General features: G+C 37.0%; 51 protein-coding genes and 1 riboswitch (2 of these 52 cut by a window edge). Of the genes, 40 read left to right on the top strand and 11 right to left on the bottom strand.

Going from position 1 to position 57671, the window contains the following annotated elements; genetic code table 11:
• A protein-coding gene (gene deoC, locus H3T55_RS08475; protein WP_225534114.1) for a deoxyribose-phosphate aldolase crosses the window boundary here: on the bottom strand, window positions 1-391 show its 5' portion. It extends 320 nt beyond the left edge of the window; only the first 391 of its 711 coding nucleotides appear in the window; it begins with the start codon at window positions 389-391; its stop codon lies beyond the left edge, outside the window.
• 160 nt (window positions 392-551) lie between these two features.
• Here deoC and H3T55_RS08470 point away from each other — a divergent pair, with 160 nt between their 5' ends.
• From H3T55_RS08470 to H3T55_RS08420, 11 genes are all read left to right on the top strand, one after another.
• Window positions 552-968: a PTS sugar transporter subunit IIA gene (locus tag H3T55_RS08470; RefSeq protein ID WP_225534113.1), complete on the top strand. Its 417-nt coding sequence runs from the start codon at window positions 552-554 to the stop codon at window positions 966-968.
• Window positions 969-982: 14 nt separating this feature from the next.
• Entirely contained in the window at window positions 983-1474 is a 492-nt protein-coding gene (locus H3T55_RS08465) for a PTS system mannose/fructose/N-acetylgalactosamine-transporter subunit IIB (protein ID WP_087639877.1), read from the top strand.
• A 27-nt stretch (window positions 1475-1501) separates the two neighbouring features.
• Window positions 1502-2335 (top strand): PTS mannose/fructose/sorbose/N-acetylgalactosamine transporter subunit IIC, encoded by an 834-nt coding sequence (locus H3T55_RS08460; protein WP_087639878.1) that lies wholly within the window; start codon window positions 1502-1504, stop codon window positions 2333-2335.
• Between the two features lie 15 nt (window positions 2336-2350).
• A complete protein-coding gene (locus H3T55_RS08455) occupies window positions 2351-3169 on the top strand; it encodes a PTS system mannose/fructose/sorbose family transporter subunit IID (RefSeq protein WP_087639879.1) in 819 nt (272 codons plus the stop codon).
• 15 nt (window positions 3170-3184) lie between these two features.
• A complete protein-coding gene (locus H3T55_RS08450) occupies window positions 3185-4096 on the top strand; it encodes a class I mannose-6-phosphate isomerase (RefSeq protein ID WP_225534112.1) in 912 nt (303 codons plus the stop codon).
• A gap of 40 nt (window positions 4097-4136) precedes the next feature.
• Complete coding sequence (locus tag H3T55_RS08445) at window positions 4137-4853, top strand: GntR family transcriptional regulator (protein WP_225534111.1); 717 nt, start codon at window positions 4137-4139, stop codon at window positions 4851-4853.
• A gap of 212 nt (window positions 4854-5065) precedes the next feature.
• Window positions 5066-5887, top strand: coding sequence for a peptide-methionine (S)-S-oxide reductase MsrA (gene msrA / locus H3T55_RS08440; RefSeq protein WP_225534110.1), 822 nt, complete (start codon window positions 5066-5068; stop codon window positions 5885-5887).
• A 180-nt stretch (window positions 5888-6067) separates the two neighbouring features.
• Window positions 6068-6514, top strand: coding sequence for a MarR family winged helix-turn-helix transcriptional regulator (locus H3T55_RS08435; RefSeq protein WP_087639883.1), 447 nt, complete (start codon window positions 6068-6070; stop codon window positions 6512-6514).
• On the top strand, window positions 6514-8895 hold the full coding sequence (locus H3T55_RS08430; protein WP_225534109.1) for an ABC transporter ATP-binding protein: 2382 nt from the start codon (window positions 6514-6516) through the stop codon (window positions 8893-8895). Before H3T55_RS08435 ends, H3T55_RS08430 begins: the two co-directional genes overlap by 1 nt.
• 13 nt (window positions 8896-8908) lie before the next feature.
• Complete coding sequence (locus H3T55_RS08425) at window positions 8909-10756, top strand: ABC transporter ATP-binding protein (protein ID WP_225534108.1); 1848 nt, start codon at window positions 8909-8911, stop codon at window positions 10754-10756.
• Between the two features lie 190 nt (window positions 10757-10946).
• A complete protein-coding gene (locus H3T55_RS08420; RefSeq protein ID WP_225534107.1) occupies window positions 10947-11918 on the top strand; it encodes a diaminopimelate dehydrogenase in 972 nt (323 codons plus the stop codon).
• Between the two features lie 55 nt (window positions 11919-11973).
• Here the strand turns inward: H3T55_RS08420 and nrdI are convergent, their stop codons facing one another.
• Window positions 11974-12408, bottom strand: coding sequence for a class Ib ribonucleoside-diphosphate reductase assembly flavoprotein NrdI (gene nrdI, locus H3T55_RS08415; protein WP_225534154.1), 435 nt, complete (start codon window positions 12406-12408; stop codon window positions 11974-11976).
• 160 nt (window positions 12409-12568) lie between these two features.
• On the opposite strand from nrdI, the gene H3T55_RS08410 reads away from it, so the two are divergent.
• Both H3T55_RS08410 and thiT read left to right on the top strand, forming a co-directional pair.
• Entirely contained in the window at window positions 12569-13030 is a 462-nt protein-coding gene (locus tag H3T55_RS08410; RefSeq protein ID WP_225534106.1) for a phage tail protein, read from the top strand.
• Between the two features lie 167 nt (window positions 13031-13197).
• A riboswitch (TPP riboswitch) is annotated at window positions 13198-13296 on the top strand.
• A 54-nt stretch (window positions 13297-13350) separates the two neighbouring features.
• Window positions 13351-13944: an energy-coupled thiamine transporter ThiT gene (thiT, locus tag H3T55_RS08405; RefSeq protein WP_225534105.1), complete on the top strand. Its 594-nt coding sequence runs from the start codon at window positions 13351-13353 to the stop codon at window positions 13942-13944.
• 131 nt (window positions 13945-14075) lie between these two features.
• Here the strand turns inward: thiT and H3T55_RS08400 are convergent, their stop codons facing one another.
• Window positions 14076-14795 carry a hypothetical protein gene (locus H3T55_RS08400; protein ID WP_225534104.1) on the bottom strand — a complete coding sequence of 240 codons (720 nt, stop codon included), beginning with the start codon at window positions 14793-14795 and terminating at the stop codon, window positions 14076-14078.
• A 257-nt stretch (window positions 14796-15052) separates the two neighbouring features.
• Window positions 15053-15451, bottom strand: a complete 399-nt coding sequence (locus H3T55_RS08395; RefSeq protein WP_225534103.1) for a VOC family protein — start codon at window positions 15449-15451, stop codon at window positions 15053-15055.
• A gap of 356 nt (window positions 15452-15807) precedes the next feature.
• Here H3T55_RS08395 and H3T55_RS08390 point away from each other — a divergent pair, with 356 nt between their 5' ends.
• Window positions 15808-16920 carry a glycoside hydrolase family 3 protein gene (locus H3T55_RS08390; protein WP_225534102.1) on the top strand — a complete coding sequence of 371 codons (1113 nt, stop codon included), beginning with the start codon at window positions 15808-15810 and terminating at the stop codon, window positions 16918-16920.
• A 67-nt stretch (window positions 16921-16987) separates the two neighbouring features.
• Here the strand turns inward: H3T55_RS08390 and H3T55_RS08385 are convergent, their stop codons facing one another.
• From H3T55_RS08385 to H3T55_RS08375, 3 genes are all read right to left on the bottom strand, one after another.
• The gene (locus H3T55_RS08385) at window positions 16988-17839 is read right to left on the bottom strand and encodes a MurR/RpiR family transcriptional regulator (protein ID WP_225534101.1); all 852 of its coding nucleotides are present in this window, start codon (window positions 17837-17839) and stop codon (window positions 16988-16990) included.
• A gap of 154 nt (window positions 17840-17993) precedes the next feature.
• On the bottom strand, window positions 17994-18833 hold the full coding sequence (locus H3T55_RS08380; protein ID WP_225534100.1) for a Cof-type HAD-IIB family hydrolase: 840 nt from the start codon (window positions 18831-18833) through the stop codon (window positions 17994-17996).
• Between the two features lie 15 nt (window positions 18834-18848).
• Complete coding sequence (locus tag H3T55_RS08375; protein ID WP_176372767.1) at window positions 18849-19232, bottom strand: VOC family protein; 384 nt, start codon at window positions 19230-19232, stop codon at window positions 18849-18851.
• A gap of 440 nt (window positions 19233-19672) precedes the next feature.
• Here H3T55_RS08375 and H3T55_RS08370 point away from each other — a divergent pair, with 440 nt between their 5' ends.
• The 8 genes from H3T55_RS08370 (at window position 19673) to H3T55_RS08335 (ending at window position 28475) form a co-directional block, all read left to right on the top strand.
• Entirely contained in the window at window positions 19673-21172 is a 1500-nt protein-coding gene (locus H3T55_RS08370; RefSeq protein ID WP_225534099.1) for an Lsa family ABC-F type ribosomal protection protein, read from the top strand.
• Window positions 21173-21404: 232 nt separating this feature from the next.
• Window positions 21405-22049, top strand: coding sequence for a pyroglutamyl-peptidase I (gene pcp / locus H3T55_RS08365; RefSeq protein WP_225534098.1), 645 nt, complete (start codon window positions 21405-21407; stop codon window positions 22047-22049).
• A gap of 302 nt (window positions 22050-22351) precedes the next feature.
• The gene (locus H3T55_RS08360) at window positions 22352-22969 is read left to right on the top strand and encodes an MptD family putative ECF transporter S component (protein ID WP_225534097.1); all 618 of its coding nucleotides are present in this window, start codon (window positions 22352-22354) and stop codon (window positions 22967-22969) included.
• On the top strand, window positions 22944-23642 hold the full coding sequence (locus H3T55_RS08355; protein ID WP_225534096.1) for an energy-coupling factor transporter transmembrane component T: 699 nt from the start codon (window positions 22944-22946) through the stop codon (window positions 23640-23642). The genes H3T55_RS08360 and H3T55_RS08355 overlap by 26 nt, the downstream gene beginning before the upstream one ends.
• Window positions 23639-25078 carry an ABC transporter ATP-binding protein gene (locus H3T55_RS08350; RefSeq protein WP_225534095.1) on the top strand — a complete coding sequence of 480 codons (1440 nt, stop codon included), beginning with the start codon at window positions 23639-23641 and terminating at the stop codon, window positions 25076-25078. The genes H3T55_RS08355 and H3T55_RS08350 overlap by 4 nt, the downstream gene beginning before the upstream one ends.
• Window positions 25079-25414, top strand: coding sequence for an antibiotic biosynthesis monooxygenase (locus H3T55_RS08345; RefSeq protein ID WP_225534094.1), 336 nt, complete (start codon window positions 25079-25081; stop codon window positions 25412-25414).
• 731 nt (window positions 25415-26145) lie between these two features.
• On the top strand, window positions 26146-27519 hold the full coding sequence (locus tag H3T55_RS08340) for a glycoside hydrolase family 1 protein (protein ID WP_225534093.1): 1374 nt from the start codon (window positions 26146-26148) through the stop codon (window positions 27517-27519).
• A 197-nt stretch (window positions 27520-27716) separates the two neighbouring features.
• Complete coding sequence (locus H3T55_RS08335; RefSeq protein ID WP_225534092.1) at window positions 27717-28475, top strand: class I SAM-dependent methyltransferase; 759 nt, start codon at window positions 27717-27719, stop codon at window positions 28473-28475.
• A gap of 52 nt (window positions 28476-28527) precedes the next feature.
• On the opposite strand, the gene H3T55_RS08330 is transcribed toward H3T55_RS08335, so the two are convergent.
• The 3 genes from H3T55_RS08330 to H3T55_RS08320 all read right to left on the bottom strand — a co-directional run bounded on the left by H3T55_RS08330 (window position 28528) and on the right by H3T55_RS08320 (window position 31486).
• Window positions 28528-28962 carry a universal stress protein gene (locus tag H3T55_RS08330; RefSeq protein WP_225534091.1) on the bottom strand — a complete coding sequence of 145 codons (435 nt, stop codon included), beginning with the start codon at window positions 28960-28962 and terminating at the stop codon, window positions 28528-28530.
• A gap of 127 nt (window positions 28963-29089) precedes the next feature.
• Complete coding sequence (locus H3T55_RS08325) at window positions 29090-30397, bottom strand: murein hydrolase activator EnvC family protein (RefSeq protein ID WP_225534090.1); 1308 nt, start codon at window positions 30395-30397, stop codon at window positions 29090-29092.
• Between the two features lie 270 nt (window positions 30398-30667).
• A complete protein-coding gene (locus tag H3T55_RS08320; protein ID WP_225534089.1) occupies window positions 30668-31486 on the bottom strand; it encodes a helix-turn-helix domain-containing protein in 819 nt (272 codons plus the stop codon).
• A 312-nt stretch (window positions 31487-31798) separates the two neighbouring features.
• On the opposite strand from H3T55_RS08320, the gene H3T55_RS08315 reads away from it, so the two are divergent.
• The 3 genes from H3T55_RS08315 (at window position 31799) to H3T55_RS08305 (ending at window position 35026) form a co-directional block, all read left to right on the top strand.
• A complete protein-coding gene (locus tag H3T55_RS08315; RefSeq protein WP_225534088.1) occupies window positions 31799-32362 on the top strand; it encodes a hypothetical protein in 564 nt (187 codons plus the stop codon).
• Window positions 32363-32575: 213 nt separating this feature from the next.
• Window positions 32576-34054, top strand: coding sequence for a helix-turn-helix domain-containing protein (locus H3T55_RS08310; protein WP_225534087.1), 1479 nt, complete (start codon window positions 32576-32578; stop codon window positions 34052-34054).
• 60 nt (window positions 34055-34114) lie between these two features.
• The gene (locus H3T55_RS08305) at window positions 34115-35026 is read left to right on the top strand and encodes an aldo/keto reductase (RefSeq protein WP_225534086.1); all 912 of its coding nucleotides are present in this window, start codon (window positions 34115-34117) and stop codon (window positions 35024-35026) included.
• A 127-nt stretch (window positions 35027-35153) separates the two neighbouring features.
• Here the strand turns inward: H3T55_RS08305 and H3T55_RS08300 are convergent, their stop codons facing one another.
• A complete protein-coding gene (locus H3T55_RS08300; RefSeq protein WP_225534085.1) occupies window positions 35154-36059 on the bottom strand; it encodes a helix-turn-helix domain-containing protein in 906 nt (301 codons plus the stop codon).
• A 725-nt stretch (window positions 36060-36784) separates the two neighbouring features.
• On the opposite strand from H3T55_RS08300, the gene H3T55_RS08295 reads away from it, so the two are divergent.
• The 15 genes from H3T55_RS08295 to H3T55_RS08225 all read left to right on the top strand — a co-directional run.
• Window positions 36785-37174, top strand: a complete 390-nt coding sequence (locus tag H3T55_RS08295; RefSeq protein WP_225534084.1) for a hypothetical protein — start codon at window positions 36785-36787, stop codon at window positions 37172-37174.
• A gap of 348 nt (window positions 37175-37522) precedes the next feature.
• On the top strand, window positions 37523-40819 hold the full coding sequence (locus H3T55_RS08290; protein WP_225534083.1) for a VaFE repeat-containing surface-anchored protein: 3297 nt from the start codon (window positions 37523-37525) through the stop codon (window positions 40817-40819).
• A 582-nt stretch (window positions 40820-41401) separates the two neighbouring features.
• Window positions 41402-44041, top strand: a complete 2640-nt coding sequence (polA, locus tag H3T55_RS08285) for a DNA polymerase I (protein WP_225534082.1) — start codon at window positions 41402-41404, stop codon at window positions 44039-44041.
• Between the two features lie 120 nt (window positions 44042-44161).
• A complete protein-coding gene (mutM, locus tag H3T55_RS08280) occupies window positions 44162-44998 on the top strand; it encodes a DNA-formamidopyrimidine glycosylase (RefSeq protein ID WP_225534081.1) in 837 nt (278 codons plus the stop codon).
• Between the two features lie 5 nt (window positions 44999-45003).
• Window positions 45004-45597, top strand: a complete 594-nt coding sequence (coaE, locus tag H3T55_RS08275; protein WP_225534080.1) for a dephospho-CoA kinase — start codon at window positions 45004-45006, stop codon at window positions 45595-45597.
• 265 nt (window positions 45598-45862) lie between these two features.
• Window positions 45863-47092 carry a nucleotide sugar dehydrogenase gene (locus H3T55_RS08270; RefSeq protein WP_225534079.1) on the top strand — a complete coding sequence of 410 codons (1230 nt, stop codon included), beginning with the start codon at window positions 45863-45865 and terminating at the stop codon, window positions 47090-47092.
• Between the two features lie 22 nt (window positions 47093-47114).
• Complete coding sequence (locus tag H3T55_RS08265) at window positions 47115-47684, top strand: pectate lyase-like adhesive domain-containing protein (protein ID WP_225550136.1); 570 nt, start codon at window positions 47115-47117, stop codon at window positions 47682-47684.
• Window positions 47685-47718: 34 nt separating this feature from the next.
• Complete coding sequence (locus H3T55_RS08260) at window positions 47719-49347, top strand: glycosyltransferase (protein ID WP_225534077.1); 1629 nt, start codon at window positions 47719-47721, stop codon at window positions 49345-49347.
• A 233-nt stretch (window positions 49348-49580) separates the two neighbouring features.
• Complete coding sequence (gene nrdR / locus H3T55_RS08255) at window positions 49581-50066, top strand: transcriptional regulator NrdR (RefSeq protein ID WP_087639921.1); 486 nt, start codon at window positions 49581-49583, stop codon at window positions 50064-50066.
• Window positions 50067-50078: 12 nt separating this feature from the next.
• The gene (locus tag H3T55_RS08250) at window positions 50079-51479 is read left to right on the top strand and encodes a replication initiation and membrane attachment family protein (protein WP_225534076.1); all 1401 of its coding nucleotides are present in this window, start codon (window positions 50079-50081) and stop codon (window positions 51477-51479) included.
• A gap of 2 nt (window positions 51480-51481) precedes the next feature.
• Window positions 51482-52411, top strand: coding sequence for a primosomal protein DnaI (gene dnaI / locus H3T55_RS08245; protein ID WP_176372768.1), 930 nt, complete (start codon window positions 51482-51484; stop codon window positions 52409-52411).
• A 421-nt stretch (window positions 52412-52832) separates the two neighbouring features.
• On the top strand, window positions 52833-54005 hold the full coding sequence (locus tag H3T55_RS08240) for a hypothetical protein (protein ID WP_225534075.1): 1173 nt from the start codon (window positions 52833-52835) through the stop codon (window positions 54003-54005).
• A 14-nt stretch (window positions 54006-54019) separates the two neighbouring features.
• A complete protein-coding gene (locus H3T55_RS08235; protein WP_225534074.1) occupies window positions 54020-55534 on the top strand; it encodes a hypothetical protein in 1515 nt (504 codons plus the stop codon).
• Window positions 55518-57086, top strand: coding sequence for a hypothetical protein (locus H3T55_RS08230; RefSeq protein ID WP_225534073.1), 1569 nt, complete (start codon window positions 55518-55520; stop codon window positions 57084-57086). Before H3T55_RS08235 ends, H3T55_RS08230 begins: the two co-directional genes overlap by 17 nt.
• On the top strand, window positions 57083-57671 hold the 5' end (the start) of the coding sequence (locus H3T55_RS08225; RefSeq protein ID WP_087639925.1) for a glycosyltransferase. Its footprint extends 674 nt past the window's final position; the window shows 589 of its 1263 coding nt (coding positions 1-589); the start codon lies at window positions 57083-57085; the stop codon falls past the right edge of the window. The genes H3T55_RS08230 and H3T55_RS08225 overlap by 4 nt, the downstream gene beginning before the upstream one ends.

Genomic DNA, 57671 nt, shown 5'->3' with positions numbered 1-57671 from the left:
CTTTGGAAATCACGTGGTTTTTGCGGCAAATCGCAACGATACCTTCCATCTCTTCTTCGATATATAGCCAGTTTTGAGCTTTGACCTCAGTCAGGTTGACTACATAATCGATTTCAGTGGCACCGATCTTGATTGCGTTCTCTGTTTCGAAAAATTTAGCTTCTTTAGAAGTTTGTCCTAAAGGAAAGCTAATGGCTGCGCCGATATTGATATCCGTCCCTGCCAATAATTCAGCGCATAACTTCGACTGGACTTGGTTGATAGCAACCATCTTGAAATGATAGTCTTTCGCTTCTTGGCAAAGCTTGCTCATATCTGCGGTGGTAGCGTCAGCCTTCAGGTTGGTATGATCGATAAAACGTGCTAACTCATCGATAGTATAATTCGACATGTAAATCCCTCCTATATGTAATTACATAATGAGTGTAAAACGAAAGAAGTTTCTTGTCAAGAGAAAAAATATTCAAATAAGTTATTGACATATTAATTGTAAGGGGTTACTATTTGGGTGTGGTAAGAATTAATGTAATTACATAAATGGAGGTTATAAAATGAAGCTATTACTTGTCTCGCATGGAACCTTTGCAACTGGCTTATTGGAAAGCTATGTCATGATCGCTGGCGAAAATAGTGATATTTCTGCGATTTGTTTAACAGACGATGGGATTGGAGATTTCTCTAAACGTTTGCAGGACTTTGTACAAATGTATCTTGATGAAGGTCTTTTGATTCTGTGTGATATTAAAGGAGGAACGCCCTTCAATGAGGCGTATCGGGAATTTTTGGCAAATCCGCAGCAAGTAAAAGTGGTGACAGGGATGAATCTACCAATGTTGATTGAAACAGGCGTCGCCCTTCAAAGCGGTAGAAAGCTTGAAGAATTATTTGAACTAGCAGTCAATACGGGCAGAAGCTCTGTTGAAGGTACTGAGATATTAGCACAACAAGAGGATGAGATCGACTTTTAAAGGAGGAAAACAACATGACAATTACATTAGCAAGAATCGATGACCGAGTGATTCATGGACAAACAACGACACGCTGGACCAAAGCAAGACCTGTCCAAGGGATCTTAGTTGTAGGGGATGATATCGCTCAGGATGACTTAAGAAAAAAAGTATTGAAGGCAGCGGCTGGAAACTTGAAATTAGGAATTTATACCGTAGAGCAAGCAGTTGAAAGTGTGCCGAAAGGGAAAAACTCACAAAAGGATTTCTTTCTTATCAGTAATTCGCCGCAAACCTTTGCGAAATTGGTAAAGCTTGGCGTTGATTTTGGTAAAAAACTCAATGTTGGACCGATGAATACTCGTGCTGGAGCAAAAGTGTTAGGACGAACAGTTGCCATCGATGAAAAAGATTATGAAGCTTTCGAATATATGGACCAGCAAGGAATCGAAATCGGATTTCAATTGTTGCCGGATGATGAAATCAAACCTTGGAAACAATTAAAAGCCAAATATGATGGGATGTAATGGGAAAAACAGATAGGGGGAACCAAAATGGATACAGGATTATTATTGCCAGCATTATTGACCGGAATTTTTTGTTATTTAGGTGCGATCGAAACCCCATGGCTTTTCGGCATGACGGGCGGCTTTTACATTGTTGGCCGGCCTTTGGTTGCAGGATTACTGGTAGGGATCGCTTTTGGTGATGTGCAGGCGGGGATTCTTTGTGGCTTAGCTGTTCAAGCCGTTTTTATTGCCAATTTAACCACTGGGGGAGCAACGAACAGTGAGATCACGTATGCGGCATATGGCGGCATCGGTTTGGCTTTAGCAACGACTAAAGACCCTGCTGTTGCAGTTACTTTGGCGATTTTGATCGGGCAAACATTTGGACTTATTTTTTACAATTCTAGAATGGCAGCGTATTCTTTTTGGAATACTCGGGCGCAAACAGCCGCAGAGAAAAATGATGATCGAGGAATCGTTTTGAATCATGTTGTTTATCCTCAGATCACGACCTTCTTATTGCGTGCAGTACCAGTATTTTTAGCAATATTTTTAGGAAAAGGATTAGTGAATTGGCTTCTTTCAAACGTTCCTCAGGTCGTAACGGATATTATTTCTGTTTTGGGCGGCGTCTTACCGGCATTAGGAATCGCTATGCTAATGAGCATCGTAGTCAAAGAAAAGGCGCACTTGATTTTCTTTTTTGCTGGTTTTGTTTTAATGGCATTTGCCGGATTGAATATGATCGCTTTAGTATTTATAGCAGCACTTGTCGCTTATATCGTCTTTTTAGCAACAGGCAATGCGTCTAATGCCCAACCTAAAGCAGCAAATCAGTCGGCTGATTCTACCGTATTTGAAGATGATGATCTATTCTAGAAAGGATGAACTGACATGGAACAAACAACGAAGCGTTTATCAAAAAAAGAGTTACGTCAAATTTGGAAACGTTGGGGCTTCACCCATCTTTCTTCGATGAGCTATGAAAAATTACAAGCGCATGCCTGGGCGTATTCCTATCTGCCATTTGCTGAAAAATACTATAAGAATGATCCAGAAAAAAAGAAACGTTTATTGATGCGTCATTCAATGTTCTATAATACTGAACCACAAACGGGACAGCTGATCAATGGGATCGTAGCATCTTTAGAAGAAGAGATAGCTATTGGCGGCGATGTGCCGGAGGAAATGCCGATCAATATCAAAACGACGCTGATGGGACCCTTAGCAGGAATTGGAGATTCGATCATTCAGGGCATCATCGTACCGATCCTATTGTCGATCGGTATGGGCTTGGCTTCTGGCGGGAATGCCCTAGGACCGATCTTTTATATCTTATCGTATGGAGTAGTTGGGGTACTGATTTCTTACCTTGCGTTTATGAATGGATATAAATTAGGTGTAAACGCCATTGATGTGATTATTGGCGAAAATGCGAAACGAATCACAGATGCCTTCAACATTTTAGGTGTGATGGTTGTCGGAGGCTTAGCTGCTTCGAATATTGCGCTCGTGACAAAACTAAAAATTCCAATGGGCGAAGAAGTCCAAGCCTTACAAGATGTCTTGGATGGCATTTTTCCTAAGGTACTACCGTTGGCGATGGTATTATTGGCTTGGTACTTATTGACGTCTAAACAATTGACAGCAACAAAAGTTATTTTAGTATTGACGGTTATTTCTGCGATCGGTGTTGCCGTCGGCGTTTTTTAGGAGTGGTGAAAAAGCATGTTTATATTAAAATCGATTCCCAAAAAAAGAATTTGGGGAACGCCTCGTTTACAAGCCTATTCAACAGAAAACTGTGAGGGAAAAATAGGTTCTGTGTATTCTGCATCTGCAACCGAAGAAATCGATAGTCCTGTTGTTTCGGAACAGCAGACATTACGTGAGCTAGTTCAAAAAAATCCACAATCCTTTGGTTTGCTTGAAGGAGAAGAATACCCTTTGATCATTTCGATGACTGGCGCAGATGAGAATTTGAGCATTCAAGTGCATCCTACTGATAACTATGCTGAAAAAAAAGTCAATAAGCCGTATGGAAAAAGTGAAGCTTGGTTCTTTTTGACACCACCAAAAAGTGGATCGATCATCGCGGGGCAAACAGCGGCTTCCAAACAAGCCTTTATGACAGCGATCCAAGAGAATAAGTATGAAACGATTTTAGGAAAAACGACAGTGGCGAAAGAATCGATCGTGTATATTCCTTCTGGAACCATTCACGCATTGACCAAAGGCGCATTAGTCTATGAAATTCAGCAGTCTACAGATATCACATATCGTTTTTATGATTATGATCGTTCCGATGATTCTGGCATCAAAAGAGAACTGCATACAAAACAAGCGACTGAAACACTAGAATTACAACAAACTGTGCTAAAGGCTAATTTTGACTTAGGACAAACCCTTGATGTGAAAGAATTTACTGTCAGAAGATCACTTTTATCAAAAAACTACCGAAATCAAAAATCCTTAGCACAAGTGATCACTGTTTTGACTGGAACAACTAAAATCGCAGAACAAGAGATCAAGCAAGGTCAAAGTATAATCGTTTTGCCAGATGAACAATTAGTGATCGATACACCATTTGAATGTATGATCGCCACACCAAAAGCATATTGGCGCGAGACTTCTGTCTAATTTATTGTATAATGAAGATACATGAGCGAGGAGGTAGTTTATGAATTTGCCTTTATACAAAAAAATCGAGCAGGATCTATTAGATAAGATCGAAGATGGAACCTATGCTGAAAATGAGCTGATCCCAACAGAATTAGAATTAGCTGAAGAATATCAAGTAAGCAGACCGACAGTAAGACAGGCGGTCCAAACATTAGTGGATGCTGGCTATTTAGAGAAGAGAAAAAAAAGAGGAACGATCGTTAAACGCCCAAAAATCGAGCAGGAATTTACCAAAGTGATCGAAAGTTTTGATTCTGAGATGAGCCGAAAAGGCTTGGTTCCAAAGACGAAAGTCATTGCTTTTAGAAAAGACGCTGCCAATGAAGAAGTGGCTGGAAACTTAGAGATCCTAGAAGGTGATGACGTTTATAAGCTGATTCGTTTACGGTATGCTGGAGAAAAACCGACAGTTTTAGTAACTACCTACATCCCTGCATTTCTATTTAAGGAACTTGATGAAGTCGATTTTTCTACAAATTTACTTTACAGTATCTTTAAAGAAAAAGGCTTTCCGATCAAGACTGTCTCACGTCGTCTAGATGTGATTCAAGCGGATGATACGGTGAGTGATTTATTGGATGTTGAGGTAGGCGCACCGCTGTTTTATTTCCATACTCGAGGATTTACTGACGGGAAGTTACCGATCGAGTATTCGATTTCAAAATATCGGGGAGATATAAATTCCTTTGTGTTTGAGATAACTGAAAATGGATAGCACTTGAATCATAGTTTGACTGTAAAAAATGTGTATGAGATATGCCGTAGGTGATGTCTCATACACATTTTTTGTTTTCTTTTATACTAGAAAATCATTTATTAGATAAGAATAAAAAAATATGTTACATTTCAATTGAACGTCAATGTGCCATTATTTTAGTATACATGCTTTTTTTGTTACACGATTAAATGACCAGAGGTGAAGTTGCGATGACCAATAATCAGGAAGAAGTAATGAAAGAGCTCTATAACCTTATTTTAAATCCCGGAACACGTGATTGGGAACGAGTGCAGTTAATAGAAGCGAAGAATCAAATAGAAATTGGTGCGAATTTCAAAGACCAGCTAGCTAAACTTGAAGCAGCCTTGCGCCCTCTGAATACGAGAAACAATCTAACTCCTGATGTAGCTGACTTTTATTCGAAAATCACAAACGATCCAATTGGAGAAAAGGTGTATGACTTTTCAAAACATATCGTTTTAGATGCCGACCATCAAGAACGTGCTGTTTTTGCTGGCGGCTGTTTTTGGTGTATGGTCGAGCCTTTTGAAACACGTCCTGGGATCATTTCTGTTTTATCTGGCTATACAGGAGGATCGGTTGAACATCCGACTTATGATCAAATAATAGGAGGAAGTACAGGTCATGTAGAAGCAGTTGAGATTATTTTTGATACACGCATGATCAGTTATAGAGAATTAGTGGAATTATACTGGGAAATTTCTGACCCAACGGATGCATTTGGTCAGTTTCAGGATCGCGGAAATCAATACAGACCGATCATTTTCGTTCAGAATGCGCAACAACGACAGATTGCTGAACAATCAAAGGAGGCACTTGAAGCTTCTGGAAAATACAAAGAGCCGATCGTGACAGAAATTCAGTCAGCAACGGAATTTTGGCCTGCAGAAAATTATCATCAAGAATTTTATAAGAAACAGCCCAAACGATATAGAAAAATGAAGCGTGCTCGTCAAAATCTTATGAAATATCAACAGCTTAAAAATAAAATTCAACGTAAAAAAAAATAGAAAACGCAATTGAATTTGTCGATAATTTCCTTGAATTAAAATGAAAACGTATTTATTTTTTTGTTTCTTGTAAGACTATTGACAATAAAACCTATATGCGTTAATATCGAACAGTATTAATTACTAACACTGTTAGCTATTAACGGTGAAAGTGATTATTTTAAAAGAAGGAGGAGTCATATGTCATTCGCAGAGGAAGCTGAACAAGAGCTTATTCGTTTGATGGTGGAGAACCGTAATAGTGCCTTCAGCAAGTTTGAAAAGAGTAATCAAGGTGAAAATATCGTCATCAAATTTCTCTATAAACATGGTGAACCCACTAGCCCGAAGCATTTAGCGGAATCACTGAATTTATCCAGTGCCCGAATTGCTGTTGTTTTAGGAAGTTTAGAAAAAAAGGGACTGATCGAGCGTAATATGGACCCAAATGACCGTAGAAGAATCAATGTTACTTTGACGGAGTGTGGCAAGAAAGCGGCCAAACAAGAGAAAAAGCAAATGCGTGATAAAGTCGTTCAAATTTTCAAAATGATGGGCGAAGACGATACAGTACTGTTCATTGAACTCGTTGCGAAATTTGTTGACTGCGCCCAAAAATTATCTCTGAAAGAGGAAGGTGACCAATAGTGAAGATTTTTAAATATCTAGGCAAATACTGGTATGCGGTCATCGCAGTTCTTGTGCTTTTAGTCGTACAAGCCAATAGTGATCTAAGCTTACCAAACTTAACATCCGACATTGTTGATATCGGTATTCAACAAGGAGGGCTTGAAAACTCTACGCCTGAAAAAATCAGAAAATCAACTCTTCAGGGAATTGAAATGTTCATGACTGAAGATGAAAAGAAAATCATTGAGGACAACTACAAAGAAACAACTCAAAAAATCGATGGTGAAAAAGTAGACATTTATAAACTAGATCTGCAAGAAGGAATGACAAAAGAAAAGCTTGCTAAGGTCTTTGATTTACCGATGATGATGTTAGCATCTTCTCAAGCAAAGGATTCTAAAAGTGCAAGTGAAGCCAAAGCAATCATCGAAGACTATAAAGCAATCGGAAACGATGCTGAAAAAGCCCAAAAGTTAGGAGCAGAGGCTAAGGCAATAGGCGAACAAGCAAAAGCAGCTGGCGAAGCTGCAGCAAGTGCAACAGATGCCGCTACTGCGGCAGCCAATGCCAGTGAAGCTCAATCTTTAGCAGCGCAAGCACAGGAAAAAGGGGCTGAAGCACAGAAGCTTGCAGATTCCTTACAAACAAGAACGGATGAAATGCCCGCAAAAGTGGAAGCTGCTAGAAAGAAAACAGAAGATAACTTAGGTGATCTTGGAGCAAATTCACTTAGAACTGTAGGGATCCAATTAACGTTAGCTGAATATAAGGCGTTGAATATGGACACACAACAAATTCAAACGGATTATATTATTAAAACTGGCTCAAAAATGATCTTGTTAACATTGATTTCTGCTGTCGCTGCAATTATTGTCGGTTTGATCGCTTCGATCGTGGCAGCATCTGTCGGACGAAATTTACGTGTGGGACAATATGAAAAAACATTGCAATTCTCCAACACAGAAATGGAAAAGTTCTCACCAGCATCATTGATCACTCGTAATACGAATGACATCCAACAAATGCAGATGGGGATCGTCATGATCATGCGTATCGTATTATATGCACCGATCCTTGGTATTGGCGGGATCTACCAAGTTTACCGAACAGGAACTGGTATGGGCTGGATCGTTGGAGTAGCGGTCGGCGCGGTATTGGTTTTAGTTCTAACCTTATTGGCAACAACGATGCCTAAGTTTAAGGCGTTACAAAACTTGGTGGATAGAGTGAACTTAGTTTCTCGTGAAATCATCACTGGACTACCTGTTATTCGGGCATTTTCTCGTGAAAAATTTGAAGAAAAACGTTTTGACCGTGCAAATACAGATTTAATGAAAACTCAATTATTTGTCAACCGCGCAATGTCGATCATGATGCCGGTAATGATGCTGTTGATGAATGGGATTTCAGTCTTGATCGTTTGGGTCGGTGGTCATAATATGGATATGGGCCAACTTCAAGTTGGGGACATGATGGCCTTCATCACCTATACGATGCAAATCGTTATGGCCTTCATGATGTTGTCGATGGTATCGATCATTCTTCCTCGTGCAAATGTAGCAGCAGGCCGTGTGGAAGAAGTTCTTGAGACCGTACCGACGATCGAAGATCCAAAACAACCAAAAGACGACCATGAATTCAATGGTGAAGTGAAATTCGAAGCTGTTCAATTTAGATATGGCGATGCCGATGAGGATGTCTTACATCATATCAATTTTGTGGCAAAACCAGGGCAAACGACCGCATTGATCGGTTCAACAGGATCTGGTAAATCAACGGTCATCAATTTGATTCCTAGATTATTCGACGTCACAGGTGGACGAATCACAATCGATGGCATCGATATTCGGGAAATGTCCTTGCATAAATTACATGAAATCATCGGATTTGTTCCTCAAAAAGGGGTACTTTTCTCAGGTGATATCGCGTCAAACATCAAATTTGGAGATGCAGATATTTCAGATGAACAAATGAAAAAAGCAGCTCAAATTGCACAAGCAGAAGAATTTATCGATTCGAATGAAAAAGGCTACAGCCGTGAGATTTCTCAAGGTGGAACGAATGTTTCCGGTGGTCAAAAACAACGTTTGTCCATTGCTCGTGCTCTAGCTAAAAATCCTAAGATCTTGATTTTTGATGACTCATTTTCAGCACTTGATAATAAAACTGACGTTGCTTTACGTAAGGCTTTGTCTGAAAATATCAAAGATGCAACACAGATCATCGTTGCTCAAAAAATTTCAACGATCCTTCATGCAGATAACATTATCGTGTTAAATGAAGGACGTATCGTTGATCAAGGAACGCACGAAGAACTGATGAAATCATCAAAAGTATATCAAGAAATCGCTCAGTCACAATTAAGCAATGCTGAATTAGGCATAGAAGAAGCGGAGTAAGGAGGAGCAAATAATGGCAGAAGAAAAACAAAACCGCCCTCGTCGCGGCGGTGGTCCTGGACAAATTGCTCCAGTAGAAAAAGCAAAAGATTTCAAAGGAACGATCAAGAAATTAGTGTCGTATATCGGCGCCTATAAAATTCCTGTATTCTTTGTGATGATCTTTGCGATCGCCTCAACCGTATTCAATATTTGGGGACCAAAAATTTTATCCAAAGCAATCACAGAATTATTTAATGGTTTAATCAAGAAATATCAAGGAACCGGTGGGATCGATTTTGAAAAAATCGGTGGTATCCTATTATTCATGCTAGGTTTATACCTTGTTGCATCGTTATTCGGGATCATCCAAGGCTGGATCATGTCGACGATTTCGCAAAAAATCACCTACCGCATGAGAAAAGAAATATCAGAGAAAATCAATCGTATGCCGATGAACTATTTTGAAAGTCGGACGACTGGGGAAGTTTTATCTCGTATCACAAATGACGTGGATACATTAGGACAATCATTGAACCAATCGATCACACAACTGATCACATCTGTCTTCACCATCATTGGAGTTATCGTGATGATGCTTTCGATCTCAGTTAAAATGACAGGAATTGCGATTTTGATCGTACCGATTTCCTTTATTTTGATCATGATCGTTGTAAAAAACTCACAAAAATACTTTAAAACACAACAAGAATATCTTGGTGTGATCAATGGTAAAGTTGAAGAAACGATCGGCGGTTACAATATCGTGCGTTTGTTCAATGATGAAGAAAACTCTTTGAATGAATTTAAAGAACAAAATGATGTGCTATTCAAATCAGCTTGGAAATCTCAATTTCTTTCAGGTTTGATGCAGCCGATCATGAACTTTGTCGGAAACTTAGGGTATGTTGCAGTTGCGATCGTTGGTGGGATCATGGCATATAATGGTTCGATCACAGTTGGGGATATCCAAGCGTTCATCCAATATGTACGTAACTTAACACAGCCGATCGCTCAATTAGCGCAAGTATCTAATATGCTTCAATCAATGGCGGCAGCTGCTGAACGTGTCTTCGAATTTCTTGGTGAGGAAGAAGAAGATCAAACGGTACCAAATCCAGTTAAAATCGATAAAGCCGAAGGAATGGTCGACTTTGACCATGTACAATTTGGTTATACACCAGATAAAATCGTTATCCATGACTTCAGTTCCCATGTGGAACCAGGACAGACAGTTGCGATCGTTGGTCCAACGGGTGCAGGGAAAACAACAATGGTCAAATTGCTGATGCGTTTTTACGATGTCAATTCTGGTGCAATCAAGATCGATGGCCACAATATCAAAGATTTCAATCGTGCCGATCTACGTAAGAATATCGGAATGGTTTTACAAGATACTTGGTTATTCAAAGGAACCATCATGGAAAATCTTCGTTACGGTCGTCTTGAAGCAACGGATGAAGAAGTCTACGCTGCTGCGAAAGCGGCGCATGTCCATCACTTTATCCAAACATTGCCTGGCGGCTACAATATGGAATTGAATGAAGAGTCTTCTAATATCTCTCAAGGTCAAAAACAATTATTGACGATCGCCCGCGCTATTTTAGCCGACAAACCGATCTTGATCTTAGACGAAGCAACTTCTTCTGTTGATACACGAACAGAAGGATTGATCCAAGAGGCGATGAATAATTTAATGGCTGGACGTACGTCATTTGTTATCGCTCACCGTTTATCTACGATCAAAGATGCAGATAAGATCCTTTATATGCAAGACGGAGATATCAAAGAGCAAGGAACACATGATGAATTACTTGCTGAAGGTGGCTACTATGCGTCACTTTACAATTCTCAGTTTGAGGATTTAGCAGACGAAGCTTAAAAAGTTAAAACCGATTAAAGTTAGAAATGACAAGGAAGAGGTCATTTCTAGCTTTTTTCTAAACTCCAAAAATGATTATTGCGGTTTTTTATATAAAGAAACAATATGCCGCAAAAGTTTTTTAGAGTCATTGTCAGGGAAACTATTCTTTTGTTATAATCAAATTCAAGAGAAGTGGAGGAATGTAAGTATGATCAAAGTAGCAATTATCGGGTACGGGAACCTTGGACGCGGCGTTGAGCGTTCGATCAAACAAAATGAAGATATGGAATTAGTCGGAGTATTCACAAGAAGAGCACCTGAGACCGTTCAAACCGAAGGGGCAAAAGCTTATAAGATGGATGAATTGAACGGTAAAAAAGACGCTATCGATGTGTGTATTCTATGCGGTGGATCAGCAACAGATCTGCCAACACAAACACCGGAGTGGACAAAACAATTCAATACGATCGACAGCTTTGACACACATGCGAAGATTCCAGAGCATTTTACAAAAGTGGATCAAGCAGCAAAGGAAAATCAAACAACATCGATCATTTCTACTGGCTGGGATCCAGGTCTATTCAGCTTAAATCGCTTATATGCACAAAGTATTTTGCCTGTTGGTGAGACGAATACGTTTTGGGGCAAAGGAGTCAGTCAGGGACATTCAGATGCGCTCAGAAGAATCGAAGGCGTTAGTGATGCTGTTCAATATACGATCCCAAATAGCGAAGTGATCGCTAAACTTAAAGCTGGTGAAACATTGAATTTGACAACAAGAGATAAACATTTTAGAGAATGTTTTGTTGTGTTGGAAGAAGGCAGTGATGCAGAAAAAATCCGAGAAGAAATCATTTCGATGCCGAATTATTTTGCAGATTATGATACGGAAGTGCATTTTATTTCCCAAGCTGAATTGGATCAAGAGCATAAGGCAATGCCGCATGGAGGTACTGTGTTGCACACTGGAACAACGCATGAAGATACGAAACAAGTCATTGAATACAATCTTCAACTAGAAAGTAATCCAGAATTTACAGCAAGCGTCTTGGTTGCTTATGCGAGAGCGTGTGTTCGTTTGGCTAAGGAGGAACAGTTCGGTGCATTTACTGTATTAGATATTCCGCCGAAATATTTGTCACCAAAAACAGATGAAGAATTAAGAAAAGAACTATTATAATAAGCAAAAAGACTTGCGTTTCAGCTATAACTGAAACGCAAGTTTTTTTGTTTATTTAGTCTTTAGCTGTATTGGCTAAAATACGATAGACATGTTCGATGTCTTCTTGTGTTCCGCGCAGCTCATAATCTGCCAAAAAAGGAAAACCAAATTTTTCTGCATACTGCTTAGCAGTCAAACAATACTGATGATTGAAATTTTTATTTCCACTACCGACAACTCCTAGACAATAACGATAATTATCATGATAATCTAAATATTCCCGCATCGTTTCTGTCAATATTTCGGTATCACCATTATCTACGCCGTTTCCACCATCCAAGTAAGTAGGAACGAAGGTGAAAAATGGTTCTGTCTCATTTTCGAACGTTGAATTTTCATGGATTTCCAGTACGTTGATTTGAACATTATGCTGAGTATCGGCATAATCAACGAGACGTTTTACAAAGGAACGGGTATTTCCCGAGATAGATATATACAAGATCTTCATCATTTAGCCCCTCCGCTTGTTAAATGTTTTACAAGTCTACTATAGTGAAAGGACAGCGAAATTACAATAGTTTTCTATTAATAATTGTCAGTTCTAATAGTTGTAAAGAATTGATCGTCTTCTTATAATAAGCATATAAAACTAGAAAAGAGGAACCTTCATGTCTTATAAAGTAGATTTTAAAAATGTATCGACAGTTGGCTTTGAAAGCTCATCAGCAGCTGAAGCATTAGCTGGCCTACGAGCAAATGAGGCGCGTTATTATTGGAATAAATACAAGCATGAATTTGTAACAGTACCTGCAAGTGAAGATCCAGAAACGCTAGCTTGGATCAAAAAAATTCTGGCAGAACGTGATTTGACGTTTCCGTATAAACCACTAGAAGTTTCAAGTTTTGAAGTTGATGGAATCAAAATGGCTTATGTGTTTTACGAGAATGGTTTATCTGTCAACGTGATGTATACGTTAGAAGACGGGGGAAAACGAGCTGTTGGATTCAAATTATCTGATGGAATCGATATCCCGGTTGAGTTTGAAGGGAAATTTAAATTTGCTCGACAAAAATCAAAGCTTGCCGGTACGATTCGCGGTTCGTTTTTTGTGATCAAAGGTGAATATTGAGTAATTGAGGATAAGCATTATAAAAACGTCTATAGTTAGTTTCTAAACGTTTTTTGTGTATCTTATAGCTAGTGCAAATATGGCGAAATGGAAAGCTTTACATTTTTCGCTAGACATGATAGGCTTATTGTAGTGTCTAATAGATGCAAACTAAAAATTAAATAGAACCCATCACAAAGGGGAGCCTTGGCTGAGATTGAGTACCTACTCTAAACCCTTCGAACCTGTTCGTTAATACGAGCGTAGGAATTGTGATGGAGTAAATATACGCATTTTACTCCTCCTTTGTGAATTGGTCGTTCTAAAGGAGGAGTTTTTTTATGCAACGAAAAAAAGAATTACAAGTCTGGATCGAAGGAACGATCGTTGCGGCAATTGCCATGATTTTGTCTTTTATTCCAACGAATATCGGCAGCAGTTTTTCAATTTCTTTAGGGATGATTCCTGTGACTCTTTTTGCTTTAAGAAGAGGGGCGAAGGCTGGTTTTTTCTCAGCATTCATCTGGGGATTACTTCATTTTCCGTTAGCCCAAGTGTATTATTTGACCCCAGTTCAAGTGGTGATTGAATACATTTTGGCCTTTGGTTTCGCAGGATTTGCGGGCGTTTTTAGTGGGAAGCTACAGCAGTCGATCCAAAATGGTACGTTTAAAAAGAGTGTGTCGATCATTTGTTATGCAACATTTTTAGGGACATTGATGCGTTATTTCTGGCATTTTATTGCCGGTGTGATTTTCTGGGGAAGCTTTGCATTGTGGGGAATGAACCCATGGCTGTTTTCATTTGTTATGAATGGCATCAGCGGTCTAGCAACAGCAGTTGTGACAGCTTTATTCTTGATTGCTCTGCTAAAAATCAATCCGAATTTATTTTGTCCAGGAAAGCTAGTGAATGTTGTTCAAGAAAAAAAGTAAATTGAATGAATCGATCATATTAAAGGTTGGGACATACTTTCAATAGTCGCTTGTTAGTGGTGAAATATACTGAAAACGGAGAATAGATTCATTCTCCGTTTTCAGTATATTTGTATAAGTCCGCTAAATGATCAATTCGTATCCTTGTCAATCAAAGTGAAGCGATTTTTAAACAATGCCTGAGATTGGCCAAGTAGTTCATTCGTTTGGCTGTATCTAAAGGTGAGGGAGGGGATTGTCTCTTTTCCAGCGGAAAGAATTTCGGAAGTTTTTGCTTGGATATCATGCCCTAAGCTGTCCATTGCGCGTTTTTTCTCACCATTTTTTTCATATTTAAGGTCAAGAGGGAGGACAACTTTCAACGTAGTGTAATTACCCCAAATAGGTTCTATAGCAATGATTTGCCCATTGGAAGCGGTCACAATATCTTCTAAAAGAAGAGGCATGTTCTCTTTGATCTTCTGAGCGTGTTGTTCGTCAGCTTCTTTTCTTGCGATGTATTTACTGTAATTTAAAGTAAAAGTTTGTGTGAAGGGCTTATAGTCATCTGAACCGTATACTTTGAAAGAGATTGGGATAGAATCTGGAAAATTCTTGTCATATAATGGGATCGTTTTAAATTTTCCATCTTTAACAAAAATAGATGTAGTATGATTGTTGTATGTTATGGAGAAAGAGGTCTTTGCTGAACCTGATAATACGAAACTCCCATACTCATTGGCTTCAATATCGATCGTATCAAAGGTAACCCAAGGTGTTGAGTCTTTCGTCTCTTCTTTTGTTTCTGTATTGCTAGAGGAGCAGCTAGTTAAAAGCAGCATACTTGCTATTAAAAATAGTAATTTTTTCATTTATTGTTTGTTTTTCCTTTCGTTTTCATACGAGTAACTTACAATAGGATAGCATACATACATTCTAAAATGAATACAGAATAGCAAAAGAGAAGAAGTTATTTTTGTTTGATTGATATAAAAAAATAAGGCTGTGGTATAACTAGCAACTAGTTATATCACAGCCTCTAAAATATACGACGATAAAAAGACGTAGCCATATCTATTTTAAGTGTTGCGTCCTTTTTGAGTCATCGTTTTTCATCTTATTTATTGGTTTACATTTGCATCCAAGTAGGTTCTAACGTATTGCCATCTAAGTCCTGTACCTCAAGACCATACATCTGATCTTCTGGTATGCCCATATCAACTTTATAAAAATCTCCACCGTTTGCTTTGGCTGTCTCACCAAATTTTTTCACAGCTTCCGCACTTTCCATACTGAATGATACTAAGACACCGCTTGTCGTTCGGGCATCTGCAATCGTTTTTTCTTTGATAAATTTACTGTAGAAATCATGATTCAACAACATGATCCAAAAATTATCATCCCAAACCATTGAACTTGCTTCTTCATTAGAAAATTCTTCATTCTTTTTAAAACCTAATTTTTCATAAAATTCTGTCGCTCGTTTAACATCACTTACTGGAAAATTGACAAATACCATTGTAGCCATAGAAAATCAACCTCTCTTTTTTTATTTTATACGACTAGAGCATCTCACGCGGCTACTTTTTTGTCAAAAATTAGCGTTCAAGTTTCAAAAAAAGTTGTGTGACTGGCACTTCAATGGTAGAAACTGTTAAAATGAGTGGAGTGAATACTTAGATTGTCACCTAGATCTTTCGCTGCAGAAGCTAACATAGAGATTTAAAGTGATCGGTGATAGCGGTATGAAGAAAATAAACAGCATCAAAGCAATGAGCTGCTTTTAAATTAGGAGGAACGACTATCAATCAAAAAAGAACATTTATTACTGCGATCTTACTCTTATTACTTATTTTTGTTATCAGCTTGGGAGTGATTTTAGTCATGAATCAAAAAGAACAAAAGGAAACAAGTCAACGATCAGAAACAACTTTGGCGAGCAGTACAACAACTTCTTCAACACAAAAAAGAACTTCAGCTAAAACGCAGGATGAAGCAATCAAAAAGTTGATGGCTTCCATGAGTTTGGAAGAAAAAGTCGGTCAGTTATTCTTAGCTCGTGTGCCGGTTGAAGGTCAGATCGAGAGTATTCAACTGAATCATCTAGGCGGCTATTTACTCTTTGGGCGCGATGTAGAAATGGAGACGCCAGAGACATTAAAAGAAAAAATTGCTTCTTATCAAGAAGCAAGTAAAATTCCATTATTGATTGCCTCTGATGAGGAAGGTGGAACTGTTTCTCGTTTAAGTAGAGGAACTGATTTAGTTGCAGATGCTTTTCAGTCACCCCAAGAAATTTATCAAGCTTCAGGTCTAACGGGAATTCGTAGGGATATTCAGCAAAAAGCCACTGTTTTACACTCTTACGGTATTCAAGCCGGTCTTTTCCCTGACGCTGATGTTGCTACTGATCCTCAAGCATTTATTTACGATCGGACGCTAGGATTAGATGCAGATAAAACAAGTGAGTATATAAAAACAAGCGTAGAAGAGCTGAAAAATCAAAAGCTTGTTTCTACGTTGAAGCATTTTCCAGGTTATGGGAATAATCGAGATTCTCATGTCGAAATCGTTTATGATACAAGAACTTTAGCTGAATTACAAACGAACGACTTTTTACCTTTTAAAGCAGGGATCTTGGCTGGCGCTGATAGTGTCTTAGTGTCTCACAATATTGTAACAAGTATTGATGAAACAATGCCGGCATCTATTTCAAAACCAGTCCATGATTTATTGCGTAATGAGTTAGGGTTTCAGGGCGTGATCATGACAGATGATATGGATATGGCGGGATTAGCCGAATTTATTCCCCAGGAAGAAGCAGGTTTGGCTGCACTGCAAGCCGGCAATGACTTGATTCTATCTTCCTCCTTTCAAGAACAGATTCCCTATGTGCTGCAAGGAATCGAACAAGGAGTGTATACAACAGAGGCATTGGATCAATCTGTGTATCGTGTGTTAAAAATGAAAATGGACATAGGCTTGATAAATCGGTAGATGTCTAGTTTTAAACAGTTGAAAAAACAGCCAGCTGATAGAGTGAATTTTCAGCTGGCTGTTTCATTTATATCAAGTTAGGATTCATTTTTTGATAGTTGGCTAATTTATAGGCAAGGTTCTTTTCATAATCTTGATTGAAAAAGCTAAGGTAGAGACAATCAAAGATATACATCAAGGACATGCGTGTAGAAAAAGAAGAAATCTTGTTATAATGGTTCTCCAAGGATGAAAAAAGAAAGATGCCATCAACTTTTGTTTTAAGTAAAGGGCTATTTTTAGAGGTGATCAACAGTACTTTACTTTGATTCTTTTTTAAGGTATCTAAGATTTTTTTGACACTAGAACCTCGTCCTTCATATGAAACAACGATCGCCAGATGGTCTGGTGTACTATTCGCTGCACTCAGGTTTTGTGTGTAATCATCGATGGGGACATTGATTCGTTTCCCGATTTCCTGCAGTTGAAATTGAAAGTTTTGAGCAAAATAAATATTTGCGGAAGAAGCATAAACATCGATATATTTCGCTTGTTTCAATAAATCACTATTTGCTGCCATTTGATCAAAATTGTTTGTATCGATGGTGGATTGTACAGTTTGTTCGTATACTGTTTTCAATTTGGTCGTCATTGCATAGAGATTGTCTTCGGCAGAAATAGGATAGTCTATATCGATGATCGGTGTCGTTCGGTGCTCATTTAAATCATTGACTAAGGCGAGTTTAAGGTCATTCAGACCATCAAGCTCAAGCTTATTGATCAAACGATAAATGGTTGAAATCGACACGTAAGAATGTTCTGCCAACTCTTGTGGAGAAAAGTGGATCACCTCATCCGGCGTTTCTAAAATGTAATCAACGAGAGTTTGTTCACTAGCAGTTAAAGAATCTAAGCTTTTTAATTTAAAAAATAGGCTCATTATATCAGTTACCTTTCAATGATGTTCGTGTTACTGAATTCAGTATACCTGATAATGACCATTTATGTAAAAAAGAGTGTCGAACCAAGCATTATTTCTACGGTTGGTTCGGCACTCAAAAGTTGAATAAATAATGAAAACTGAAACGGCTGTTTTAAAGTAACTCTGCCAATGCTTTTGCAATTCCATCTTCGTTGTTAGTCGCTGTAACTTTGTTCGCTGCACTTTTTAATTCATCTACCGCATTGCCCATTGCAATACCGATTCCAGCGTAATTGATGAGCGACAAATCATTATGTCCGTCACCAAAAGAAACAATATGCTCTTGCTGGATTCCTAAAGGCTTAAGCGATTGCTCTAGAGCATGAGCTTTGTCGATCCCCTGATCAGTAAACTCGAAATACATTGGAGCAGAAAAGACGCCACTCACTATATCTTTAAAAGGGGCTAAAATGTTTTCGGCATGTTTTTGTAAATATTCTGGTTGAGCAGCCACTAAAATTTTGTGTAATGGAAATTCAACAAAAGCAGCTAAATCTTTTTTTTCGCATAACTGGAAGTTCCCGCCGCGAGATTCATACTCAATGATATTGAACTGTTTACCCATAGCGCCAAGATCAAGGAGACCATCGAAAACATCGTTCACATACATATAGTCACCGTGAGCGATCATTGGTTTCACATCAAACTGTTTTAAATGTTCTAAAATAGCTTTTGCTGTTTCAGTAGAAAGAGGTTGACTGAACAGTTCTTCTTGCGTGCAAACGTCTAAAACATGTGCGCCATTATATGAAACAAGCAGCCCATTATATTGATCCAATTTCAATTCTTCGACGTATTTTAACATACCGGGAGTTGGTCTGCCGGAAGCCAATACGACTTTGATCCCGTTTTTTTGTGCATCGATCAGGGACTCCCGTGTGTTTTTTGATACTTCTTTGTCATCATTTAACAAAGTGCCATCGATATCTAATACAATTGCTTTAATAGTCATGTTCGTTTCTCCTCACTATACAGTTAATTCCAATCGATTTCCTTCTGGATCAGCAATCACTGATTCATAATAACCGTCACCAGTTGTTCGGCAAGGGCTTAACAATTCATAGCCCTCCAGTACTAAAACATTCGTCAGCGCATCAACGCTTTGTTTACTTCCTAAAGAAATCGCTAAATGGGCAAAGCCTAAGCTTTCACTGGTGCCAGTGCTATTCGTAACATCTTCACGCTGCATGATCTCTAATCTAGCGCCATCTTCGAAAGTCAAAAAATAAGAATGAAAACTTGTTTTAGTATTATGATAAAGCTCCGATGATGTTACATTGAAATACGTCTGATAAAATGTTCGCATCGCTTCTAAGTCACGAACCCATAATCCAATATGTTCTATTTTCAAAATAATCCCTCCGTTTGCAAATGTTCACACTCTCAGTATAAAACAAAACCATCACATAAAGTATGGGACTAGAAAGATTGATAGAATCTTTTCAAAAGTATCATAAAAGTAAGTTTTTTTCTGAAAAAAAAGTATCAGAGCTATTTACTTTATCCATCCGTAAAAGGCAGTTCTTGACAAGTAATATTTCCTCATGCTATATTGAAAACAATAAAAACGAAGAGAGGGATCCGTGCATTGAAAAATTAAGTCGATTTGTTGAAGCTGCATTCAGACTGTATCTTGAAGTATTTCAAGGGAGCAGTGTGCAGATTTTCAGGATTGGCGATGATTTTTCAGTGTACGGGTCTTTTTGTGTACAGATAAATGAGTAAGCCAGTTCTGAAAAGTGTCGAAGGTGTTTAAAGCAGCCTTCCGCTTTTTTTTAACGAGGTGATAATATGTCAAAAATTGAAATCAAACAACTAACGTTTGGATATGATAATCAAGGAACACTCTTATTTGACCAAGCAAATCTAAATTTCGATACCAGCTGGAAATTAGGTCTAATTGGAAGAAATGGGCGGGGAAAAACGACGCTCCTAAATATTTTACAGAACAAGCTAAGCTATAGCGGACAAATCAACCATCAATTAGAATTTTTGTACTTCCCGCAGCCTATCAAGGATAAAAAACAGCTGACTTTTTATGTTTTACAGGAGATCAGTGATTTTGAACAATGGGAAATCGAACGTGAGTTGAATCTTTTGAATGTTGATCCGCAAATTTTATGGCGTGAGTTTGAAACATTATCTGGTGGGGAGCAGACGAAAGTACTGCTAGCTTTATTATTCATTGATGATCAGTATTTTCCACTGATCGATGAACCGACTAATCATTTAGATATCGCAGGTCGCAAGCAAGTAGCAGAATACTTGAAAAAGAAACGTCAGGGATTTATCGTTGTTAGTCATGATCGATCTTTTGTAGACGACGTCGTTGATCATGTATTATCGATCGAGAAGAGTCAGCTGGAATTATATCAAGGAAATTTTTCTGTTTATGAGGAACAAAAGAAGATAAAAGATGAGTTTGAGCTAGCGCAAAATGAAAAGCTAAAAAAAGAAGTCACTCGTCTCCGAAAAACAGCTGCTGAAAAAGCTGAATGGTCTCGATCGAAAGAACAAGATAAGTATGGAAAAGCTTCTGAAAAAGGTAGTGGAGCAATTTACGATACAGGCTTTATCGGTGCTCGGGCAGCACGTACGATGAAACGATCAAAATCGATCGAGAGTAGGATGGAAACACAGCTCGCTGAAAAAGAAAGCTTATTGAAAGATATCGAGTATATCGATCCATTGACCATGAACTATCAGCCTGGACACAATAAGCGCCTATTGACAGTTGAACACTTAGCTTTAAGCTATCAAGGTGAGCCTTTGTTTCAACCTGTTTCTTTCACTTTAAATCAAGGGGATCGACTTGCATTGACTGGTGCAAACGGCTCAGGAAAATCATCGATCATTCGTTTATTACTGAATCAGTTCGAAGGAGAAAGTTCAGGAGAAATCAATCGTCCTGAAAAATTGAACATCAGCTATGTCCGCCAAAATTATGAGGATAATCGAGGAACATTGACGGAGTTCTCAGAAGCACAAGGACTAAATCACCAAGAATTTCTCAATAATTTGCATAAACTCGGGATGGAAAGAGACGTTTTTCATAATCGGATCGAGCAAATGAGTATGGGGCAGCGTAAAAAAGTTGAACTGGCAAAATCTTTGGCGATGCCAGCAGAATTTTATATCTGGGATGAACCTTTGAATTATTTGGATGTATTTAATCAAGAGCAGTTAGAACAATTGATTTTATCCGTCAAGCCAACCATGCTTTTAGTAGAGCATGATCAAGCGTTTTTAGAAAAAATTGCCACACAGATTATACCGTTAGTCAAAGCATGATCTAGTCTATTGATGATTTAAATGTAAAGTACGGAATAAAAGAGCACTTTCTTTTATTCCATGACGAAACGAAAGAGCATAAATTCATTCTTTCTTATGATGATCATGGATGTTTAGATCACATTTATGATGAAAATTGGGAAACGATGGAAGATGGGAAGAAAAAAATGTTATATGAAAACGCTGAAGAAGAAAACGGTGTATTTTAGCTGAAAGGAAGTGGATTTGTACAATGAAAGTATTGGTAACTGGATTCGATCCGTTTGGTGGAGAATCAAGAAATCCTTCATATGAAGCTGTAAAACTCTTACCGGATAGAATTGCTGGAGCGACGATAGTCAAAGCTGAAATTCCCACTGAATTTGAAAAAAGTAGTGTTATTTTGAAGAGGCTTCTTGAAGAAATGAAGCCTGATATCGTCATTTGTGTGGGGCAAGCTGGTGGACGTAGTGCCATTTCTTTTGAGCGAGTTGCGATCAATCTGGCCGAAGCAAGAATTCCAGATAATAAAGGAAATCAGCCGGTAGGTGCTAAACTAGAGCTAGATGGAGAAACTGCCTATTTTACGAACCTACCGATCAAAGCAATGAGAAAAAATGTAGTAGCTCATGAGTTACCTGCAGATATTTCATATACGGCAGGTACTTTTGTCTGTAACGCAGTGATGTATCGACTATTATATCTGATCGATCGAGAATATCCCGATGTACGAGGTGGCTTTATCCATGTTCCTTTTGAGCCTGGACAGGTACTGGATCGGGCACCTGGAACGGCTTGTTTACCACTTCAAACCATTTGTGACGGTCTTTATTATGCTATTGAAGCGTGTGTAACGAATCCGTTTGATAGAGAAGAAAATGCTGGAACACTTCAATGATCAAAAGCCAATCCTAGTGCAGATATCTGACTAGGGTTGGTTTTTGATCAGTTATAAAAGGTGAGTTTTATTTTACTGATAATGATTCTCATTATCATGTGCTTGTGTTATACTAACTCAATAAGGAAAGGAGTGGATCAAGGATTCTTTAGACGGGCTATCCATCCTTTCGAACGTAACAGACCATCAGCTATTTTTTTAACTGATCTGTTGACTAAAGGACGATATCAACTTAAAATAAACAGTCCTGTCTATGGGCAGTTATTATTTTTATCTATAGTAAAGCAAGAAGGGCCGGGAAAATGAAAAAATTAAAAATTCAAGATTTTATTTCAATTGGTATTTATACTGCTATTTATTTTTTGATTGTATCGATTGCCTTGGCGATCCTAACATTCACGATTCCTACATTTAACAATGTTTTGATTCCTAGTGCGACTGCTTTGTTCGCTGGAATCGTCTATTTATTAGTGATCCAGCGTGTTCCTCGATTCGGTGCGATTACGATCATGGGGAGTGTGATGGGATTATTTTTCCTGATATCTGGACATTTTCCTTTATCATTCTTACCAAGTATTATTTGTGCAGTCGCTGCAGATTTACTGCAATATAAAACGAGATTACCACAAAAAGCTCGGACGATGATCAGTTATACTGTTTTTAGTTTTGGATTGATGGGTCCTGTGCTGCCATTGTGGTTTATGAAAAATGCATATATTGATGCATTGATTACACGCGGCAAAGATTCAGTCTACATCGAAAAAGTCTTTACACCGATCACGACGGGCATGTTTTATTTTTGTACGATCGCTGTTATTGTTTGTAGTGTTTTAGGTATATTGATTGGACAAAAAATCTATGTGAAGCATTTTGATAAAACTAAAGGGAAGAATTATGAGCAAAGTATACGTAACGTTTGATCCTAGAAGTAAGTTATGTACGATTTTATTTGCAAGCTTTTTGCTGATGTTCCCTTTACCATTTACTGCTGAAATACTTTTTGTGAGCTTGTTATATGGACTGTTTATTTTAAATGGTGCATTTAAAAAAGGAACGATTTTCTATGCGATTTTTTGGTTGTTCATTCTTGGTGATCATTTGTTATTTCCCTACATAGATAATGGAGCGGCAGCTTTTTTTGATTTCCTTTTGGTTGGGAATCGTCGTTTATTACCGACGGTTATGGCAGCAGCTTTTGCAATGAATCAGACAAAAATCAGTGAATGGATCGCAGCATTAAAAAAATGCCGTATACCTTTTGGCTTGATCGTTCCTTTAACGGTGCTATTTCGCTTTTTCCCAACTCTTTTTCAAGATTTTAAAAGTATCCGAAATGCTATGAAGTATCGGGGGATCGCTGTCTCGACAGTAGATTTATTTATGCATCCTTTTCAAACAATGGAATACATCATTGTTCCCGTACTGATGTCAGCGGAAAATACGTCATTGGATTTATCAGCAGCTGCGCTAGCTCGAGGATTGGCTAACCCAACAGCTCATACAAGTGTTTATGAGATTCGTTTAAAAATACAGGACTATGTATTGATGGGCTTTCTTATTCTAGGTATGTTGTTTGGGAGGAAGATTGGATGATCGACTTAAAAAAGATGACATTTGCTTATGAGGATAAAGAGACGGTGATCAAGAGCATCGATCTATCTGTTCAGCCTGGTGAATTTATTGTTTTATGTGGAAAAAGCGGTTGTGGAAAATCGACACTGCTTAGACTGTTGAATGGCTTGATACCAGAATTATATACGGGAGATCTGACAGGAGAAGGAACGATTTTAGGACACGACTTTTTAACGAAAGAATTTAACCAGTATGTTCGTGATATCGGTACGGTTTTTCAAAATCCTAAAACACAATTTTTTACAAATGATGTTTATTCAGAATTAGCATTTGCTATGGAGAATTATGGTGTACCTAGGACAGAAATCATTGAAAGAATCGATGAAATCGCAGAATTATTTTCGTTGACACCATTTTTAGATAGAAGCATGTTTCATTTATCCGGTGGACAGAAACAGTTGATTGCTTTTGCTTCTGCAAGTATGTTGGAACATCACTTATTCTTATTAGATGAGCCTTCGAGTAATTTAGATGGTGAAACAGTTGGAAAACTGAAAGAATATTTACAAATCCTCAAAAATTTAGGAATGACGATCATAGTTTCTGAACATCGTTTGTACTATTTAAAAGAACTTGCAGATCGCTATATACTTATGGATGAAGGGGAGATCGTTACACAATATACACGACAAGAAATGAATGAAAAATCACCTGATGAGATACGTCAGTTAGGACTGCGTTCGCTTGAGCAAACGGCTCTTATAAAAAAAGAATCACCGAAAGTTTCAAGAGAGCATGTACTAACTTGTCAAAATTTGGATTTTCACTATCGAAGAAGCGGATCAGTTTCTATAAGAATCCCTGATTTAGAGCTAGCTAGTTCATCTGTAACAGGCATCATTGGTCATAATGGTGCAGGAAAATCTACCTTTTCGAAACTTATATCAGGTCTCATTAAGCCGCGTTCTGGGAAAATCCTATTGAACCAAAAAACAATGACACCTAAAGAGCTGATCAAAGAAAGTTTTGTTGTCATGCAGGATGTGAATTTACAGCTATTTTTTGAAACTGTAGAAAAAGAAATCTGTCTACATGCAAAAGAAAGTGAAGAAATCGATCAAATCATCGCGATGCTTCATTTAGAACCGCTGCTTTTTCGCCATCCTCAAACCTTATCAGGTGGAGAAAAACAACGGGTCGCGATTGCCAGTGCTGTTTTATCTGGAAAGAAAATCATTATTTTTGATGAGCCTACAAGTGGACTTGATTTGATGCATATGGAAGAAGTTGCCACAACAATATGTTGGTTGAAGGAGCGAGATATTTTGGTTTTGATCATTTCACATGATAAAGAATTTCTTAGCCAAACATGCCAGCGAATCGTGCATTTTGATCAAGGAGAAATCATCGATGACTATTTTATTGAAAATACAGAGATCGATCATGGAGGGAAATAAATGTATATTGTAACGAATACGATCCAGGCAGAAACAGAACATTCCCAGCGAATTATTCAGCAGTTTACTGCAGGTCATACGAAAAAAAGCATGGAAGCAGTTGAAGGATTTTTAAATTTTCAGTTGATGTATCGAGTGTTGCCAGAAACTCCAGAAATCACAGAATTAGTTGTGCTAAGTCGCTGGGTATCAAAGGAGCACCAAAAAAATTGGGTAAAAAGTCAGTCTTTTAAACAAATGCATCAAAGAAATTCAGAAAAGAAAGAGTCGAGAGAAAAGTCAAAATCCTCTGGGATTATTTCTAGTACGATTGCCGAATATGAAGTGTTGACATAAGGAAAACTAGTCAAACCAGAAGCATAGAGCTTTGAGAATAAAGACCTTGATGTTGATATTTAGAGAGAGATGATCGAAACAAAGTGAAGTCATTTCTACTTCTACGTTTACTCATTGCTAAAAGACCATGCCGTAACTTATAGAGTTATGTCATGGCCTTTTTTGTATCTGATCAATATGAATGACATTGTAATAATTACATAAAAAGATTTAAAAAATAGATTATCGGAATTGTTTTTTCAGTTTGGTTCGGATTTCGTCTAAGTTCCGTTCGTTGTACGTACAATTATCTGATTTTTGTGAAATCGTTTGCCGTTGTAGCTTAGGTTCCTTAAAGGAAATCTTTTTAACTATCTATACAGATCGATCCTAAACAGAGCAAGCAAGATAAATAGAATTAGCTATAAAACAATGAGAATTGTTGAACATCACGGGAAAAACGTTTATGCTTATGATGGAGATAACGTAGAGAATTACGTATTGATGGATGATAAGATCTATCAGAATACGATAAAGCAACTTCTTTAAAAAAATCTTTTTAACGGCGAATGATCAGGCAGAAAAAGAAGTTCTCTAACAGATGCTCATTTAAGCGAAAGACGATCCCAAGTTGACGTTTGAAGGAATCAATGTTAATGCTATTAGGCTCATGAATGGTTCTCATAAGCAAATATGATGTTTTACAAGTTAGTGTTAGAGACACTAAAAATAGGCAAATAGGAGACGGTTAGATGAAAAAATTTCCAAAACATTTTTTATGGGGAGCAGCGACCTCAGCTACGCAGTCAGAAGGTCACAGCTTATTAAACGGAAAAAGTCCTTCGACATGGGACAAGTGGTATGAATTAGCACCGGAAAAATTCCAAAAAAACCAAGGTCCTGAACACACAACAAATATGTACGAGTTTTATAAAGAAGACGTGAAGCGGATGAAAGACATTCATATGAATTCCTTTCGGACGTCTATTGCTTGGACTCGTTTATTACCAGATGGAAAAACCATCAATCAAGAAGCAGTCGAATTTTATCGTTCCTACTTTGAGGAGCTTCGTGTCAATAGGGTAAAACCGATCATCAATTTGTTTCACTTTGATATGCCTTGGTGGCTGATGGAAAAAGGTGGATGGGAAGTACGTGAATCTGTAGATGCATTTGCGTTTTATGCAAAGACCTGTTTTGATCTGTTTGGCGATCTAGTTGAGTATTGGACGACTTTCAATGAGCCCATGGTTCATGTCGAATGTGGTTATTTGTATGGCTACCATTATCCGGCAGTCAATGATTTTAAAAAGGCAGTTCAAGTAGGCTATCATACGTTGATGGCGCATACTATGGCTGTAAAAATGTTTAGAAACGGCAACTATCCAGGTGAAATCGGTATTATTTTGAATGTTTCTCCTTGTTATCCAAGAAGTGAGTCTGTAGAAGATAGACAGGCGGCGGAAATCGCAGATTTATTGAACACAAAAAGCTTTTTAGACCCAGCTGTTTTAGGAACGATTCCAAAGAAACTGATCGATTGTTTGGCTGAGAATCAGTTACTTCCAGTTACGGCAAAAACAGATTTAATAGAAATTGAACAAAATACAGTCGACTTTATTGGTATGAACTACTATCAGCCGCGCCGTGTTAAAGCACCCGAACGGGTCAATCATCCGGCAAGCTCACCAGAAGATTTCTACGCTCATTACGACTGGCCAAATAAAAAAATCAATCCTTACCGCGGTTGGGAAATTTATCCAGAAGCGCTTTATGATGTGGCAATGATGATCAAAAATGAATACAAAAATATTCCTTGGTATGTTTCTGAAAACGGTATGGGCGTTGCTGATGAAGAACGATTTATGGATGAAACAGGGATGATTCAGGATGATTATCGTATCGAATTTATGGAAGAACATTTGGAACAGCTGTATAAAGGGATCGAGGCAGGAAGTAATTGCTTTGGCTATCATTCATGGACATTCATCGATTGTTGGTCATGGTTGAATGGGTATAAAAATAGATATGGTTTTTATCAGTTAGATTTAGAAACGGATCAGCGCAGATTGAAAAAAAGCGGACATTGGTTTAAAGAACTGATCGATCATAATGGGCTAAAATAATACCAGTATACTCAACTAAAAAAAATCTCAATGGCTGTTTATTTTTTACTAGAATGAAAGAAGGAAAAGTGATGCATCGAGGTAGCTGCTCAATACAGTTATGATCTGATAGAGATTGTATTGAGCCAAAGTTTATCTATCAGAAAAATAACTGTATTGATCTTACTGTATAACGATTAAGTAAGGGAGAAGCGGTTATGAAAAAAGAAAAACAAAAGAAATATTGGCAATCACTTGAGCAGGAGAATATTCTCGGATGGGATTTTTCTTATATGGAGAATCGGTGGAGCGTAGAAGAGTTACCTTGGTCTTATGATGATCTTGTTCGTAAATATTTAAAAGAATCAATGTCTCTATTAGATATGGGAACTGGAGGAGGGGAACGATTATTGACTTTTGGTCACCCCTATAAGCGAACAAGTGTAACGGAAGGGTGGCGGCCTAACTATGAGCGACTTCAAAAGGTACTGAAACCTTTGGGAATTACAATCGTTTATGTTGATGAAACAAATCGTTTAGATTTTCCAGATGATTCATTCGACATCGTTTTAAATAGTCATGAGTCCTATGATCCAAGAGAGGTTAGACGTGTTCTGAGATCGGGTGGATTATTTATCACTCAACAGGTTGGAGAAAAAAATGGGCTTATTCTTTCAGAAAAAATGACAATGGTTGAACAAAGAGATCATACAAGTTGGTCTTTAAAGACTGCTGGAGAAGGACTAAAAAAAACAAATTTCAGTTTGATTTTCGGTCAAGAATTTTTTCCTTATCAAAAATTTTATGATATGGAAGGACTGATTTACTACATGAAAAGAATTCCTTGGGAGTACCCCGATTTTTCGGTATCGGTCCATTTTGATGAGTTACTAAAGCTGCAAAACGAATTGTCACTAAATGGTGAAGTCAAAAATCTTCAACATCGTTTTATTTTGATCGCTAAATTAGAGAAATAAGTAAAAAAAGTAGGAGCGCTTATCAGCAGCTCCTACTTTTTTTACTTATTATTTATTTAACTACTAAAACATTACAAGGTGCATACTGTACAACATAGCTTGTAGTAGTACCGAGTTGATTTGCCTGAATCTGTCCTTTTCCTGTTGCTCCGACAACGATCAAATCAATGGATTGATTGGCGGGAACGATTGTTGCGATCGTTTCTTTAGGATTTCCGATTTCAACAAGAGGAATCACATCATGGACCTCTTGTTGTGTGGCATAATAGATATTTTTCAATAATTCTTTTTCGATCGCTTCTTTCTCTTCAGCTAAAACTTTTGAATATGCATAAGAGCTGTGGCTGATTGCATTTTCATCAACGACAGAAAGCAAGTATAAGGTGGCATTTTTTTCTTTAGCGATTGCAACCGCATGCTGCAAGGCTAACTCAGCATTTTTTGATCCATCAACAGCAACTAAAATATTTTTGTAGTCATTGATCATTTTACTCATCACCTTTCTTTATCTATCTTAATTATATCATGTTCTGTACAGGACTTTAAATAATTACATAAAATAAAAAGATAAGAAAATCAGGAACTTCCCAAAATTCTTATCTTTATATAATTGATTACAAACCTAGGAATGGGGCAGGATTTACAAAGCCACTCCATAAACCAGTAGAAATACTAAAGTGTAAATGGACTCCTGTTGAATTACCAGTTGTTCCCATACCACCTAATGTTTGTCCCGCACTAACACTTTGCCCAGCTGAAACGCTCAGACTGCTCATGTGTAGGTAGTAAGAATAGTAGCCATTATCATGTTTTATAACAACATGATTTCCAGCCATACCTCCGTAATTTGCTGTTACGACTTCACCGCCGCGTGAGGCCATGATTGGAGTGCCGCTAGCGCCCCCAAAGTCGATACCATCATGGAAAGAACCAGAAATCCCCGTAGGATCTTCTCTTCCGCCAAATCCACTTGTTACGATCATGCTTGCAACAGGAGAAGCCCAGCCGCCTGAAGAAGTCGGTGGCGTCACAACTTCTTGACTGTCGTTAGAGTCAGAAGGGGTCTCAACCGTACTAACTGTATTTGTATCCGGAACTGTTGTAGTGGTATTCTCTGAATCAGTTGTTTTTGAAGCTGCTGCAGCTTGCTGTTCTTTTGCTGCTAATTCTTTGGCTTGTTTCTCAGCGATTGCTTTTGCTTCCGCTTCTTTTTTCTTTTCTTCGGCGATCGCTTTTAATTGAGCGGCTTTTTTCTTTGCAGCTTCTTCTTTTTGTTTAACAAATTTATCTTTCTCTGCCTTTTCAGTAGCAAGGGCAGCTGAAATTTCATTGATTTTTACATTTTGCTCTAGCTTCGCTTCAGTCAATGCAGCTTCTTTTTCTTCAAGCTCAGCAGTTTTCTTTTCAAGCGTTTCTAATGTTTTAGTTAAAGAAACTTTCAATTTATCAAGTTCTTCTTTATCTTCTTTTTGAGCGGTCAAAATATCATTGTTCGCAGTGACCAATGTGTTTACTGCCAATGCTTTAGAAATAGCATCTGAAATCGACTCAGAATTTAGAATGACAGCTAGAACTGATTCTTGTTCATTATTTGTTTGGGTAACTCTTGCTTGAGCATTTAACTGGTCATTTCTTTTTTCGATCTTTGTTTCCAAAGTTGCGATATCTGTATTTAGTTTGTTCATTTCTTTTTCATGTTTTTGTTTTTCAGATAGCACAGATTGGTATTCATTTTCGATTGTTTCGATCTCAGTTTCTAGAGTAGCTAAATATTCTTTAGCGTCTTGTTCATTTTTTATGATTTCTTCTATTTTTTTCGTTTGGCTATCGATTTTTTGATCGATGTCTTCAGCAGATACGCTCATAGGCGCTGCATGGACTAACAATATAAATGAAAGTGTAAGTAATAATTTCTTCTTCAAAGTAACATCCTCGCTTTTTGATTTTCATATTTTAGAAATGGAACAAGAAGTGCTGCTCAAAAGACATCCAGCTACTAGTTTTGCACCACCATATATTCTTTGATAACACAAATAAAAGTATACCATAATCTACGAGGAATAATCCTTTAAGAACCATAAGATTAATAAAAAACGATGAAATTTAAAATCTGGAAATAAACTTATCATCTAATTGTAATATATGACATCTAGGTCTTTACAGTAACAAAAGTATATAGAAAGATCCTTAAATTACTTTCTATTGTGGTCAATGTAGAAGACATCCAAAAGTGCTAGAAGAGTATCCTTCTCCTGAGTATATCTCTTTTGAATTGTTTTATCAGGCAACTTCTTTTGACGTGTTTTTTTATCGGTAAATGCTGAATAATCCACGATTTTTACTTTATGAGGGTCATCATAGGCAATATCATTGGTCACTACATCAGATATGATAGAGAAAACTTGAGTAAGAGAAGGCAGAAGTTGATTTTTTTCAGCGCGCTCTAACAGATCAAATAATTGAAATAAAAGAATATCATTGATTTGCTTCTGACTCGATTTGTGAAATAAAGCATCGATCTTTGGTAGAAAATCTGTACGATATTGACGATCTTGTTCGATCCTATAGACCATAGGATCTTCTGAAATCACTAAATTACTTTTTTGTGAGAGCTTGATTTGATAAGTCGTTTCAAATAATTCTGGAAATAGCTCATGGGCAGTGGTCAAGATTTCTAAATCTTGCAAATAAGAAATTTTCTGTTTTGTTAATGTTTGCATCAGTAGTTGTAATTGATCTTTCTGAAGCGAAGCCTTTAATTTATTTTGAGACAGTAAACGAATCACATATTCTTCAAAGCTGCCGTAACGAATCCAATTTACTGTTGTATTGCCAAGAATAGCCAATTTTTCTAAACGTTCTTCTTTTGGCAGATTATTGCCTTTTTCCCAATTGTTTACTGTGCTGGCACTAGAATTTCCAACTAATTTTGAAAAACGTGCCATAGAATAATTATGCTGACAACGAATATCTTTGATTCGCTGTCCTGCTGCTTTTAAATCTATTTTCAAGATAGTACCTCCTGTTTTTTCTCTTTTCTACTATATCACTTTTTGAAGATTAATTGTAGTGTTTAATTGTCAATTTGTTGTTGATTTTTGTTCTTTTAAATGATAATCTGTTTTTATGCCGAAATAGTTTCATTCGTTTGGTGAAGGAGGTGAAAGCACGACATGCTATTGAGCTGATTTAGCTAATGTTTTTAGTTTATTCCTTTGTTTTAAAAACTGGTACATAAAATTATAATTGTCTATCTCAGCATTTTGTTTTTATTTATTTTTACCGAAATTTATTCATTATTTATAAAAAGGGGGAAGAAGAAAATGAAAAAAACGGCCAAATTGGAAGAACGTAAAAATTATTTATTGTATGAATTTTTGGAAAAATTGAATAGGGAAGTTCCTTTTCAAAATGACGGACGAAAACTAGAAGAAGCATTTGTTCAGCAGTACAAGATGATGGTAAACATGTCATTCAGTGCGAATATTTTATATAAAGGACTTGATTATGCTTCACAACTTTATAATCATATCGCTAAAATAGAATACACACGTTTGCATCAATTCATCATCCATCATCAGTTTGATCCTCAGCATACAGAAATATTATTAAAAAGAATCAAGAAGGCACACAATGAATTGGTTCAAAATTCTCCTAGAACAAAAAAATCTGAGGGCGTAGAAATATTTTATGGGTTCACCGGTGGAAACCGTAAAAAGTATAAAATGAACCGTAAAGCGATCACTCAAATGTATATTGTGATAAAAAAGGCGTCTGAACAAAACCGATTGAAATTTGTGCAAGAGTTATGGGACAGGGGCTACCAAAAATTGAAAATGAAAAAGGCAGCTATTTGTTGGCGACTAAAAAGTTATACATGGCGTTAAAGGAACTTCTTAATGAATAACATACGCATAAAAAGTCTTTTTATTTGCGCCTCAATAATGATTTTTCTAATTTGTGTACTCAAAAGTTTGATTATCTAATACAAAAACTGAAAAAAAAATGAAAAGCGATGAGTCCTGCGTAGTTTATCTATGTAGACTCATTTTTGTATGTAGAAGACATCAAAAACTAATTATTGGGGGAACACACAGGAGATGGATTACAAAGAACTTATTGATTACGATGCCAGAAAATTACTAGATCTTTTCTTATTACTTGCTTCTGCTGATGGCAAAGAAAAGTTGGAGATATTTTCAAGAAAATTATCTATAAATGCAAAAACGATTTTGCGTTACATAAAGAAGATAAAGCTTCTTATCAAACAATTTCAATTAGAGGCGGAGTTATCGATCAGTCGTAAATCCATAAATTACTATTATTTAAAAAAATCTAGTGATTATTATGTAGAAATATTTTTAACTAGATTTTTGTGTGAGCTCCCTGAAATTATTTTTTTGAAGGCAATAATAGACGATACAACTATTCAAACGAAAGAATTTTCAGAAAGACTTTCAATTAGTGAGTCCAGTTTAAGAAGACGAATAAAAAAAATCGATTTATGGTTACGCAAAAGTGGACTTTCTTTAAGAAGAGGCAGTTATCAACTTGTGGGAGATGAAGTACAAATCCGGGCATTTATTTTGCATTTTTATTGGCTTGTCTATCGAGGAACCATCGGCAGCTTTCTCTCATCTGAAATAGAATCTAGTGATAAATTAGCAGAAACGATCATTCATTTTTTTCAGATTAAAATCAACGATCTTCAGAAACTATCTTTTTCCCGCATGATCCAGATTGCATTATGGCGCGAAAGCAATGGCCATCAGATTCGTCAAAAAAGTGAGTGGTCTCCTTATTTAAAAGAAAGTGCCATTTTTTCAAATTTTGTTCAGACGATTGTAAAAGAAGGCTTCGCTAAAAAAATACCTCTGTCAGAATTTGCTTATCTGTATTTAATGATTCAGGCAAATTTTTTACCCTATTATGGTGCAAGTATGCAAGCCTTTATTATTGAAGAACATTTTTCGAAAAAGACCACCTGCTATTTAAATACGCTGATAGCAACAACTATATTTCGACAGATTTTTTGGGAGAAAAAGATCGAGCATTCCAAAGCAAGTGTGATAAGCTTTCTCTCTTTTCACTTACTTTATGAGTTAGTTTCTGATTTATCATTCGAGCGAAATCGTTCTGTCAACAAATTACAGGAAATGTACCCTAAGTTTCTGAAAAGGATTCATACGTGTGTTGATGAACTGATAGTAGAAATTCCAGTCTATAAAAAAGTGAAGAGAGAGTTACTTGTTCATCGCTACTTCACAATCTTATCGACACTTACATCACCGGTTTACAATGAAAAAAAGATCGTCATTTGTTTGATGACAGATTTCTCCATGGAAAAAGAATATGAATTAGGTAAGCGAATCACTGCTTTTTTTCAATACAAATATAATTTAGTCGTTATTTATGCTCGAACATCCAGTACGATCGGTTATGCAACGCTTATTTTAACGACCACGTACCACCAAAATTTATTTCATCAATGTGAAAGGCCAGTGATGCTAATTGATATTGAATTTTGTGAAAAACAGTTTTTTCAATTGGAAAAATACTTAAAAAAAGTGATTAGTTGAAGCCCTTTCATAGAGTTGTGGTACACTATAAAAGTAAAGACAAATTTAGGAGGTTTCACAGTGAAGAAAATTCAATTTGGAACAAGTGAGTTAGAAGCGGCATCGGTCATTCTTGGATGTATGAGGATGAATGGAGCAGAAAATCCTACAGAAGTAATTGAAACCGCATATGAGAATGGCATTGATTTTTTTGACCATGCGGATATTTACGGAGGAGGAGAATGTGAAACGATTTTTGGCAAAGCTCTAAGAGAATCCGCAATTAATAGAGAGGATATCATTATCCAAACAAAATGTGGGATCCGCAAAGGAATGTTTGACTTCTCAAAAGAACATATCGTTGCTTCTGTTGAAGGCAGTTTAAAGCGTTTGGGTGTGGATTATGTTGATGCTTTATTATTACATCGCCCTGACACTTTAGTAGAACCAGAAGAAGTTGCTGAAGCTTTTGATCAATTAGAATCTCAAGGAAAAGTAAAATATTTTGGTGTAAGTAATCAAAAACCAATGCAAATTGAATTGCTGAAAAAAACCGTCAAACAACCATTGCTGGCAAATCAGCTACAGTTTGGAATCAAGCATACTGGAATGATCGATCAAGGAATTCATGTCAATATGACTGATGAAGCAAGTATTGACAGAGATGGGAGTATTTTAGATTATTCTAGATTGAATCAAATGACGATCCAAGCGTGGTCTCCTTATCAATATGGATTTTTTGAAGGTGTTTTTCTTGGAAATGATAAATTCTCAGAGTTAAACCAAATACTGGATCGCATTGCCGAAAAGTATGGTTGCTCGTCAACTGGTTTAGCAACGTCTTGGATTTTAAGACACCCTGCGAATATGCAAGTGATTGCAGGAACGATGAATACTAAGCGTATCAAAGAAATAGCGCAAGCAGCTGATATCGTACTTTCAAGAGAAGAATGGTATGAGATTTATCGTGCTGCGGGGAATATTCTACCTTAAAATACAAGTTTTTCATATAATCTTCACAATGATTTAGTATGATTCTTTTTGTAAAGCAATTCTATTTTGTGTGTGAATAATATAAAAAGTCCATTCCGTGTGTGGGAATGGACTTTTTTGGCTAAAGTTACTTGCTTTGATTCGTTGGTAATGACGCTGTTTGCTGAAGTAGTGTTTTTATTTGTTCCTCTATTTTATCCGCAAGTGAGTGATCTTCCAATATTTTCATATAGTCTTTCAATACAAATAGTTTGGTCAAATAATAATTATTTTCAGTTTGTTTGTAATTTAAAATATCTGTATTCAAATGAAAATTGACTAAATAATAATGACTCGGAAAATAAAAAATGAATTCTTTTGTTTTCTTTAGTAATAGTTGAACAAAAAGATAGTCATTGTTATTTAAAGCAACAGAAGTCATTGTAGTCAGTGCCTGATGAAAAGCCTGTTGATATGCTTGAGTAAGTGAAAGGTAGTCAGAAAAATCATCAAGCTGTTCAATGATTTTCGAACCTGCATATTTAGCTGTTTTATATGTCAGAAAAGTACACATATCCGAAAACAATGTTAAATCGATGGTAGAAAAAAAGGTTAATCTGTTTATGTATGAATGCAATTGATTTAAATCAGATTCTGATATTCGTTCAATTTTTTCAACGTCGAGCTCATTCATCCTCTTTTTACAAAATAAGTAATCATGAAAATGTTTGATACTTTGTTCTTTCTTTTTTTCTAATGTGTCGTACAGTTTTTGAGGATAGTCATGTAAAAGATTTTCTCTTGTATATTCAGCACATTTTTTTCGATAAAATTCAGGAGTTTGACCGCCCATTTTTAAAAAGAGAAAATCATCGTAGCTTACATGCAAGCGCTCAAGCAACTCAACCAAGATCTGAACTTGTATACCGGTTTGATTTCGTTCTATCTTAGAATACGTATGCCTTGAAATGATTCCTTGACAGCACTCTAGTTGAGTAAGTTTTCGATAGGTGCGCAGTTGTTTTAATACTTCTCCATCTGATTTTGTTTTCATAGTAATCGCTCCTTTTTTATTGATTTCAAGAAAAGATTATAGCTGAACTATTAAAAAAAATTAATAAAAGAGTCGATATTTCGCTCAAAAAGACGAAAATAAATCGTTTTTGAGAAGGAGATAGTTAAAATTTGCGCTTTTTTCAATGACCGATGGTAACTTATTTTCAAAGGATTTATAATGAGAGAAATGGGAGTACAAATAAAATGAATGAAGAATGTGGTAAGCGTTGTTATTTATTACTAAAAGGAAGTTGATTTTAGTATCAAGGTTGAAATATAAAAATCAAAAAATAGTTGTTTTATTTTTAAAAGCATGTTAATTTAAAAGAGTATTGAAGTTTAACAAGAAGAAACTAATAAAAAAAATAGAGATGCGCTAGTATCACTCGCCAGGTTTCTCAGGCCTAGGTCAGCATAATACTAGTCCACAATAAAACAGCGTGTACTGATTTATGTGGAATGCACCCCTGTAGCTTACTGAAGCAAGCCACATTCTAGAGTATAGCAAAGTTTTCAGATTTTTGATAGAGAAAAAACAGCTTTTTATTTTTCTATCACTAGTAAGAATAAACTTTCGTTTTGTATTACTCGCATTTTGTTTGTGTGTTTATTTGAGCTAGGGCGCGTTACACTTAATAAGTGGCGCGCCCTAGCTTTTTTGCTATTAGTTTCTTCTTTTTAAGCTTTACTTAAAAATGAAAAAGCGTTGTTGGAGGTGTTAATTTGGCAAGGAAAGATTCTATAAAAATGACAAAGGAGGATATTATTTCCTCAGCTAAATCAATGAAGCTGTTTGGCCAATCTGTTCAATGGACTGTAAATCCGGAAAATCAAACGATCGAAAAACGTGTAATGTATTTTGAAGAAGGAAAAATGGGAAAGCAATATATGGTTGTTGAGTCGAAAATAATTGAAAACATTTATGAAGACGTTCATATGGTTTTTGATTGTAAAAAGACAATGATTGCTAAACGTTCAAAGCAAGGTGCAGCTCTTTTTTATACGGGTAAAGGTGATGTTTACAATAGTATTCTACAACGCCTAGCCTATAACCAAAAATTGAAGCTCAATGCTAAAGTATATCAAATGAGTAAAAATAGCGACAGAAATTGAATATCCGGTGAGTCCACCGCTTTCGTTATCAGTACAGCTTAGGGCGAAAGAGTAGAACCGAATGAGGTATTGCTGTGACATTGAGAGACTTTTCAAGTATTCTGCTCTCATAGAGTTTGAAGTTTCGATTGCTATAAACTTCACGATAGGACATGAGTTTTCTCACTCATTTTTTTAGGCAGGTTAAAATTTAGTTACTTTTATCGCCGACAAAGAATAGACAAGACTCAGGTAAGACGACAAAAAGGTCGTCTTTTTTTGTACCTAAAAGGAGGGACAGCAATGGAAATTCGATCACCGCCGAAGAAAGAAACAAGCATAAAATAAATGATTAAGTGGGGGAAAATAATGAAAATAAGACAACAGAAAATTCTTACATGGCTTGTTCTTTTCTTTATGCTAGCTTCAAATTTTATATCTGTGATACAGCCAATCACAGCTTATGCAGAAAATGGAATAGAAAACAGTTTAGTTGATGATGAACAGGTAGATCAATCAATCGACACTACAGACAGCCAAACGACCGAAACAAGCACTGAGGAACTAGAAACTCCAAATGAATTAGAAGCAGCGTTTCCAGAGCCAGTGATTGAAAAAGATTCGTTGCTTGAGGAAGAAAGCACTGAAGAAAATACGGAGCAAGAACGATCAGGTGCTGAATTAGCTGCAAGAGCAGATCCATATAGTGTAGAAGGCTTGACTGATGCAGAAATCATTGCTTTAGCTAATCATATGTACGGATCTTATGCTAGTGTAAATCCAACCTTTGAAGTTCATGTAACAAATGATCAAGGTGTTGTCCTCAATATACCTTTTGCGAGAGCTAGAGGCGTTGGATCAGTAGAAAAGCTGATACCAATGTCCTATTCAGTAAAATTAGATCAAACTTGGCTGATTATTGCCTTGCATGTTGAAAAGTTTAGAATAGATGGAGGTATTGCTTATTGTGTTCAGCCAGGAGTTGAGTTCGGCCAAGGTGAAGGTTATGTTCCGCATCCGTCAATAGGTTTGATCAATGAGAACCAAAAACAGATAATCAATAATATCATCAATTTTGGCTCCAATGGGAATGATTCTGATGAGTTATATATGGCGACACAGTTTTATATTTGGGAAGCTTTAGGATATACAGTTCAAAGTGATTTGGCTAATTATGCTGCCTACAAGAGTCAAATTGATGCTAGAGCAGACAATCATCGGACAAAACCTAGTTTTGATAATCAGGAAATCACGGTCAAAGCAGGTGAAACTGTACAATTGAATGATAGTAAAAATGTGTTCAATTATTATCATGAGATCAGAAACGACGGAAATACAAGTGTGTCAAAAGATGGAAACACATTGAAGATCACTCCGTCTATAAACTCTAATGATGGAGAGATCGTTTTTCAAAGAAATTCTCCTGTTTCTGGTGTTCAATATTTTTGGGTGAAAGAAAATGCTCAAACGATGACAACAGCCGGTGAAGCTCAACCAACACAAACTAAAATTCGCGTCAAGGTCGTTAAGACTGGTTCGGCAGCGGCTCAAAAACTTGATGAAGAGGGCAACCCGCTTGCAGATGCTGTTTTCAGATTTGAATATGATGGGATAGTTGAAGAGCGAACAACAGGTGAGGATGGCTTGGTCAAGCTTGATGACATTTTAATGGGGACAAGTGTAACGATCACAGAAATTCGTGCTCCTGAAGGTCGTGTTATCGATAACATTCCACAAACAGTCGTGATCGAGCCCGGACAAACGATTACAAAAACATTCACGAATCGTTGGGCTCAACAACCAATCAAATTGATCAAACGGGAAAAGGATGCGAATCGACCGTTAAAAGATGTCCCATTTGCTTTGTACAAGCTGACTGGTGTGACAAAAACGCTGATTGGTGAATATAAAACAGATGCCAATGGAGAAATAAACATCGAACGACTTTTATATAATAGGGATGGTTACCGATTTGTTGAATTAGAACCGCTGCATGGCTTTTTACCAAACACAACAGAATATGATTTCAACGTTACGGTAGAAAACGATGGGAAATTAATAGAGCTCATCGTTGATAATGAGCCCAATCCAGTAGTGCTCAATACAACTGCGACTGGAAAAAATGGGGAAAAATTTGTTGATCCGACAAAAGAAATCGAATTAGAAGATACGATTCACTATAAATGGCTATTTGCTGGAAGAACCTATCAGTGCACTGCGAAAATCGTCGATCAAGAGACAGGCGAAGTTCTTGAAACACTTCAAGGATCATTTGTTCCGCCAGCATATGAAGGTTTTTATGTGGTAAAAACGACTGTAGATGGAAATAAATATCGTGGAAAAAAACTTGTTTTCTATGAATACATCTATGACACCGTAAGTAAAAAAGAAGTGGCCAAACATGAAGATATCAATGATGAAGGACAATCGATAAAAGTCAATGATCCTAAAATAACTACAAAAGCACAGGGAGAAGATGGCAGGCAACAATTTAACCCCTTAACAAAAGTTCCGGTCAAAGAAACCGCTTCATTTACTGATCTTGTTGTCGGACATAAATACACAACGACTGTTCAGGCTTATAGATTAAATGATAATACGCCATATGATGATGCTTTGGAAACGAAAACATTCATTGCAACAAGCCCGACGATGGAAGTGACATTTGATTTTATTTTAGATGGCAAAGACCTACAAGGGAATGGACTTGTCTTTACTGAAAAACTTTTTTACGAAAATGAAGAAGTAGCCAATCATGAAGATTTAGAGAATGAAGATCAAACCGTTTCATTTACTGATCCTGAGATTTCTACAAAAGCTCATGGAAAAGATAAACAACAGAAATTTGACCCGTTAGCGAAAATACCAATTAAAGAAACCGCTGTTTTTACTGACCTAATTATTGGTGATGAGTATAAAGTAATTGTTCAAGGATACCGCTTATCGACGGGGGAGCCTTACGAAAAAGTAAGGGCAGAAGCTGTATTTACAGCAACAGAAGCAAAAATGAGCTACAGTTTTGATTTTGTTTTAAGTGGAAAAGAATTAGCTGGTGATGGCATCGTATTTACTGAAAAATTATTGTTCAACGATGAAGTCATTGCAGAACACAATGATTTGACGAATAAAAAACAAACGATTCAATTTACCGATCCCAAGATCACGACTTTGGCTCAAGGGAAAAACGGAGAGAAAATCTTAGTCCCAGCACAAAATACAACAATTCAGGAAACAGCTAAGATTACAGGCTTGATCATTGGACATAAGTATACTGTAAATGTGAATGGGCATCGCTTATCAGACGGAAGAGTCATTGACGAATTAACGAAGCAAAAAACGTTTATTGCAGAAAAAACAGAGATCACACTTTCATTTGAGTATCAGGTCGATGGTCAATTATTTAGTAATGACGGGATCGTATTTACAGAGACTTTACTGACTGAAAATGAAGTGATAGCTGAGCATTTAGATTTAGAGAATGAGAAGCAAACAGTACGCTTCAAACCACTAGTTAATAATACAAGTACTTTGCCAGCAACTTCTGGTCCGAGGTCATCATTACCGAGCACAGGAGAAAATGGATCAGAAAACCTAGCTCTATTTGCTTTATTCATGTTGATTCTATGCGTGATCCTTCAATTAGAACGTCGAAAAAAATTAAGATAGAATAAGAAATGAATATCTAAAAGCTGATGAACGATCACAGCTTCCATAAGTTGAAAAAATCTATTCTGAAAATTTTCAGACATCTACAATGAGACAAAGCCAAAAGTAATTGATTCAAAGAAGGAGAGCGGGACAAAACTAAACATCTGTTTTGTTTCGCTCTCTACACTTAAAAAAACGCGAGAAAAAGCAGCTACTACTTTTGATATAGTGATTTTTCTTAGTGATATTAGAGAGAAAAATCAGTCTTCCCCAAAAATAATGATACATGTAGAAAAGATGCATCAAAAAATAGTAGTTAAGAAGAAGGATTTTATCGAAGAAAAGTTACATTTTAGAAATCTTTCATTCACATTTTATTCATAACTTCCTTGTATTATTTAACTATCGAAACAAAACAAAAAAAAGTGTGTGTTTGTTTCATTTGTGTGAATCCTAATGTTCCGCTCTGAATGTGTGCAGAGCGGTTTTTTTGTGCTTTAAATTTGAATGTGCTCTTTCCTTTCTTCTCTACTGCAAAGTTTTAAGATTTTTGTTAGAATAGAGAAGGACACCAGTTTGCTGAAGATGAGGAGAAATAGAATGACAAAAAAGAAGTTATTATTAGTAGATGGGAATAGTGTAGCGTTTCGAGCGTTTTATGCTGTTCAAAATTTTGAGTCATTTAAAACAAAAAATGGCTTACATACAAATGCGATTCTTTTTTTCAACAATATGTTGGATAATATCATGCAAAAAGAAGAGCCGAGCCACGTCTTGATTGCTTTTGATGCGGGAAAGACGACCTTCCGCCATGCTTTTTTTGATGACTATAAAGCTGGTCGAGCTAAAACTCCAGGTGAGTTTAAAGAACAAATGCCTTATATTCGCGAGCTGATCGATGCTTTGGGGATACAACATTATGAATTGCCGGAATACGAAGCAGATGACATTATTGGAACTCTTGCACGTCGTGTGGAAGCAGATGATTTTGAAGTAGTTGTTGTCTCTGGGGATAAAGATTTAACGCAATTGGCTGATAAGAATATCAGGGTAGAGGTGACTACAAAAGGTGTTAGTGAATTAGTCACTTATACACCAGAGTTTATTAAAGAAAAATATGGTTTGACTCCTTTGCAAATAATCGATATGAAAGGTCTTGCAGGAGACAGTTCAGATAATATACCCGGGGTCACGAGGGTAGGAGAAAAAACAGCAATCAAGTTACTGGCAGAGTACGGTTCGGTGGAAGGCTTATACGAGCATATCGATGAGTTAAAACCAAGTAAGATGAAAGAAAACTTGATTAATGATAAAGAACAGGCCTTTTTAAGTAAAAAGCTTGCAACGATCGATGTCAATGCACCGATCGATATTTCTATCGACAGTTTAGTTTATAATGGAAAAAATTTAGACAAATTAGTTCCTTTCTATCGTGAGATGGAGTTTAAACAACATTTAAGTAAATTGGACATTGAAGAAGAAGCCGTTGATTTAGCGGATGTTCATTTTGATGTAGTTGACACATTTACAAAGGAAATGTTTACGGAAGATATGGCTTTGTATGTAGAAATGATGGAAGATAATTATCATACATCGCCGATCGTCGGAGTAGCGTGGGGAACAAAGAAAAAGATTTATACAACAAACAATTTAGCTCTTTTTGAAAGTCAGCCCTTTATCGACTGGCTATTGTCAGATAAATATCAGAAAGTCGTATATGATGCGAAACGTACGTATGTAGCACTTAATCGTTATGTTGGCAAAACAAAGGGCATCAAGTTTGATGTATTATTGGCGGCATATCTGTTGGATACAAATGACAATAGTGCGGATATCGAAGGCGTTGCGCAATATTACGGATATGGTGACATTCGATCAGATGAAGCGATCTATGGAAAAGGGGCTAAAAAAGGCTTACCGGAAGATGAAGAAGTATTCTTTAGTCACTTGGCAAGAAAAGTCAATGCGATCCATTTTCTGACAGAAAAGCTGGATCATGAATTAGCTGAAAAAAATCAATCAGATCTGTTTTACAAAATGGAATTACCGTTGTCCCGTATTTTAGCTGATATGGAAATTACTGGAATCAGAGTGGATGCGCAGCGGTTGAAAGATATGCGTATCGAATTTTCAGATCGTTTACGTGAAATCGAACAAAAAATCTATGCTGAAGCGGGTGAAGAATTCAACTTGAATTCGCCAAAACAATTAGGAGTGATCCTATTTGAAAAAATGGGCTTGCCAGTCATCAAGAAGACGAAAACAGGCTATTCTACAGCTGTGGATGTTTTGGAGCAATTGAAGGAACAGGCACCGATCGTCGAAGATATTCTAGTGTACCGTCAAATCGCTAAAATCCAATCGACCTATGTAGAAGGTTTGCTCAAAGTGATCCAGCCTGACGATAAGATTCATACTCGTTACGTGCAGACTTTGACACAAACCGGGCGTTTAAGTTCGATCGATCCCAATCTACAAAATATTCCGATCCGTTTGGATGAAGGTAGAAAAATTCGTCAGGCATTTGTTCCAAGAGAAAAAGATTGGCGTATTTTCTCTTCAGATTATTCACAAATTGAATTGCGGGTATTGGCGCATATCTCAGACGATCAACATCTAAAAGAAGCCTTTATTGAAGGACAGGATATCCATTCTAGTACGGCGATGCGGGTGTTTGGAATTGAAAAAGCAGAGGATGTAACGCCAAACATGCGACGTCAAGCAAAAGCAGTGAATTTTGGAATTGTTTATGGGATCAGTGATTATGGCTTGTCTCAAAATCTTGGAATCACTAGAAAGCAAGCACAGGAGTATATTGATACATACTTTGAAAAGTATCCAGGTGTTAAAAAATATATGGAAGAAATCGTTCGTGATGCAAAAGATAAAGGATTTGTTGAAACGTTGTATCATCGACGCCGTTATTTGCCTGATATCAATTCACGAAACTTTAATTTGCGATCATTTGCTGAACGGACAGCTATCAATACACCGATTCAAGGAAGTGCTGCGGATATTTTGAAAATTGCAATGATCGAAATGGATCAACGCTTAAAAGAAGAAAAAATGCAGGCGACTATGCTGCTTCAAGTACACGATGAACTCGTTTTTGAAGTTCCTGAAACAGAGCTTGAAAAACTAAACACTTTAGTCAAAGACGTTATGGAAAATGCAGTTGCCCTTCATGTACCTCTGATCACAGATAGTAGCTGGGGCAAAACATGGTATGAAGCAAAATAATAAATAAATTAAAAAGAGACTGGTTGATCGGTTGGTTCAGAGAATGCTTAATGCGGAAGATAAGCCTATCTGTTTCACTGCCATTATCATCAGTCTCTTTCCGCTAAGGAGAGATGGAAAATGCCTGAACTACCAGAAGTTGAAACGGTTCGAAAAGGGTTGGAAAAATTAGTCATCGGAAAAACGATACAAGAAGTTACGATTTTATGGCCGAGAATCATTGAAGCACCTGAAGCAGAGATTTTTGCTTTAAAACTTGTTGGTCAACGTCTAGAAAAAATGGAACGACGAGGAAAATATTTGCTATTTAAGTTTACTGATTATGATATGATCTCTCATTTACGTATGGAGGGAAAATACGAAACACACGATAGCGCAGATGCAGTGGATAAGCATACTCATGTAATATTTAAGTTTACGGATGGCACAGAACTTCGTTATTTAGATGTTCGTAAGTTTGGACGAATGACGCTGGTTGAAAAAGATCAGGGGATAAATTATAAAAGTATTCTAGCACTAGGCCCGGAACCAGTTCCAACTGAGTTCAAATTGAAATCATTTCGTGAAGGTCTAAAAAAACATCACAAGGCAATCAAACCTTTGCTTTTAGATCAACGTTTAGTAACTGGATTAGGGAACATCTATGTTGATGAAGCATTGTGGGAGGCCCAAATCCACCCAGAACAACCCGCGGATTCGTTAAATGGCAAAGAAGTAAGTCAGCTTTATTATGCGATCATCGATGTTTTAGGCCGAGCTGTTGAAGCTGGCGGGACAACGATTCGCAGCTATTTAAATGCATTAGGAGAAGCTGGGACCTTTCAAGTTTCATTAAATGTATATGGTCAGACGAATCAGCCTTGTCCAAGATGCGGCACACCAATAAAAAAGATCAAAGTCGCTCAAAGAGGCACTCATTTTTGTCCGAAATGTCAAACACTGAAAGTGAGGAGCTAGGATAGATGGGAATGATATTAGGATTAACTGGAGGGATCGCTACAGGCAAGAGCACAGTCGTTGAGATTTTTAAAGATGAAGGTTTTCCTATTGTGGATGCGGATATAATCGCAAGAGAAATAGTTGAGCCGGGGACTCCCGGACTTCAAGCGGTCGTTGATGCATTTGGTTCTGAACTATTGTTTGCTGATGGTTCCTTAAATAGAAAAAAACTGGGAAAGATCATTTTCTCAGATAAGCAAAAGAGAGAGCGATTGAATCAAGTACTGTCACCGTTTTTAAGAGAAGCTATCTTAACGGATATCGCTCGGAAGAAAAATCTTTCATCCTTAGTTATTGTCGATATTCCTTTGCTTTATGAAGGAGGCTATGATGCGGTTGTCGACCAAGTCGCAGTGGTTTACATTCCAGAAGAGCTACAATTATCTCGTTTAATGAAGAGAGATGACCTTTCAGCTTTGGAGGCTGAACAAAGAATCGATAGTCAAATGCCGATCGAAGAGAAAAAAAATCGGGCAGATATCATTTTTGATAATCAAAAAACAACGGAAGAGACAAAAAAACAAGTCAAGAAATGGCTTTCAAAAAATATTTTTTGATTATATAGAATTAGTGTTATATAGTTATTTTATTTATGTTGATAGAGAGTGCTAGTTAATTTCAAAATAGCGATGTGAAAATAAAAAATCACATTGCTATTTTTGCGTTTTCATGAGGTTTAATTCGATTTATTAGTATTTAGGGAATAATTATATAGTTAATTTTAAATAACTAAATGTTTTAAAAATATATAGACAATTATATTTGATTTGTGTTATCTTACGTAAAAGAAAAATGAAAAAAATAAACATAGGGGAATTAAGGATGAAAAAAGAAATAGTTGTGATCGGCTTAGGTTACGTAGGATTACCGAGTGTTATGAATCATGTAGAAAATGGTCATCGGGTAATTGGATTTGACATTGACCAAAGGAAGATTGATTCACTGAATCGAGGTGTCAGCTATCTTGATACAATGTCAAACGAATCGATTACTGAGATGTTAAAAAAGGAAACAGTTTTTACAGCTGACGAACAAATGCTGAAGGATAGAGATGTTTACATTATTGATGTGCCAACGCCGATTGACGATCATAAAATTCCTGATTTGAGTTATGTGAAATCCGCAGTAAGTCTGATTGAAGATAAAGTGAAAGTAGGATCATTGATTATTTTAGAAAGTACTACTTATCCAGGGACGACAGAAGAATATCTGGTAGAAAAGTTTGCTGCAAAAGGCTACAACATAGGTACTGATTTGTACATAGCGTATTCTCCTGAACGAATCGATCCAGGAAATACAGAATCTTTAAGTGCGAAAATCCCAAGGATCGTAGCGGGATATACTAAAAACTGTCTTGCACAGGTAAAAGCGTTATACGGAGATCATGTATCAGCGGTTTCAAGCTTAAAAATAGCAGAACTTGCAAAGATTTATGAAAATACATTTAGACTAGTCAACATTGCTTTAGCAGATGAGCTGCAAAAAATCACGGATAATTTAGGAATCAGTGTAGGAGAAGTGCTGGAGGCAGCAGCAACCAAGCCGTTTGGATTTATGAAGTTTACACCAAATTTAGGGATCGGTGGCCATTGTATTCCAGTTGACCCATATTATCTTACTTGGTTGATGGAAAAAAGAGGAATCGATACTCCCTTGATCAGTACAGCAGGCCAAATCAATGATTCAATGCTCGACTATCATTTACATAAGATCAATGACTATCTCGTTGAACAAGGGGAAAAACTTGAAGAACTGAAAGTTGCGATCTTGGGAGTAACCTATAAGAAAAATGTAGCAGATATCCGGATGTCATCAGTTCGTAGATTGATGGATAAATTAGGAAAAATGACCGAACACATCGTCGCTTATGACGATGTCTTGCATGCTTACTACACCAAAGAGGATGAGAAGATATGCTGTTTAGAGAACAATTACCATGAACTTACTTCTTTTGATTTAGTGATCTATGCTGTGGATCATGAACGTTATGAAGAAAACAAGCCAAAGATCATTGAAAATAGCCGTCTTTTTTACGATTTGACGACAGTCTAAATGATTGAAATCTGGATAAGAAATGGGTGAGGTGATTGAAATGTCCAGAAAGAGTAAGCGTAAAGAACAACAGGTTATTGAGAATCGACGCTCAAAAAAATTACTAAAAACTGTGCTGGCCCCATTGCTTTTACTCTTATCTATACCAGCTCTTGTTTTTGGGGTACATCTAGTTAAACAAGCGCCTAAAAAAACGACGAAAGAAAGTCAACCCACTCAACTAGTGATAAAGGAAAAAAAATATGCTGAGGTTTCTTCATGGTCCGAGCTGGTCGAGGCTTTATCAAACACGCATATAAGTGAAATCGATCTAAAGAAAGATATCAAGTTCCCCCAAACGGAAGAAGAACTGACAACAGAAAATCGAATAACGGTTCAAAAAGAAAAAATCTTTCATTTTGATAAGACTAAAAAGAAGCAGCAGCGTCGTTCTATTTTGCTGCTCAACTTTCCTGAAAAAAGTTTTGATCGATCTGTGGTGATTCAAGGGGAAGGCAAGAGCATCTATTTAGGTAAAGTTGAATTGAACCTTCCAGCAGGTTTGGAGCTAGATTTTAAAGATGTGGCTCTTTTAAGAGCATATCACTATTGATTGGGTTTACTGATTGTTTAGAAAGGATGTTTCAATGAAAAAAAGTCTTTTTTTCTTGCTTGAGGTAACTGGTAAATCTCTGTTATTTTTAATTCCTGTTTTTTCTATCGGTTACATTATTTTTTATGAGCTCACTCATTTTAATGATCAGACGATCGAGCAGTTTATTTTATCCGGAAAATTACCAATGACAGCCTTTTTTCTTGTCGTTCTATTCGTTTTGATCATTCATTTTACGTTTAATAATCAGAAAAAAAGAGTCCTTAAAGATTCTGGGATCACTCCAAAAATTAGACGGTATAAAATTGGTTATTGGTCAATAAAACGAAAAACCGGAAAAGAACAGATCTTGTTTAAAAAAAGCACGAGCATGCTATTTATCACTGTCGTTGCGACGCTCATTTTAGGTATTATCTGGTTTGGGTATCGACTTTCAGATGGTTCCCGTCACTCTTTGAGTGGTATTGCTCCATTTTTTACGATGAGTGGAGGTGTGGCGCTTGCAACACTCGTTTTGAGTGCTTTATATACGCCTTATACAAGTGATGGTGCTAAAGAACGAAACGTTCATATCCTGATGCCCATATATAATGAACCGGTTGGAAATATCGAGAATGCTTTTCGTTCTATTTTGAATCAAACAGTAAAACCTTATTCTTTCGTTGCAGTAGATGATGGCAGTCAACTAGTTGATTATGCTGAACTTTCTGCTAAATACCAACGGATTTTTGCCGAAAAAGATATTCAGTTTCAATTTTTGACTCAGAAAAACAGTGGGAAGCGGGCAGCTCAGTTACTGGCCTACCGCTCGTTGAATATCACTGATTTTCATAATGAACTTATTTTAACTGTGGATAGTGATACTGTTTTTGAAAAGCATGCAATCGAGCAAGGTATTATCCCTTTTGAAGACGAGCAAGTTTATTCTGTTGCTGGAGTCATTGTTACACGGAATATTACAGATAATATCCTAACGATCATTACGGATCTATTGGTTGTTGGACATATGGTACTGATAGAACGATCGATGAATTCGATGTTTGGCAGTGTAGCAGTTAACAGCGGACCGATCGCTTTTTATCGTGCGGAAGTTCTGAATTTAGCCGAAACTCTTGGGTATGAAAATGAACGATTTGGCCATGCAAGAGTGGAGTTTTCAGATGATAGTTTTTTGACGATGGCTGCTCTTTTATTAGGGAGAGCAGTTGCTCAGTCAACCGCAGTTTCTTATACTGAGTTACCAAATAAACTTAGCCATCATGTTCGGCAACACCTTCGTTGGAGCAGAGGAAGCTTTATTAGAGGCTTTTGGCGTCTGTCCCTTTTTCCGATCAATAGCTTTGTGTTTTTTAGGCAAGCTTTTGGCTGGGCAATGTTTGCTTCGATGATTGTGATCAAGCTGCAATTATTGTATTGGCTGATTTTCGTGATGACAGATATTCCATTTTTGCTTTTAGCTCCATTAGCCTTTAGTGCCGTTTATTCGTTATCATATATTTCGATTCCAAGAAATGACTTGGCTAAAAGAGACAAGTGGATCGTATTTTGTGCGTTTCCCTTTACCGTATTATGGATGGTTTTTGTTCTTTCACCTGTGCGAATTTGGGGATACATTACTCATAAAAACACTGGCTGGGGGACGAGAAATAAAATAGAGCTATAACTTTTAAATCATACAACTGTAACAAACCATGTAAGGAAGAGTTTCTTCGCGTGGTTTGTTATTTTATTTCACGATGGATAATTGTTATTAAATAAAACTCATACTATAAGAAAAAATTAATAGAGATAGATAGTTAATGTCTGGTTTCTCAGCCATTTCATGTTATAATACGAGTAGTAAACAACGATTATACGAAATAATAGATAATAATAGAGATAAATGAGGTGAATATTATGCGTTGTCCAAGATGTCATCATAATAATTCTCGAGTCATTGATAGCCGTCAAGCAGATGACGGGCGTGCGATTCGTCGTCGTAGAGAGTGCGAAAATTGTAACTACCGTTTTACAACCTTTGAACGGATCGAAGCGGCGCCATTGCTAGTGATCAAAAAGAATGGTGATCGAGAAGAATTTAATAGAGAAAAGATTTTGCGTGGGTTGATTCGTTCAGCTGAAAAAAGACCTGTTGCAATGGAACAAATGGAGCAAATTGTTGATAATGTTGAAAATCGAGTACGTAGTTTAGGGGAAAATGAAGTTTCGACCACTTTAGTTGGTGAATACGTGATGGAAGATCTTGTAAATCTGGATGAGATTGCTTATATTCGATTTGCGAGTGTTTATCGTCAATTTAAAGACATGAGTGTCTTTTTGAAAGAATTACAAGGAATCGTTGATAAAGCTAAGTCGTCAAATAATGATGCAACCAATAAATAAGGAGGTCTTTCCTTGAAAAGTAATTGGAAAGAAGTCCAACCAAAGAGCATTTTTCAAGTCGGTATAAGTACACCGTTATCTGATCAAGAGCGGGAAGTATTGACGCTTTTGTATCAGCCGATCATTGGTTCAGATGCCTTCAGTTTGTATACGACACTTTTGTCGGAAATAGAGACTAGTGGTACGAGTGAATCACTGTTTCATGCTGAATTGATCACGATGATGAATAAGAGTATCAAGCAAATTCTAGACGCAAGAAAAAAATTAGAAGGAATAGGACTTTTAGATACGTTTGTCAAAAGCGATCCTGAGTTAGGCACTATTTTTTTCTATCGATTGAATCACCCGGAAACTGTTGAGCGCTTTTTCAAAGATGAAGTTTTGACATTGACTCTTTTGAATACGGTCGGTCAAAGAAAGCTGGATAAGCTATTTGCTCGTTTTAAGCCAAACTTTTTCTCGTTAGCTGGTTATGAAGAGATTTCAGCAAGTTTTAAGGATGTCTATTTATTTAAAGAAGAACAGATAGTTGCTCAAAATAGGCAATTACAACAGATTGAAGCGTCGTTTAAGGATCCTCGTCCTGCTAAAAAAATCAGTGCTGTAAATGAGTCGTTTGACTGGGCCTATTTTATTCAGGGAATCGAGCGTTTAGGTATAAAACTGCCGGATAATAAGGATGGATTTAAGGAAGAAGTTTTTATTTTTCATAATTTGTTTGGCATCACAGAATTGGATATGGTCGATTTTTGTTCAAAATCATTTGATTATTATACGGGTAAGATCGATACTAAGGATTTTAAACGTGCGGTTTATAGAACATACGACCCTGACAAGCAACAAAGAAAGAGTGAAGTCGTCCAAAATGAACAGGCAGATCTTTCAGAAGCGGATCAGCAAACCTATCGATATAATTCATTGAAAATGTCTGGTTTTTCAGAAATGGATATTCAAATGATCATGGATAGTGAAAATAACTTCCCGTTGAATTACTTAGAGGCCTTAAAAAATAGCAAAGGCGGGTATACAACACCGCAAGAGCGCTCTTTAGTGAAATATCTAGTTTCAAAATCTGGCTTACCGAATAGTGTGATCAATATTTTGATCAATTATGTATACAATATTCAAAAGCAGCCTACGCTAAAGGCAGACTATGTAAATCGAATTGCCAATGAATGGGCTCAAAGCGAAATCGTTTCACCGGAGAAAGCCATCGAACATGTTCGTGAAATAGCTCAAAAAAGTAAGACAAATCAAAGTAAGCCCCGTTATCCACAAAATAATCGAGTTATTCGTCAGGAAACATTGCCTGACTGGGTAGACAATCCAGTGGAGGAAAAGAAATTATCTCCCGAAAGACAAGCCGAGCTTGAAAGGGAGCTTCGAGAATTATTAAAAGAAGAAGGTGATTAATAATGGAAGATGTAGGAAAAGAAATGTCAAAGATCATTCGAAACAGAGATATGAGTGAACGTTATAACGAGTTGGTGAATGTTGTTTTGAAAGATGATGATGTCCAAAAATTTATTGAAGAACATCGCGACCGTTTGACAGATGATGATATCCGAAAAAGCTATTCAAAATTATATGAGTTTGTTCAGGAGAAAAGAAAGTATCAGCTAAACGATCCTACGATGATCGCCCCTGGTTACGAACCAAAATTAGCTTTGAACTTCCATTATATCGATGTCACTTATATTCCAACGGAGGCTTTGATTGCGAAGCAGCAAGAAGAAGAGATCAGAAAACGTGTGAAGGCGATGGACATGCCAAAAGATGTCCGTGAAGCTCGCTTGAAATCCTTCGATCTAAGTTCAGATGGACGGGAAGAAGCGTTTGCCGGAGCGATGAAATTTATCAAGGAATATTCGCAGTCCCCAAAAGAATTTCATAAAGGCTTATATTTACAAGGGACATTTGGCGTAGGAAAATCATTCCTTTTAGGTGCCATCGCCAATAGTTTAGCTGAGCGCGGATTTGTCACAACGATCGTTCACTTTCCAACCTTTACCGTAGAAATGAAGCAGGCGATCGCGAAAGATCTAGTGGGGGAAAAGCTGGATGCAGTCAAAAAATCTCCAGTGTTGATGATCGATGATCTGGGCGCTGAATCGATGACGTCATGGATTCGTGACGATGTATTGAGTGTTATCCTACAATATCGAATGCAAGAGCAATTAGTCACTTTCTTTTCATCGAATCTAAACTTAAAAGATCTTGAAAAACATTTAACTGTTACACAACGAGGGGAACAAGAACCATTGAAAGCACGAAGGATCATGGAACGTGTTCGCTATTTAGCAAAGGAAATCACAATGTCCGGAAATGACCGGAGAAATGGTTAGAAAAGAGGATGGGACAGAAGTGTTCAACTCTGAGAAGCAAGTAGGTACTGTGCAACACTGTTTATCTGCAACGAGTCTTTGACGAGAAAGCATCAACTCATTCTTCGTTGTGTTTTACAGCAATTTCAGCTTATTTCCGAAACCTTCAACTCTTAGTGCTTTAGCACTTAGAATGTTGCTAGCTTCACTTTGTTCTTTGAACAATTGTGAAACTGTATGCGTTAGCTGATGTGATCGAAGCGGAGTAGTTACTTCTGCTTCCACCGTTTATTCGTTTTAAAGAGGACTAGGTCGTAACTCGTAGAGTTATGTCCTAGTCCTTTTTTTCTTTTTAAAGTTGCTGACTAGGTTGCGGATTATTCGCTTTATTACAAAGAAATGTGTACACTAAAGACATAAAAACAAATGGCTGAGGTGAATTATGAGAAAGAAAGTAGTCTTTTTTGGGGGGATACTAATTTTGGGCGTGTTCGCCTATTTTCTTTTTTTCAGACAAACGACAAAAGAAATCAATGTAAAAAAGGTGGAACCGGAAATCATGAAACTGATGACAACGGATGAACAGACTTTTAGGCATAAAACTGTGAAACAATCACCAGAGACGCAAGAACGCAGAGATAATCTTAAGTTCTTTATCGATACAAAAATGCTGCTTCCAAGTGGTGGAATAATAACCAACTTTCTGGAAAATACAGAGTCAACTGAGGTAGCAACAGGGCATGAAATGCTAAGTGAATCTTCTGGGCTATACCTAAGAAATCTTGAAATGACTGATACAAAAGGCCGTTTTGATGCGTATTATAAAGAAACAAAGAAGCTTTTTTATGATAAAGTCCAATTCAGCTATCGTATAGATGAAAATGGCAAGAAATTTCCTGTAAATGCTTCGGTCGATGATTTAAGGATCATTCGAGCGTTGATCGGTGCTAGCGCTCGATTTGGTTCCGAAGACTATACAAAGGAAATTGATGCCTTAGCTAAAAATTTTATGGAAACATCAATGGATGATAATGTCTTGATCGACTTTTATGATGTTGATCAAAAGAAAAAATCTGATAGTACCTCGCTTTTTTATATTGATTTAAAAACAATGGGTTATCTTTATAAAAAGTATGATGTATCTGCTGATTATTTACAATATCATTATTCTTTGATTGAAAACGGCTATATATCTGATACCTTTCCTTTTTATCAAACCAGATACAACCACAAAACGAATAAATATGAAAATACTGGAACGATCAATGTGATTGAATCCTTACTTACGATCCTGCACTTAGGAGAGGCTGGTCTTCAAAAGCAGGAGAGTATTGATTTTATTAAGGATCAGGTCAGCAAGGGGACCTTGTTCAACTCCTATGATTTAACAGGCGTTCCGGTGGATAAAAATCAATCAGCTGCTGCGTATGCTTTAGCAGCAGTGATTGGAGCAGTTATCCATGATCAGGAGTTATACGATTCTTCGATTTTGATTTTAAATAATTTTCAAATCACCGATTCAAGTAGTTTGTTTTATGGAGGATTTGGTGATATCCGGACAAAAGATGTGTTTTCCTATAATAATTTAATGGCTCTTATAGCATATGATTTGTGATCGAGGTGAAAAGCGTGAAGAGTTTTGTGCGCAGGTTCCAACATTATATTACTGTTTTCTCTAAGTATATTTCTCCACCGTTACTTGCTGTACTTGTAATAGGTATCGTCACAAGTATTTTATTGTTTGTTCCACCAGTCAATGGATTAGCGGATAATGGCAATTATTATCGCATTTTAAACGGCAGTGGTCTTTATATTCAAAATATCGAAGACCATTCTTATTTAAGTTATTTTCAAAAAGATTTTTCCATCATGCAATACTACAACCAATCCTCCAGTATATTTATCTCTTCTCAACAACTGTTTATTACACTGGCTATTTGGCTAAATAAACTTTTTTACAGTGCGCATCAGTTTGACATTCGATTTTTGGGTGCGGTTTATTTGTTGTTTTATTTACCTGGGATCTATTTATTGGTGCGAGGACTGAGTGCTGGTTTATCGAAAGGGCGGAGCTTTTTAGTTTCTTTGTTTGTGATTTTTCTTTTAGGAGATACATCATATACGATTTATTTCAACTCATTTTATCCAGAAGCGACCTCCCTGATAGCATCTTTGTATATTTTTGCATCGGTCATTTATTTATATCGTACAAAAGATTTTGGCAAAAGAGGCTTAATTTGGCTTCTATTGTTTATCAGCACAGTCATCTTGCTTGGTGTAACTAAACGGCAATTTTCTTTGATTTTTGGTCTTCTGATCATGGGATTTGGACTTTTCGCTTTTACTAAAAGTAAAGGGTCACGATTAGCACTAAGTGCTGTTTTAGTAACATTTGTTGGCTTCCTCATTATGGGTACTATTTTTGTCCCTTATTCGACGCGCGAGATCGATCTATATCACAGCTTAACTAGAGGCGTCATGCTTGAAACGACGAATCCTGATTCACGAATGCGTGAAGGTGGTATCAACCGTCAATATGGATTGGAAAAAGGGACGACCTATTTTGATGAATATAGTCCTGTATCTCCAAAATCAGAGCAAGTAAAAGAAAATTTCCTTGAAAAAGCTGGTACGATCTGGGTGATCATCAATTACATCAATCATCCAGATGAGTTCAATAAGCTATTGGATATAGCCGTACAAGATGTATATTTTGTTAAGCCATCCGAACTCGGCAATTATGAAAAATCAGTTGGAGGAGAGCCGGCACAACAAACACGGTTCTTTACTTTATATAATCGAATCAAAGCAGCCGGCTATCCAAAGTCTTTTGGTTTCTATATTCTTTTCAGTATTGTGTTGATCGGCATTTATGGGGTGGGCTTTTACAATGGATTTAGGGAAAGACGACCAGGTATGGTCGTACGATTCTTTTTGATTGCTGGATTTTTAGTGAATATGATCTTTATTTTTCTTTCATCTATAGTGATCAATGGGGATTCAGATTTAATCCGCTTATTGTTCCTTGTATCACTTTATTTCGATTTGATTTCGTTATTGCTTTGGTCAGATGTTGTAGGCAAGCGGATCTGGAATGATGAACCAGTGCAAAAGGAGGGGCTGGAATATGAAACTCAGATATAGTCTATTCTTCATTTTATGCTGTTTGTTTTTCATTCCACAGAAGGCTTTGGCGGAAGAACAACACATTTTACTTGTCTATGACAGTTTAAATATTGCTGAGAATAAACAAAATGATGTAGATTCTATCCAGCGTCTTTTAACAAGTTTTGGTGCAAGTGTCCAAACTGTTGAAGAAGATAAATATATAAGTGGAATGATGTTCGATCAAAAATTTGACGGAGTCATTACGATGATCAATTGGTCTGATAAAGAATTAAATGAACAGTTTATACAGGATAGAAGCCGATTTTCTGGGAAAAAGCTACATATCGGTTCGAAAGTCGCGCCAGATGAGCAGCAGCTTTTTACAGGAAAATGGCGGGATTTAAGTCACCGTCAATTTACGCTGGAAGATGAGCGTGACCGTTATTCTCAAATTCTCAATTATCGAGAAAAGACAACCGTTTTAGAAGAGGCAGCTGGAGAAAAAATTGGTCGGTTAAGAGCTCAAGAAATCGATGATCAAGCAATCCCATTTGGTGTGCTGGAAAATGGTCACGGATTTTTGCCTTTTTTTGATAAAAAAGGAGCAGTTTTTTTGAAAAGTGCAGAGTTGATGGGTTCTTGGTTAGAAGTAGAGCAGTCGTATAACCCTATTTTGACGATAGATGGTTTAAATCCAATGAAAGATATGGGCGTTGCTTCTGATTTTCAAAAAGCGTTATCGAAAGTGAGTATCCCTTATATTGTTTCCACTACAAGTGTGAACCGAAACAATACAACAAAGCCGTATAATGTGTTCACAGATGTGCTTCGCTCGTTTGAATCGGGATCTGGAATCATTTTTTTAGAGATGCCGGTCGTAAATAATGTCAATTTGAATGATAACCATGCTTTAGCCCAGCTTTTAGAGCAGCAGATCAGTCTTCTGATCGATCGAAGTGTATTTCCTGTTGGATTCTCAGCTCATGGCTATTGGAATCAGGATGCACAGTATCAAGCGGATGGGTTGAAAATCAGTAAGACGATCATTTTACGTGAGAATCCACCGATTGAAGATCAACATTATAGAGGTAAGACGAACAACTCAGATGTCTTTAATACGGCATTTTATAATCTCCCTTTTGAGTATCTCGCTGGAATTTCGTGGAAAAAAGATGGTGTGACAGCTGATTATTCGTTTCCAATGCCTGTAACTATGAGTTTTTCGTTTCCAGATTCCAAAAGAGAAATAAAAAAAATCATCCAAGATATCTCTAACTCTCCATTACAGTTTTATAAAGTAGGTCAACACAGGTTTCAGTTTGACGTTCAAACGCAGACTCAGCATATCGAGTTTCTTAATAGTCGCAGATATTTAAATGGGAACTTAGTCAACTCCTTAAAAAATATACCGAATACCGAAGTGACTGAAACAGTATTTAGAGGGCAATTTGCTCGATTTTTCAATGTGACGAACATTGTTTTGATCGTGTTTGTATTGTCGACTTTAGCCATTTTAAGTATATTGTTCATCTTTGGACGAAGAAACTATCGATCAAAATATATTCAGAAAAAGAGGGGGAGCAAATGACAATAGCTGACGGAATCATGCTTGCGGCAACGATCATTATTTGGTCATTGCTGCTTGTAAATATTGTACTAGTTATTTTCGGTTATATTTACTATTTAAAAACAGATCATCTGGAACCTCCAAAACTAAAAAATGGGCAGATTCCTTTTGTATCAATCATGGTACCAGCGCATAATGAAGGGATCGTGATCGTACGTACAGTTGAAGCGTTATTAAATTTTAGTTACCCGGCTGACCGCTATGAAGTCATTGTGATCAATGATAACTCAAGTGATAACAGCGCTGAATTACTTGAGGCTCTTGGCAAAGAATTCCCCACACGAAATTTGAAAGTCATCAACACAGATGCAGTTACAGGAGGGAAAGGAAAGTCGAATGCCTTGAATATCGGCTTTAAAGAAGCAAAGGGAGAGGTTATCGCGATTTACGATGCAGATAATACACCCGAAGCACATGCGCTGACGTATTTAGTCGCCGAACTGATGGATGGCAATGAATATGGCGCTGTTATCGGTAAGTTTAGGACACGTAATAAGGACACCAATCTCCTAACCCGATTTATCAATATCGAGACTCTCGCATTTC

The sequence above is a fragment of the Enterococcus sp. S22(2020) genome (genome assembly GCF_020295385.1).
GTDB lineage: Bacteria > Bacillota > Bacilli > Lactobacillales > Enterococcaceae > Enterococcus_L > Enterococcus_L dunnyi.
This window is presented reverse-complemented; position numbering and strand designations above follow the sequence as displayed.

What these genes read in the sequence shown, in the direction of transcription:
- H3T55_RS08470 (WP_225534113.1), top strand. Translation starts at nt 552, where the DNA reads ATGAAGCTATTACTTGTCTCGCATGGAACCTTTGCAACTGGCTTATTG.
- H3T55_RS08465 (WP_087639877.1), top strand. Translation starts at nt 983, where the DNA reads ATGACAATTACATTAGCAAGAATCGATGACCGAGTGATTCATGGACAA.
- H3T55_RS08460 (WP_087639878.1), top strand. Translation starts at nt 1,502, where the DNA reads ATGGATACAGGATTATTATTGCCAGCATTATTGACCGGAATTTTTTGT.
- H3T55_RS08455 (WP_087639879.1), top strand. Translation starts at nt 2,351, where the DNA reads ATGGAACAAACAACGAAGCGTTTATCAAAAAAAGAGTTACGTCAAATT.
- H3T55_RS08450 (WP_225534112.1), top strand. Translation starts at nt 3,185, where the DNA reads ATGTTTATATTAAAATCGATTCCCAAAAAAAGAATTTGGGGAACGCCT.
- H3T55_RS08445 (WP_225534111.1), top strand. Translation starts at nt 4,137, where the DNA reads ATGAATTTGCCTTTATACAAAAAAATCGAGCAGGATCTATTAGATAAG.
- msrA (WP_225534110.1), top strand. Translation starts at nt 5,066, where the DNA reads ATGACCAATAATCAGGAAGAAGTAATGAAAGAGCTCTATAACCTTATT.
- H3T55_RS08435 (WP_087639883.1), top strand. Translation starts at nt 6,068, where the DNA reads ATGTCATTCGCAGAGGAAGCTGAACAAGAGCTTATTCGTTTGATGGTG.
- H3T55_RS08425 (WP_225534108.1), top strand. Translation starts at nt 8,909, where the DNA reads ATGGCAGAAGAAAAACAAAACCGCCCTCGTCGCGGCGGTGGTCCTGGA.
- H3T55_RS08420 (WP_225534107.1), top strand. Translation starts at nt 10,947, where the DNA reads ATGATCAAAGTAGCAATTATCGGGTACGGGAACCTTGGACGCGGCGTT.
- nrdI (WP_225534154.1), bottom strand. Translation starts at nt 12,408, where the DNA reads ATGAAGATCTTGTATATATCTATCTCGGGAAATACCCGTTCCTTTGTA.
- H3T55_RS08410 (WP_225534106.1), top strand. Translation starts at nt 12,569, where the DNA reads ATGTCTTATAAAGTAGATTTTAAAAATGTATCGACAGTTGGCTTTGAA.
- thiT (WP_225534105.1), top strand. Translation starts at nt 13,351, where the DNA reads ATGCAACGAAAAAAAGAATTACAAGTCTGGATCGAAGGAACGATCGTT.
- H3T55_RS08400 (WP_225534104.1), bottom strand. Translation starts at nt 14,795, where the DNA reads ATGAAAAAATTACTATTTTTAATAGCAAGTATGCTGCTTTTAACTAGC.
- H3T55_RS08395 (WP_225534103.1), bottom strand. Translation starts at nt 15,451, where the DNA reads ATGGCTACAATGGTATTTGTCAATTTTCCAGTAAGTGATGTTAAACGA.
- H3T55_RS08390 (WP_225534102.1), top strand. Translation starts at nt 15,808, where the DNA reads ATGAATCAAAAAGAACAAAAGGAAACAAGTCAACGATCAGAAACAACT.
- H3T55_RS08385 (WP_225534101.1), bottom strand. Translation starts at nt 17,839, where the DNA reads ATGAGCCTATTTTTTAAATTAAAAAGCTTAGATTCTTTAACTGCTAGT.
- H3T55_RS08380 (WP_225534100.1), bottom strand. Translation starts at nt 18,833, where the DNA reads ATGACTATTAAAGCAATTGTATTAGATATCGATGGCACTTTGTTAAAT.
- H3T55_RS08370 (WP_225534099.1), top strand. Translation starts at nt 19,673, where the DNA reads ATGTCAAAAATTGAAATCAAACAACTAACGTTTGGATATGATAATCAA.
- pcp (WP_225534098.1), top strand. Translation starts at nt 21,405, where the DNA reads ATGAAAGTATTGGTAACTGGATTCGATCCGTTTGGTGGAGAATCAAGA.
- H3T55_RS08360 (WP_225534097.1), top strand. Translation starts at nt 22,352, where the DNA reads ATGAAAAAATTAAAAATTCAAGATTTTATTTCAATTGGTATTTATACT.
- H3T55_RS08355 (WP_225534096.1), top strand. Translation starts at nt 22,944, where the DNA reads ATGAGCAAAGTATACGTAACGTTTGATCCTAGAAGTAAGTTATGTACG.
- H3T55_RS08350 (WP_225534095.1), top strand. Translation starts at nt 23,639, where the DNA reads ATGATCGACTTAAAAAAGATGACATTTGCTTATGAGGATAAAGAGACG.
- H3T55_RS08345 (WP_225534094.1), top strand. Translation starts at nt 25,079, where the DNA reads ATGTATATTGTAACGAATACGATCCAGGCAGAAACAGAACATTCCCAG.
- H3T55_RS08340 (WP_225534093.1), top strand. Translation starts at nt 26,146, where the DNA reads ATGAAAAAATTTCCAAAACATTTTTTATGGGGAGCAGCGACCTCAGCT.
- H3T55_RS08335 (WP_225534092.1), top strand. Translation starts at nt 27,717, where the DNA reads ATGAAAAAAGAAAAACAAAAGAAATATTGGCAATCACTTGAGCAGGAG.
- H3T55_RS08330 (WP_225534091.1), bottom strand. Translation starts at nt 28,962, where the DNA reads ATGATCAATGACTACAAAAATATTTTAGTTGCTGTTGATGGATCAAAA.
- H3T55_RS08315 (WP_225534088.1), top strand. Translation starts at nt 31,799, where the DNA reads ATGAAAAAAACGGCCAAATTGGAAGAACGTAAAAATTATTTATTGTAT.
- H3T55_RS08310 (WP_225534087.1), top strand. Translation starts at nt 32,576, where the DNA reads ATGGATTACAAAGAACTTATTGATTACGATGCCAGAAAATTACTAGAT.
- H3T55_RS08300 (WP_225534085.1), bottom strand. Translation starts at nt 36,059, where the DNA reads ATGAAAACAAAATCAGATGGAGAAGTATTAAAACAACTGCGCACCTAT.
- H3T55_RS08290 (WP_225534083.1), top strand. Translation starts at nt 37,523, where the DNA reads ATGAAAATAAGACAACAGAAAATTCTTACATGGCTTGTTCTTTTCTTT.
- polA (WP_225534082.1), top strand. Translation starts at nt 41,402, where the DNA reads ATGACAAAAAAGAAGTTATTATTAGTAGATGGGAATAGTGTAGCGTTT.
- mutM (WP_225534081.1), top strand. Translation starts at nt 44,162, where the DNA reads ATGCCTGAACTACCAGAAGTTGAAACGGTTCGAAAAGGGTTGGAAAAA.
- coaE (WP_225534080.1), top strand. Translation starts at nt 45,004, where the DNA reads ATGGGAATGATATTAGGATTAACTGGAGGGATCGCTACAGGCAAGAGC.
- H3T55_RS08270 (WP_225534079.1), top strand. Translation starts at nt 45,863, where the DNA reads ATGAAAAAAGAAATAGTTGTGATCGGCTTAGGTTACGTAGGATTACCG.
- H3T55_RS08265 (WP_225550136.1), top strand. Translation starts at nt 47,115, where the DNA reads ATGGGTGAGGTGATTGAAATGTCCAGAAAGAGTAAGCGTAAAGAACAA.
- H3T55_RS08260 (WP_225534077.1), top strand. Translation starts at nt 47,719, where the DNA reads ATGAAAAAAAGTCTTTTTTTCTTGCTTGAGGTAACTGGTAAATCTCTG.
- nrdR (WP_087639921.1), top strand. Translation starts at nt 49,581, where the DNA reads ATGCGTTGTCCAAGATGTCATCATAATAATTCTCGAGTCATTGATAGC.
- dnaI (WP_176372768.1), top strand. Translation starts at nt 51,482, where the DNA reads ATGGAAGATGTAGGAAAAGAAATGTCAAAGATCATTCGAAACAGAGAT.
- H3T55_RS08240 (WP_225534075.1), top strand. Translation starts at nt 52,833, where the DNA reads ATGAGAAAGAAAGTAGTCTTTTTTGGGGGGATACTAATTTTGGGCGTG.
- H3T55_RS08230 (WP_225534073.1), top strand. Translation starts at nt 55,518, where the DNA reads ATGAAACTCAGATATAGTCTATTCTTCATTTTATGCTGTTTGTTTTTC.